Consider the following 55,894-nt stretch of genomic DNA (forward strand, 5'->3'; position numbering starts at 1 on the left):
GGCGAAGGACCTCGGCTTCGACCAGCGGCCCACCGTGCTCTACCTCAGGGCGCAGGAGCCGTCGATCGACGACGTGCGGGCGGTGCTGCCCCAGACCGTCCACCCGGAGCAGCCGTCGCAGGTGCGGGTCAGCCGCCCGTCCGACGCGCTCACGGCCAAGCGGCTCACCGAGAACACCTTCTCGGCGCTGATGCTGGGCCTCGCCGGGGTGGCGTTGCTGGTCGGCGGCATCGGGGTCGCGAACACGATGGTGATCTCCGTGCTGGAACGCAGGCGCGAGATCGGGCTGCGCCGGGCGTTGGGCGCGAACCGCGGTCAGATCAGGACGCAGTTCCTCACGGAGTCGGTCGTGCTGTGCCTGCTCGGCGGTGTGGCCGGCGTGTTGTTGGGGCTGACGGGGACGGCCGGCTACGCGTTCGCGCACAACTGGCCCGCGGTGATCCCGATCGAGATGGTCCTCGCCGGGCTCGGCGCGGCGGTCGCGACGGGCGTGGTCGCCGGGGTCTATCCGGCCGTGCGGGCGTCGCGCCTCACCCCGACGGAGGCGCTCGCCGCGCCGTGAGAAACACCTCGTGCTCGAATGTCGACTTCCAGGGATCTCGTTCGTCCTCGGAACGACGACTGGAGGGCACGCATGCACTACATGTTCCTCATCTACAACTGCGAGGACCGGCCGCACCCCGGTGACCCGAGGTTCGAGGAGATCCTCACGCGGGTCAACGCGTTCGCCGACGAGTGCCGGCGCCGGAACGCGTTCGTGTCCGGTGACCCGCTGAAACCCGTCGCCACCGCGACCACGGTGCGGGTGCGGGACGGCAAGGCGCTGCTCACCGACGGCCCGTTCGCGGAGACCCACGAACACCTCGGCGGGTACTACCTGCTCGACTGCCGCGACCTGGACGAGGCGCTCGAGCTGGCGGAGATGATCCCGCAGGCGCACTTCGGCGCGACGATCGAGGTGCGCCCCGTCGACCACATCCCCGGCCTCAACCACGGGGTGACATGAGCGACCTCGCGTCGGCCGCGGTCGAACGGGTGTACCGCGAGCACCGGAGCCGGATGCTGGCGGCGCTGGTGCGGGCGCTGGGCGACTTCGAACTGGCCGAGGACGCGCTGCAGGAGGCGTGCTCGCAGGCGTTGCGGAAATGGCCACGTTCACAAGTTCCGGACGATCCGTTCGCCTGGCTGCTCACCGTCGCCCGCAACCACGCCCTGGACCGGATCCGGCACGCCAAGATGGCCCGCGCCAGGCTGCCGTCCGTGCCCGAGCCGGTCGCGATGACCGAGAAGCAGCTCGTCGACCTCGGCGACGAACGCCTGAGTCTGATCTTCACCTGCTGCCATCCCGCTCTGGGGGAGGACGCGCGGTCAGCGCTCACACTCCAGGCGGTAGCGGGATTCACGGCGGCGCAGATCGCGCGGACGTTCCTCGTCGCCGAGCCCGCGCTGGCCCAGCGGCTGGTCAGGGCCAAGCGCAAGATCCGCGACGCCGGCATCACGTTCGAGGTGCCCGCCGACCACCTGCTGCCCGAACGGCTGCAGGGCGTGCTCGGGGTGCTCTACCTGATCTTCACGCGCGGCTACACGACCGCGGACGCCTCACTGCGGCTCGAAGCGTTGCGGCTCGGCAAACTCGTCGCGACGCTGATGCCCGACGAACCGGAGGCGCACGGCCTGGTGGCGTTGATGCTGCTGCACAACTCGCGCAGCGCGGCCCGGATCTCTTCCGACGGTGACCTCGTGCTGTTCGAGGACCAGGACCGTTCGCTCTGGAACGCCGAGGAGATCTCGGAGGGCATGGCGCTGCTCGACCGGGCGCTGCGGTTCGGCTCGCCAGGCCCGTACGTGCTGCACGCCGTGATCGCCGCCCTGCACGTGCAGGACCCGGTCGACTGGGCACGCGTGGCGGCCCTGTACACCGAACTCCTCGCGGTGGCACCGACTCCGGTGATCGAACTCAACCACGCGGTCGCCGTCGCAATGGTCGACGGCCCGGCCGCCGGTCTCTCGTTGATCGACGGGATCAGCGGCCTGGACTCCTACCACCTGCTGCACTCCGCCCGCGCCGACCTGCTGCGGCGCCTGGACCGGCGCTCCGAAGCCGTTGCCGCGTACCGGCTCGCCCACGACCTGGCGGTCACCCCGGCCGATCGCCGGTTCCTCGCCGCCCGCCTGCGTTCCCTGGAGGTCTCCTGATGCGGCTGCACGTGCTCGACCACGGCCACCGGCTGCCGGCCCGGATGTTCTTCGGTCTGACCGGGCTGGTGTCGCGTGTCCCGATGACCGACGTGCCGAAGACCCTGTTGTACCGCCCGGACTTCTTCGGCGCGGTGTTCCTCGACATGAGCGCCGAAGCGATGCGCGGGCCGTCGTTCTGGACGGCGGGCGAACGCGAGTACATGGCACAACGCACGGCCGAACGATTGCAGTGCCCGTACTGCGTCGTCACGCACACCGAACTGGTCAAGATCGCCGGTGATCCTTCGCCGTTGCGCCCGGAACTCGTTGCGGCGCTCGCGTTCCTGGAGGACCTGACGCTTTCGGCAGACGTACCTGCCGACGCGATGGTCGACGCGTTGAACGTCAGCCTGATCTGGCAGGTGGTGAACAGGCTCGCCAACGCGTTCGGGTTCGCGCTGCTGCCGGGCCAGCTGGAGTCGGGCACGCGGTCGCTGCACCGGTTCGGCTACCGGTTCCCGCGCTTCCTCACCGGCCCCGGTTCCGGCTCCCCCGCTGAACTCCGCCATGCCGTGCTGGAGGCTCCTGCCCGCACGACACCCGAGCTCAGGCAGGCGGCAGCGGCCGGTGACACCTGGGGTTCCTACGCGGCAACGGTTCGCACCGCCTCCTACCGCCTCACCGACGAGGACATCACCCGCCTCGGGCAGGACCACACCGAGGACGAGATCTTCGAGGTCACCGTCGCGGCTGCCGTCGGCGCCGCACTCGACCACTACGAAAGCGGTCTCGAAATTCTTCGCGGCTGATGTCGAGTTCGGCCCCGCTCGCTCGTCCTTCGCTCGTCAGTCCCGACAACCGAAGGAGCGATCGACATGTCCGGACAGGTCAACTGGTTCGAGCTGCCCGCCGAGGACACCACGCGGGCAAGGGCCTTCTACGCGGGCGTGTTCGGCTGGGAAACCAGCCAGATGGGCGAGGACTACCACTTCATCACGAACGGCGCGTCCGGCGCGATCGCGGTCAAAGACGCCCAGCTCACCCAGCCGCGGATCTACTTCCACACCAAGGACATCGACGAGTCCGTGCGCAGGGTCGCCGACCTCGGCGGCAAGAGCGACGACGTGCAGACCGTACCGGACGTCGGCCGCATCGCCCACTGCTCGGACGACCAGGGCACCCCGTTCAGCCTGTACGAGCCGCGGGCCTGACTCCTGCCCAGCGAGGCGTGCCGAGTTCGTCCGTCCTCTTCGGACTCGGCCGCCGCCGGGCCGGTCCTCGTGCCAGGCGCCGGCTTCCTGTCCGCGCACCTGCTCTCGGGCTTCCAGAAGGAACTCTTCGCCCGGCTGACCGAGGAGGGGCACGAGCACCTGCGCCCCGCCACGGCGCCGTAATGGCCTGCATCGCCGACACCGGCACGCGAGCGAGCTGTCCGAGCGTTCCGGCCAGCACAAGCAGGTCGTCGGCACATTCATCGACGAGCCGGAACACCTCGGCTACGTCACCCGCAGGATCATCGCCGAGATCGAGGCGCGGCTGGCCGAACTCGTGGGCGGCCAGCGTCACGGCACTCACCGCGAAGCCACGCCGGAGGCGTCGCGTACTGCTTTCATTTCGGAAGTCCTCTTCTGGCCGGGATTCCAGCTGTGCATCATCACCGGGATCGTTACAAACCTCACGACCGTCGCCCTTGCGGGGCAACCAGAATTCGGAGCATCCTCCACCCGACAAGCCATGTCCTAAGTGGATCATCTGGCCACCCTGCCGACCGGCGCCGCGACAAGATCGGCTGTGCGGCGGAACTAGCGCATGGTGCCGCGGAGGGCGTTGGTGGCTTTGGTCAGCGCGGCGCTCGCCGTCGCCCAGTCGGCGTCCTGGCGCCAAGAGCTCATCAGTGTCACGGCATAGGTGTCGCCGAACTTGACCAACCCCGTGCTGTTGAGCACACGGCGGCCGCCTGAGCTGCCCCAGCCCTGCTTGATCGCCCACGTTGCGCCCGGCAGGCCGCTGGGAATGCCGAAGTGCTGGTCGAATCCGTCTGCTGCGGCGCGCGGCGCCTCGGCCATCGCCGACGTCAGCAGTTCACGGTCCTCAGCCTCGAGGGCACCGGCGATGTGGCGGTAGACGGCCGAGATGTCCGAGGCCGACATCACCGTGCTCCCCCATTGCCCCGCGGCCGCCGGCGGCCGCGTGTTGCGCAGGTTGAGCGCCTTGACCTGGCGAGTGACGATCGCCGACCCTCCGCCCTCCTGCCACAACCGGCTCGCCACGCCGTCATCGCTACGAGTGAGCATCGCGATGACGTCGTTCTCCACAGCACCGGAGTTAGTGGAGGTTCTCTGCAACAAGTCCAGCACGATGAGCAGTTTCACCACCGAGGCAGTGGGTTGAGCAAGGTCGCCTTTCCAGGACACGGCCGTCGCACAGGTGTCCAGGTCGACGATCTCCATCGAAAGCACTGGCTCATGTCCGACGCTCAAAAGCGCCTGGCGCGCCTTCTCCAAGGCGGGCACCACATCCGCAACCGGCGTGAACTCGGTGCAGTCGGTGCGCCAGTCGTCCGAGCCGGCCTGAAACGCCACGACGAGGACCGCGACCAGCGCGGTCACCAGTCCCGCCGAAACGGCCCACCTGATCCGGCCACGCCGCTTCGGCAGCTGCTTCGGCAGCCGCTGCGTGACCAGATTCAGGGTTACTTCTCGGGAGAGCAGATTCGCATCATCCGAAATGACCATTGATCCTATCCAACCGAACAAGAAGGAACTCTTCGCAACGAGTTGCGCCATCTGTTGATCGAGGCAGCCGAGTGATTCCAGATGCCCACCGCACGAATGAGATCAACAGGTGTGCGCGTGGTGTCCGGAAATCAGTGGACGGGAGATGACGACGCCCTGCGCACGCCTCTGTGTCCGGTCGTGCGGGACCGCCTGGCAGAGCACGAGGTGACGTCCAGGACTACTCGGCCCGCAGGCCAAGCACTCCGGTCACCGTTACCGGGAAGCGGATTCGGACACGACGAAGCGCTGTGCCGCACCATCTCCGCGGCACCACTCGACCTTCGCGGACCATGGACTCGCGCCGGGGTGTGAGTCGAGCGGACGAGCTTTCCCTCCACAGCGGACTCGTCGACGGCATTGTCGACCAGGATGCGATGCCGCGCGAGGACTTCTCGATGTCGCCGTGAACCGGACTCGGCCGTCGTCGATCACGCGCATGGGGTCGTACACCTCGCACCGGTTCACGAGCCGGCGCATCGAGGTCGGTCACCAGCTCACCCAGGAGAAGCAGCCGGCCCGGCGGCGGCGCGATGGCCACCCGGACGCGGGCGCCCGCGGACACGGTGCTGATCTGCGCCTCGCAGTCCACAAAGGCCTGCCACCCGAACGCTTCCTCGACCCGATCGATGAACCAGCGGTCGTTCATGGCCGCGGCGAGGCGCACCAGTCCGCACACCGCGAGGCCGCGACAGAACGGCTGGTCCTGCTCCAGGGGCGACAACCCGGTTGTTCGGGATCCCCAGGAACGTCCGCCCCAGCGCCCAGCTCGTACGGTGGCTCCTGCCCACACCTTCGGCGAGGACCGGAAGCTCGGACTCAGGATGCCTTCGCGTGTGCACGGCCACCTCCTTTCGCTGCCACCACAGCAAGGTAGCAACTTTCACTAGCCCCATAGTGAATGTCGTGAGGTTCGCCTCGTGAAGGCAACCCACCGGCGGGATACGGCGTCTCAAGACGGTACGGCGGCGGCCGGGCCCAAGCTCGCGATGCCCTGACACAGAACGGGTAGCGCTCCTAACGATCGAAGCGGCCGCGAGCCTCCTCGATGTCCACCAGGTACCGCGTCGTCCAGGCGCACATCGCGTCCACCGTCGCCCGCAACGCCTGCCCCGGCTCCGTCAGCGTGTAGTCGACGCGCGGCGGCACGGTCGGATGCACGACGCGCGACACGAGGCCGTTGCGTTCCAGCAGCCGCAGGTTCTGGGTCAGCATCTTGTGGCTGATGCCGTCGACCTCGGTCTTGAGCTCGGTGAAGCGCTTCGTCGAGTCGCCGATGGTCTCGACGATCAGCAGCGCCCACTTGTTGGCGATGTCGGAGAAGATCTCGCGGGCCAATGAATCCGCGCGGGCCAGATCGCCGCTGAGCTGCTTGCTCACCTTGTGGTGCCTCACTCTCGAAAAAGTGCGTTCTTCCAGGTCAGTGTTCACTCTCCTACGGTTACCGAGTAACCACAAGAGAGCGAACAGGGAGAACCGCAATGGCCGTCACGCTCATCAACTCCGACGAGCTGCCGCAGCTGGACATCTACCACCACGTGGCCGTCGCGAGCGGCGCGAAGACGATCTACCTGGCCGGGCAGGTCGCCTGGGACACCGAGCCCGACCTCGCACTGCAGACCGAGCAGGCCTACGTGAACGTGCACACCGCGCTCAAGGCCGCGGGGGCGTCTTTCAAGGACCTGGTCAGGGTCCGGGTGTACGTCGTGGGGTGGACGCAGGACCTGATGCCGGAGCTCCTCAAGGGCATCGAGAACGCCAGGGCGAGGGTCGGCGAGACCGCGACGCCGCCCGCCACGTTGATCGGGGTGGCGTCACTGGACGTGCCGGAGCACCTCGTCGAGATCGAGGCCACCGCCGTGATCGACTGATTTACCGGCGGCTAACCGGAGAAGCGCAGGCTCCTGACCAAAACCAGGAGGAGTTACCCATGCGCAAGATTCTGGCTGTGGCGGCGATCGCGGCAGCGGCGGCCACCGTGCTGACCGGTACCGCTCAGGCCGAGACCAACCCCGCGTGCCCTGGCGCCGGCCAGATCGGGTCGACCGCCTACGTGAAGAACGGCAGCACGACGGTCGCCTCGGTCAAGCAGTACGCGGGCTGCGGCAAGAACTACTCCTACATCTACGTGTGGGACTCGTGGATTGCCAGTCATGGCCGGGATTTCACGCTCCGCACGTACGTCCAGACGCGGCCGAACAACTCGAACGGCTTCAGGACCGGTGCTCACGGGCAGCAGGAGTTGTGGTCGGGCGCGGCGGACACGCTGAACGTGTGCACACGCGCTCACGGTGAGGTCGACGGGAGCAGCTACTTCCTGTTCGCCAAGACCAGCGAGCGCTGCTAACCCGCCGAGCGGAACTCCACCAGTCCGTCCACCAACTCCACAACAGCGGTGGTGCGCCCGACCGGACTGTGCCGGTCGGGCCCGTGCTCCGGCAGCCGTGTCTTGTTCACGCGCAGACTCGTGTCGTAAGCCCGGACGTGGTGGGGGCATTCGCAGTTGCCCGCGAGCGGCGCCGGGCAGGTGAAGGCCGAGCGCAGCCGGTCGACGTCGGCAGCGGAGAGGATCGAGGACCAGACCATGACCTCGTCCTCCTCGCCGTACACCACGAAACCGTCGTAGCTGAACGACCGCAGTTCACCGACCGAGCACGCACAACAGAAAAGCACGCGCGTGTAGTCGTGCATCTGCTCGTAAGGCCCGCGTTCGCGGACGTTGACCACGAGTTCCTGCTGCCCCGAGCAGATCAGGCAGTGGTCCGACCACCTCATCGGCGCATGCTGATCAGCAACGCGAGCCCGGCCGACAACGCGATGAGAGCGCCGACAACCAGCTGGTTGAGCCAAACGGCCGCCGCACCACCGTCCGTTCGGAACAGTGCGACGACGATCAGCCCCACCGCCAGACCGATCGTGATCGGTTGCGCCAGCGGCACGTCCAGCGGTGCCATCGCCCGCACCATGCCGAGCAGCATCACCACGACGGCCAGGCCCATCGACCACCAGTAGGGCCGGAAAGCGTGCAGTGACGCGCCGAAGTGCAGGACCGGTGGTGCGGCGATGAGCCACACGCCCGCCAGGAACGCGGCGACACCGGCCCTGCTCTCGGCAGTTCGTCCGTGAAGATCCCCCACGCGAGTGATTCTCACCTCTCGACGGCTCCCTGGGAACACCCACTATTCGTTTCGGTACGCCTTCATGTTGCGGAGCAACAGGTAGGTGTCCTGCAGCTGCGCGGAGTCGTTGATGCTCCGATAGATGCCCCACTTCGGATGCGCCTGGTCACCGCCCAGCCACGTGTCGAAGCCGGACCGCGAGGCGTTGACGACGGTCGTGCCGCCGTCCTTCAGCGAGTAGCGCAGGCTGCCGGAGTCGGCGACCTTGATCTCGATCTCGACGTCGATCCACTTGTTGCGCAACGGCGCCAGCGGCGTGCTGCCGAGTTTCGCCTGGCCGGCGCCGAACAGTCGCATCTCGACGGTCTCGGTGGAACCGGAGCGGAACAGCGACATGGTGACCACGGGCGAGTCCACGCCGGTGTGCTTGACCTGGAATATGTGCGAGAAGCTGGTGGTGCCCTTCAGCGACGTCGGGATGTACATCTGGTAGTTGAAGCGCCAGGTCTCGCCCTTCTTCATGTCGTGACGGGTGCTGCCGGTCTGGATCGCGCGCACCTCGTTGCGCTGCCGGTCGGAACCGTCCCGATCGGACTTGTGCATCACGAACCGGTACTGGTCGCTCTCGGCGAAGATGTGCGTGGCCGAGGGATGCGAGTTCGAGCGGTCGTCCTCGATGCCGACGAACGCCTTCAGACCCACCGAGCCGGGGTTCGGGGCCCACTTCTGCACGAACGCCATCGCACCCACGTCAGCGGAGGCCACACCCGCGGCCAGTGGCGTGGCCGCGACGGCGAGAGCTCCTCGCAGCGCGGTGCGGCGGTTGAACAACTGCATGCGGTTCCTCCTCGAACCAGGGCGGCGGTCCGAGGCAGCGGTACCCACACGATCTGGGACAGACCTCCGACGTGTCAAGGGCTCACATTCGTGGAGAAGCGGTGCAGATCCGGTGAAGGTGTTGCCGGGAAACGGGAACCGGTCCGGTGATCGGACCTAGCGTCGGGACATGGACACCGTGGACGTGCTCGTCGTCGGCGCCGGGCTGGCCGGACTCAACACAGCGCGCCTGTTGGCAGAAGCAGGCCTCGACGTGGCCGTTTGTGAACGCAGGACAAACCTGGAGACCGGCATCCGCACGACCGGGATCTTCGTCCGGCGCACGCTCGACGACTACGACCTTCCCCACCTGGGGCCGGCGGTCCGGAGAGTGCTGCTCTACCCGCCGTCGCTGAAGGAACCGGTGGAGTTCGTGAGCGCCCGGGACGAGTTCCGCGTCGGCGACATGGAAGGCATCTACGCCGCGGCGGTCGAGGACGCCGAACGTGCGGGTGCGCACGTTCACCTGAACTCCAGTTACCCGGCGAAGTCCACGAAAGCCCGCTTCACGATCGGCGCGGACGGCGCCCGCTCCACGGTGGCGAAGAACCTCGGCCTCGACGTCAACCGGCAGCTCATCACCGGCATCGAGGAGGTCTACCCGGTCGCTTCCGGCTCGACGCCGACGTTCCACTGCGTGGTCGACCCGCGGATCGCACCCGGCTACATCGCCTGGGTCATCGACGACGGCGAGCACGCTCACATCGGACTGGCCGGCCGCGCCGACCGGTTCACCGCACCGCTCCCCCAGCTGCTGCAACGCTTCCGCGACAGCTTCCCGGTGCCGGAGCCCGCCGGGCCGGTGAAGCGCCGGGGCGGCCCGATTCCGGTCGGCGGGCTGCTCCGCCGGATCGCGTCGCCGCAGGGCCTGCTGGTCGGTGACGCCGCAGGCGCGGTCTCGCCGCTGACGGCCGGTGGGCTCGATCCGTGCATGCGGATGTCCGAGCTCGCGGCCTCGGTCACGTTCGACTACCTGCGCAGCGGCAACAGGTACGTGCTGGAGCACTACGACGGAGCGGCCATGCGGCGGCGCTACCGCACCAGGTCGCTGCTGCGGCGTGGCCTGTCGCTCGTCAGGAGCCCGAACCTCGCCGAGTTCGCGTTCACAACGCTGCGCACGCCGCCAGGAAAGGCCGTGGCCGAGCGGATCCTGTTCAACTAGGACGCCAGGAGTCCGCCGGCGACCAGAGCGACCAGCACGTCCGCGCGTTGTGCCGGATCGGGCAGGGACTCGACCGCCAGGGAGATCCCGTTCGCGAGTTGCAGGACGTCGTCCACGGTGACGCTCGGACCGACCGAACCCTCCGCGTGCGCGCGAGCCAGGAGCTGCTGTGCGGCTTCCCGGATCATGGTGTGGGGCGAGAACTCCGGATCGGACTCGTACCCCGTCAGCGCCGGCCCCAGCCCCCGCGCGGTGGCCGCGTGCGTCACCACAGCACGCAACCAGGTCACCAGCGCCGCCCCCGCGTCCGGCACCGTCAGCTGGTCCTCCGCTTGATCGCACAAGGCCTGCACGCGATCGCGGAGCACCGCTTCCAGCAGCTCCGCGCGACGCGGGAAGTGCCGATGCAGGGTGGCCGATCCGACTCCGGCGCGTCGGGCGATCTCCTCCAGGGACGCCCCTGCTCCGGACTCGGCGATCACCACACCCGCCGCGGCCACCACTCGGTCACGGTTGCGCCGCGCGTCGGCCCGCCGGCCTGACGAGCTGGGAGCTTCTCCCATGGACACCTGCTTGCTAAGTGGGGTGGGTCCCCCATATCGTACCGGACCACAAGTGGGGTGGTCCCTCCACTTGAGTTCCCGGACAGGTGGAGACGAAGAATGAAGATCGGATCAGCGGTCGGTGACGTGCGCGGTCCTGCGACGTTGGACGCGGTCGTCGGCCAGGTGCGGGTGGCGGCCGAGGCTGGATTCGCCACCGCATGGGCAAGTCAGGCACTGGGCTGGGACGCGTTGACCGCCATCGCGGTGGCCGGTGCCGCCGTCCCCGGCATCGCCGTGGGCACGGCCGTGGTTCCGGTTCCCCAGCGGCACCCGATGATGCTTGCGGGGCAGGCGCTGACGGCGCAGGCCGCCGTGAAGGGACGTCTGACGCTGGGCGTCGGCACAGGTGTCGCCGCGATGGTGTCGGGGATGTTCGGACTGCGCACCGATCGGCCCGTGCAACGCATGCGCGACTACCTGACGGTGCTCGGCCCGCTGCTGCGCGGGGAAAGTGTCGAGTACCGCGGCGAGACGCTCACCGCGGTAGGGGCGGTGACCGTCCCGGGCGACGTACCGGCGCCGTCTGTGATCGTCGCGGCGATGGGCCCGCGCATGGTGCGACTGGCCGGAGAACTCGCCGACGGGACCGTGACCTGGATGACGGGACCGAAAACACTGGGAGAGCACATCGTTCCCACCATCACCAAGGCGGCCGGAGGACGAGCACCACGAATCGTCGCCGGACTGCCCGTGTGCGTCACGAACACCCCCGACGACGTCCGCGCCCGGATCGCCGAGCAGTTCGCGCTCGCCGCGCAGGTGCCCGAGTACCGCGCGACGCTCGACCGGGAAGGAGCGGCCGGACCGCAGGACGTCGCGATCGTCGGCACGGAAACCCAAGTGACGCAGGCACTTGACCGGCTTCGCGACGCCGGCGTCACCGAGTTCATGGCCGCGCCCTACGGAACCGCCGACGAACAGAACCGCACCATCGACCTGCTCGCCGGACTCACCCGTTAAAGCGTGGTCAGAGTTCGGCCGCCCGCTTCAGGGCCGCGTTCTCGGCCTGCATGCCGTCCTTCATGGCCCTGCCGATGAACAGGTCCGCTCCCCCGGACAGCACGCCGTCGACCAGCAGTTCGTTGGTGACCAGCACGGTGCCGTCGGGCTGCGGTGTGAGCGTCCGACAACGCTGGCCGTAGACGAACCACGCGTTCCAGCCCGCGTCCTTCCAGCAGAAGCGCCGGCCCGGAACGCCGTTGAGCACGGTGTGCTTCGCGGCCATCTTCACCGTGCCGAGGAGCACGTCCACGCGAACCTCGTCGCCCGGCGCGGTGCCGCCTGCCGCCTTGACGACCCACGGGTTCCAGCGCGCGTAGCCCGGGAAGTCGGTGATGAGGCCGTAGATGCGTTCCTGCGGCGCGGAGATGACGGTCTCGGCGCGGTAGACCACCGAGTGCTCGCCAGGCTCCCTGGGATCGAGCGGAGAGCCGCTCGCCAGCATCGCGAACACCAGACCGGCTGCCAGCACGTGACCACCTCGACCAAGAGATCCACCGGGACGCAGACGTGAAGAAAATACGCGTTCGCGTCCCGGTGGACATCGGCCGATCAGGCGGTGAGGAGGGTCAACCCGTACGTGCGCAGGATCTCGTTGACGGGCTGGAACCAGGTGCGGCCGCCGCCGGAGCAGTTGCCGTAACCGCCGGACGTCACGCCCTGCGCCTGGTCACCGGTGATGAACGAGCCGCCGGAGTCGCCAGGCTCGGCGCACACGCTGGTGCCGACCATCTCGTAGACCGCGCCCTGCTGGTAGTTCACGGTCTCGTTGCGGCCCTGGACGACGCCGCAGTGCCAGTGCGTGGTCGAGCCCGAGCGGCACACCGAGGTGCCGGGCGGGGCCTCCCACGAACCGCGCACCAGCGCGTCGCTCACCTGACCCCAGCCGAGCACGACCGGCACGTTCCACCAGCCGCCGCCGGTGCGCACCCAGCCGTAGTCGTTGGTGGGGAAGGAAGAGCCGACGAACTCGCCCTGCCACGAACGGTCCCAGCCGTAGACGTTCCAGGCGCCGACGTTGCAGTGGCCGGCGGTGACGTAGCCGCCGTGCACCGAGAAGCCGATCGAGCAGCGGACGTTGCCCGTGTAGAACGGGTCGCCGCCCACGGTGCCGGCCGCGAACGTCTGCGGCCGTTGGACGCCCTCGGTGTTGACGACAACATCCTTGGGCAGGCCCGAAACGTCGGCTCCCGGCAGGGCGTCGACCACCACGGCGCCGCGCTGGACGTCGACCCGCCACCCGGCGACGTCCTTCGACACCGATCCGGCCTTCGACAGTCTGTCGATGCCCGTCTTCACCGCGTTCAGGGACGCGAGTGTCTTCGTGCGCAACACCGGTTGCGCACCCGCGGCCTTGACCGCCTCGACCCGAGCCGGGTCCGTCACGGCCACGTTCAGCTTGCCGTCGGCGTACCAGCTGCCGCCGAACGCGTCGGCGGCGGCCTGCTCGGCGGCCGGGGCGATCTTCAGCGCCACCTTCTCGGCGCGGATCCTCGTCAGAGCCTGTGCCTGGGTGATCCCGAGGTCACGGCTCATCGCGTCGACGACGTCCGCCGACGCCGTCACAGCGGGGATGGTGATCGTGCTCAGCACGATCGCGGACACGGAAACCATGCGTAGCAGCATTTTCTCTCCTACGGGGTCCAAGGTGAGCTCACGGCCCAGCTCACGTCCTGGTTGTACGAGGCAGGGTTGTCGTACACGTGCGCGCCGCCGTTCGAGGCGACCCAGACCTCCTCCGAGTAGTGCCGGATGTTGGTGCCGAGCTCGTTGACCGATTCGAGCCGGACGCCGCCCGTGCCCTGTTGCGCGCAGAACGTCGCGTCCCGGCGGAACAGGTCGGTGTTGTCGTTGGTGCCGAGACGGACGCGGAAGTCCGCGTGCCGCAGGAACTGGCCGGAGATGTTGCGGGACTCGAACGAGTAGCAGGTCGGGTCGGCGAGCCCGCGCCGGACGACGAACGTCGCGTCCGCCTTGGTCAGGCTGTCGCTCGCGCTGGTCACGACGTCGGTGCGCGCCAACGACTCCCGGTGCCGCAGGTAGCGGTCCGTGAAGCCGGGTGAGGTGACGCGGAACGAACGGGCCTGGTCCAGCGGCAGTTCCGCACCGCTGCGCCACAGCCCGGTCCCGACCGCCCACGTCGTGTCGGCGGCGAAGGAGTTCGCGGTGTCCCAGGGGTTCGGGCCACCGGAGCGCGCCAGGTAGACGCCCTCGTTGTAGTGCCGCACGAACGAACCGCGCACGTTGAACGATTCCAGCGCGGTGCCGCCCGAACCTTCACGAGCGCAGAACGTGGCATCGGCGGCGATCGTGCCGTTGTTCACGTCCGTGCGGATGCGTCCGTTGCTGTGCCTGAGGAACTGGCCGGGGAAGTTCCGCGACTCGAACGAGAGGCAGGCGGCGTCGGCGAGTCCGGGCCGCGGGTGGAACGTCGCGTCCAGCTTGCCCAGGTCCGTGCTGATCACGTCGGTGCGCGCCAGCGAGTCCTGATGGCGCAGGTAGCGGTTGGTGTATCCGGTGGTGGTGACGCGCAACGAGACCACGTCGTCCGGACTGACCGCCGTGCCGCGAGCCACTGCGAGAACGCCGAGGTTGACCGCCCGCACGCGCGACTCGGTCATCTTCAGCACGCGCCGGTCGTAGGTGTAGAAGCCGTTGACCTCGTTCTCCACGTCGTACGGCTCGGTGTAGACCATCGCGGACAGGCCGCGCGTGTGAACGAGCCGCTGCACCTGCTTGACGATCTCCTCGTACCGCTTGGTCAGCGACTGCTCGTCCGGATACAGGGCCCCGTAGGCGAATCCCGCACCCGGTTGGTACTCGTGACCCACGACCCGGCGGCCCAGGCCACCGAACTCGCCCAGCATCGCGACCCGGTTGGCGTCCGGCTGACGGGTGGTGGCCGAGATCTGGTAGGCGTGGTCGTCGATCACGTCACCGTTGCCGGGGTCGGGATCCGAGACGCAGCAGTTGGATCCCGAGTTGTGGTTGACCAGGCGGGTGTTGTCGATCGAGCGCACCAGGTTCACGATCCGGCCGGCGTCGTACTCGCCCCAGCCCTCGTTGAACGGCACCCACTGCACGATCGACGTGATGCCCTTGAGCTGGTCGAGGATCCGGCGCAGCTCGGACTCGTAGTTCGCGCGCGAGTTCGGCGCCTCGTCGATCGAGTCGACGGACGGCATGTCCTGCCAGACCATCAGGCCCAGCCGGTCCGCGTGGTAGAACCAGCGCGCCGGCTCGACCTTGATGTGCTTGCGGACCATGTTGAACCCCAGGGCTTTCTGGCGTTCGAGGTCGAAACGCAGCGCCTCGTCGGTCGGCGCGGTGTAGATGCCGTCCGGCCAGTAGCCCTGATCCAGCGTGCCGCTCTGGAAGACGAACTTCCCGTTCAGCAACGGCCGCATGACGCCGCCGACCATCGCCTTGCCGAGCGAGCGCATGCCGAAGTAGCCCGTCACGACGTCCCCGCCGGCCAGCGTCACGCGCAGGTCGTAGAGGAACGGGTCGTCCGGCGACCACAGCCTGGCGTTCGGCACCGGCACCCGCAGCGAACCACCGGTCGTGCCGGTCTGCCTGCCGACCACCTGCCCGCCGCTGAGTACCTCTGCCGTGACCGACTGGCCCGCGGTGCCCTGCACGACCAGGTCGAGCGCGCCTGCGCCGACGTTCGGGGTGGTGTCGAGACGCGTGATGTTCGCTGCCCGCACCGGTTCCAGCCACACCGTCTGCCAGATGCCGGACGCCGCGGTGTAGAAGATCCCGCTCGGATTCCTGCGTTGCTTGCCGATCGGATAGCGGCTGCCGTCGATCGTCGAGCTCACACCGACGATGATCTCGTTCGCACCGGTGGTGAGTGCCGAGGTGATGTCGAACGAGAACGCGTCGAAGCCGCCGGTGTGCGTGCCGACCTGCCTGCCGTTGACCCAGACCCGCGTCTCCCAGGTCACCGCGCCGAAGTTGAGCTTGACGTTGCGGCCGTTCCAAGTGGACGGAACGGTGAAGGTGCGGCGGTAGAACATGTTGTCCTCGTGCCGCTTGATGCCCGACAGAGCGGACTCGATCGGGTACGGCACGAGGACGCCTTCGGCCAGCGGGCGGCCGATGGGCGGGCTGTTCAGGTTCGGTGCTCCGGCGAACTCCCAGACACCGTTGAGGTTCTGCCACTCGGTGCGCATTAGCTGCGGTCGCGGGTACTCGGGCAGGGCGTTCGCCGGCGACACCTGGGCGGTCCAGGGTGTCGAGAGCGGAGGAACTTTCGGTATCCACTCCGCCGCGTGCGCGGTTGGTGTCAGGAAGGTTGCTGTGATCAGGATCGAGACCAATACGCCCAGGACGCGTCTGGTCATGGCTCTCCTATCTTCGCAATATTCGCTGCAGGACTACGACGATGAGCAAGAACACGCCGCTGACCACCGACTGGTAGTTGCTGTCGAGCGTGCCGATCTGGTTGATGACGTTCTGGATGACCTTGATCAGGCCGACGCCGATGACGGTGCCGAGGATCGTGCCCATGCCACCGGTCAGCAGGGTTCCGCCGATGACGACGACCGAGATGGCGTCCAGTTCGAGGCCGACGCCGATGACCGTGACGCCCGACTGCAGATAAGCGGCGGTCAGGGCGCCGGCGAGACCCGCCAGCGTGCCGCTCATCGTGTAGACGATGATCTTGGTCTTCGCGACGGGAACGCCCAGCAGGACCGCCGACTGCTCGGCGCCGCCGGTCGCGAACACGTTCTGGCCGAAGCTGGTGCGGTTCAGGATCATCCCGCCCAGGACGGCGAGCACGGCCGCGATGAAGATCGGATACCCGAAGCCGAGCACGGTGCCGCGACCCAGTTCGACGAACGCGCTGTCCGCCGGGATCTTGTAGGTGTTGGCGCCCTCGTCGGTGATCGCGAGCAGAAGGCCGCGGGCGAACAGCAGCGACGCCAGCGTGACGATGAACGGCGCCATGTTCGTGCGGGCTATGAGCAGTCCGTTGATCAGGCCGATCAACCCGCAGACGACCAGCGGCAGTGCGAGCGCCGCCAGGAACCCGTACTGCGAGCCCCAGGCAGCGAGCACGCCGCCGAGCGCGTAGAGCGAGCCGACGGACAGGTCGATGCCGCCCGTGATGATCACGAACGTCATGCCGATCGCGATCACCGCGAGGAACGAGCCCTGCAGGGCGAGGTCGCGCAGGTTGTCGAGGCTGCCGAAGCGGGGAAAGACCAGCCAGGACACCGCGACCATCAGCACGAGCGCGACGGCGGCGCCCTGGCGTTGCAGGACCTTGGCCCGCGCGGCCGCCTTCGGAACGGCGGGAGTGGTTGTGGTGATCATCGGCGCTCCCGTGCCACGTACACGGCGGCGATGATGATCGCGGCCTGGATCATCTGCGCGATCGAGTCCGGCAGGTTGTGCTTGATCAACGTTGCCCTGACGAGCTGCATCAGGATCACGCCGAACACCGTGCCGAGCACCCGTACCTTGCCTCCGGTCAACGGGGTCCCGCCGACGACCACGGCGGTGATCGCGGACAGTTCCATGAGCAGGCCCATGTCGGCCGGGTCGCTGGCGGCGAGCCGGGAGGTGGCCAGCACACCGGCGATCGCCGCGAGCACGCCGCAGATCGCGTAGACGCCGACCAGCACCCGGTTGACCGGGAGCCCCGCCAGCGTGGCCGCCTTGCGGTTGCCGCCGATCGCGACGAGCTGACGCCCGAACGTCGTGCGGTTGGTCAAGCCGGCGATGGTGAGCGCCAACAACCCCGCGATCAGCACGCTGATGGGGATTCCGAGCACGTCACCGGTGCCGAGCTCCAGGAACGCCGGGTCGTGCAACTGGACGAGCTGGCCCTCGGCGATGACCAGTGCCAGTCCGCGCCCACCGACCAGCAGCGCGAGGGTGGCGACGATCGGCTGGATGCCGACCTTGGCAACCAGGAAACCGTTGAACGCTCCCGCCAGCACGCCGACGACGAGCGCCATCACGATAGCGACGAGCGGGCCGGCGCCCAGGTAGAGCGGAATGATCGCGGCAGCGAGTGCCATGACCGCGCCGACGCTCAGGTCGACGCCTTCGGTGCCGATCACCAGCGCCATGCCGAGCGCGACGATCAGCACCGGTGCGGCCTGCACGAGCTGGGTGGTGAAGTTGCCCAGCGTCAGGAAGTTGCTCGTGAACAGGGCGTTGAACAGCAGCAGCACACCAACGGCGACGTAGACACCGTTGTCCTGCAACCAGCGCGTTCGCGCGGCCGCGGTGCTAGTTGCTGTTCTGGTGGCTGACCGCGTGGTCGTCTGAGCCATCCCTCACCTCCGCCGCGATGGCCTTGAGCACGTGCTCACTCGTGAGCTGGTCGCCTTCCAGCTCGCCGACGACTGACCCGTCGCGCAGCACGATCAGACGGTCCGCGCCGTCGAGCAGTTCGTCCAGCTCGGAACTGATCAGCAGCACAGCCAGGCCTTCCCGCGCGAGTTCGTCGATCAGCGCCTGCACTTCCGCCTTGGCGCCGACGTCGATGCCGCGCGTCGGTTCGTCGAGCAGCAGGATCCTGGGCTCGGTGCACAGCCACCTGGCCAGCAGGACCTTCTGCTGGTTGCCGCCGGACAGCTCCGCGACCTTCTGCTCGGGGCTGGACACCTTGATGCGCAGGCGTTTGACGAACGTGTCCACGATCCGGTCCTGGGTGGACCTGCTGACCACGCCGAACCGGCTGAGCCTCGGCAGCGCGGCCAGCACGATGTTCTCGCGCACGGACAGGTTCGGGATGATCCCCTCGGTCTTGCGGTCCTCGGCGAGCATGCTGATGCCCGCCCGCATCGCCGACTTCACGTTGTGCGACACCGGTTTTCCCGCGACGATCACCGTGCCGCCGTCGAGCGGAAGCGCGCCGATGATCGCCTTCGCGGTCTCGGTCCGGCCCGACCCGAGCAGGCCGGCGAGGCCGACGACCTCGCCGGGCCTGATCGACACGCTCACGCCGTTGATGCGCGGCTTGCTGGTCAGGTCCCGTGCTTCGAGCACCGGCTGGGTGTCGGCGTGGTGACCTTCGCCGAACGCCGTGGTGCCGTGCTTCTCGTTCTCCTTGACCGACCTGCCGAGCATCAGCGAGACCAGCTCGATGCGCGGAAGTTCCTTGAGAGGACCACTGTGAACGTTTCGCCCGTCTCTCAGGACCGTGACCGTGTCGCAGATCCGGTACAGCTCGTCCATGCGGTGACTGACGTAGATGATCGAGATGCCCGCCTCGTGAAGTTTTCGCACGACGCCGAGCAAGGTCTCGACCTCGCGTGGTTCCAGCGACGACGTGGGTTCGTCCATGATCACGACGTCCGCGTTCGCCTCGACCGCCCTGGCGAGCGCGACCATCTGCTGCTCGCCGACCGCGAGTGTCCCGAGTGGACTGCTCACGTCCGCCGTGATGCCGTAGCCCCGCAACAGCTTCGAGGCGTCCGCGTCGCGGCGGGCGCGGTCGATGAGGCCGAACCGGTTGCGCGGCTCGCGGCCCAGGAACAGGTTGGCGGCCACGCTCATCAGCGGAACGAGGTTCACCTCCTGGTAGATCGTGGAGATGTGCCCGCCCCGGGTGATCTGACCGGCGTCCGGGGTGTGGATGCCGGTCAGCACCTTGATCAGCGTGGACTTGCCGGCGCCGTTCTCCCCTACCAGCGCGTGGATCTCGCCGCGCTGGAGCGTGAAGTCGACGTCGCCGAGTGCCTGGACGCCGGCGAACGTCTTGGTGACGCCGGCGACCTCGATGACCGGATCAGTAGGCATTGCCGAGCTTCTGCGCCGCGTTCGTCGTGTCGTACTCGTCGTCGGAGATCACGATGTTCTGCGGGATCTCGTCGCCCTTGCCGAACTTCTCGAGCGTGTCGAACGCGAGCGGGCCGAAGCGCGGGTTGGACTCGACCACGGCGGTGTAGCTGCCGTCCGCGATCAGCTGCACGGCGTTGCGCGTGCCGTCGATGGACACGACCTTGACGTCCTTGCCCGGCACCTTGTTCGCGGCCTTGAGCGCGGTGACGGCGCCGACGCCCATCTCGTCGTTCTCGGCGTAGACGGCGGTGATGTCCGGGTTGCTCTGGATGAGCTGCTCCATCACGGCCTGGCCCTTGGACCTGTCGAACTCGCCGGTCTGCTCGGCGACGACGGTGAGGCCGGGAGTGCCGGCGATGCCGTCCTTGAAGCCCTTGGTGCGGTCGACCGTGACGTTGTTGCCCGAGGCGCCGAGCAGGATCGCGACCTTGCCGGTGCCGCCGGTCGCCTTGATCATCTGCTGGGCGGCGCGTTCGCCCTGCTTGACGAAGTCCGAACCGATGAAGGTCAGGTAGTCCGTGCACGGCTGCGCGGTGACCTTGCGGTCGATCGTCACGACCGGCACCTGCTTGGCCTTGGCCGCGTCGAACGCGGGCTGCAGGCCGTCGGAGTTGAGCGGTGCCACGATCAGCAGCTTCGCGCCGCGGTCGATCAACGACTTGATGTCGCTGATCTGCTTGTTCAGGTCGCTCTGCGCGTTCGTGTACAGCAGTTCCGCACCCCGCTTCGCAGCCTCGTCCTTGATCGACTGCGTCTCGGCGGTGCGGAACGGGTTCGCTTCCTTCTCCGACTGGGAGAAGCCGACCATCGCACCCTTGAGATCTACCTGCGGGTATCCGGTCTTGCTGCGCGCACAGCCGGGACCAGCGCTCTGGTTCTGCGCGGCGGACGCCGCAGGGCCTCCGCTCGTCGCGGTCGTCGGGGTTTCTCTGGCTGTGCACCCCGTCACGAGCAAGGCGGCGACGGCGATGAGCAACATGCGAGACATCGTTGGCTCCTACACGGCGGGCTATGCGTGGACGCGCTCTCAGGCGCTAGATTTGCATCGTTGTTCCAACGTTGTAAAGACTGAACACTTCCCGGTACTTTTCCCGGTACTTTTTCTGGAGGCTGTGTTGGCCACGCTTAAGGACGTCGCCCGCCTGGCGGGCGTCTCGGTCAAGACCGTGTCGAACGTGGTCAACGGCTACTCGTTCGTGAAGGCGGACAACCGCCGCCGCGTCGAGGAGGCGCTGGAGGCCACCGGCTACCGGCCCAACCTCGGCGCCCGCAACCTGCGCCGCGGCCGCACCGGCTTCATCGCCCTGGTCCTGCCCGAACTCTCGATCCCGTACTTCGCCGAGCTCGCGGGTCTCGTCATCGCCGCCGCCCAGGAACACGAGTGGAACGTGCTCATCGAGCAGACGTTCGGCACCCTGGCCGGCGAACGCTCCGCGCTGGCGTCGCTCGGCCCGCACCTGGTCGACGCCGCGATCCTGAGCCCGGAAGCGCTGCAGGTGGACGACTTCCAGCTGTCCGTCCCCGCCGTCCTGCTGGGCGAGCACGCCATCGACGTCCCGATCTCCCGCGTGGGCATCGACAACGTGGCCGCCGCGCAGGCCGCCGTCCGCCACCTGATCTCGCTGGGTCACCGACGAATCGCCGCGATCGGCGCCCACCCCCACCGCGGTACCGCGGCCCTGCGTCTGGAGGGCTACCGCGCGGCACTGGCCGAGGCCTCGCTGCCGTTCGTCGACGAGCTGGTCGTGCCGGCGCTGAACTACCACCGCGCGGACGGCGCCGCCGCGATGAAGACGCTGCTGGACCTGCGCAACCCGCCGGACGCCGTGTTCTGCTTCAACGATCTGCTGGCCATCGGCGCCATGCGAGCGGCCGCCGAACGCTTCGTGCGCGTGCCCCAGGACCTGGCGGTGGTGGGCTTCGACAACAACGAGGAGAGCGTCTACAGCTCCCCGTCACTGACCTCCGTCGCCCCCGACAAGGGCGCCATCGCCCGCGCCGCCGTCGACCTCCTGCACCGCCGTGCCGAATCCCGCGACGCGGCGCTGGAGGACGTCGAAACCCCGTTCTCGTTGCAAGTGAGGGAAAGTACCGTGGCCCGATGACGGTGACGTTCGGCCCGGACCACATCGTTTTCACGGGCTACGAGCCGTTCCTCGACACGTCGTTCAGCGCCGCGCAGATCGCGGCCATTCGTGCACGACTTACGCCTTTGATGCGTGCCTACAACTTCGACAGCATGTTGTGGGATTGGACCCATCTCGGGCTGTACGACCTGCTTCGGGCGTTGAACGGGACTTTGGTGCGTCCTTCGTCGCCCGCGACTTTGGGCGATCCGTTCGAGGTGTACCGGTGGGCGATGGAGATCGCGGACTACGGGCGGGCGAAGGCGTCGTAGGTCCGCTGGTCGAACAGGACGAACCTGATCACGGGGACCGGGGAGTCCTCGGTGGCGGCGTGGGCGATCCGCGCGGCGTCCTCGACCGGCCAGCGGTAGATGCCGGTGGAGATGGCCGGGAACGCGATCGTGTGCGCATCGAGTCCGGCTGCCACGCGGAGTGCGTTGCGGTGGCAGTCGGCGAGGAGTTCGGAACGGTCTTCGGTGGCCGACCAGACCGGGCCGACGGTGTGCACGACCCATTTGGCACGCAGGCGGCCCGCGGTGGTGGCGACGGCCTGGCCGGTTTTCAGGCCGCCGCCGTAGTGGCCGGCGCGCAGCTTGCGGCAGTCGGCGAGGATGTCCGGGCCGCCCTTGCGGTGGATCGCGCCGTCCACTCCTCCGCCGCCGAGGAGGGAGGAGTTGGCGGCGTTCACGATCACGTCGGCTTCCTGCTCGGTGATGTCGCCGAGGACGTACTCGATGGTGGCCACGTCCCCGATTGGATCACGACAACGGGCAGGTGGCCACGTCAGCCGGTCGCGGCAGGGTCGCCGACCGAGGCGGTTCCACCCCGTCCAGCCACCGCTCCAGCGCCACGAACGCCGCCCGATGGCAGGGCGCGAGGGGCCGCAACCGATCCGGATAGGCGTCCACCAGTCCGTCCACGTGCGTTCCCTGCTCCACCCGGTAGTACCGGTGCAACCGATCCGGTGTCATCCCCGCGTACACGTCCGAATCCTGGCTGATCGGCAGCAACACGTCGTAGGTCCCGTGCACCGTCAGCAAAGGCCGCTTCACCTTGCCGGTCAACGCGACCCGGGACACGGCGGGACCGGCGATGCGACGTCGGGAAACGTACGAGTAGTCAGCGTCGCAGGTAGCACTGCCAGGGGTGCAGAACGGCACGCCGGCCTCCAGTTCCCCGTCGAACCGCGGGTCGAACTCCTCGCGGTAGATGCGCTGGGTCAGATCCCAGTAGTAGCGGTAGTGGTAGTCCCACAGGAATTCCGTGCCGGCCGGAAAGCCCGCCGCGACCATCGCCTCGTGCGCGCCCGGTTCGCCTGCCAGGTAGGCCGGGTAGGCGCGGAGGACGGGCGGCAGGAACGTCAGCGGGTTCGGGCCCGCGACCGTCCACAGTGTCCCCTCCCAGTCGACGCCGCCGTCGTAGAGGTGCGGGCGGTTCTCCAGTTGCCAGCGGACGAGGTAGCCGCCGTTGGAGATGCCGGTGGCGATCGTCCGGCGCACGGGTCGGCCGTAGCGTTGAGACACAACGGACTTCGCGGCGACGGTGAGCTGGGTGAAGCGGTGGTTCCACTCCTCCATGGCGCGGCCGTCGCGGTAGAACTGGGCGCCGGTGTTGCCCTTGTCGGTGGCGGCGAAGGCGTAGCCGCGGGAGAGGACCCAGTCGGAGATGGCTCGGTCGTTAGCGTACTGCTCGCGCACGCCGGGGGCGCCGGTCACGACCAGGCCGCCGTTCCAGTGGTCGGGCATTCTGACCACGAACTGGGAGTCGTGCCAGCCGTGGTTGGTGTTGGTGCGGGAGGTGTCCGGGAAGTAGCCGTCGATCTGGATTCCCGGCACGGCGGCGGGAACGGGCAGGGCGGCGCTGGTGAGGCCCGCCCAGTCGGCCGGGTCGGTGTGGCCGGTGGTGACCAGGCCGGTCGTGGTGAGGTCGGCGAGGTGGGTCAGTTGCTGGTGTTCTGCGCCGGGGACCGTCATCGCGGACGTCGGCGGGGTGAGCGCGAGCACGAGTACCAGCGGGAGCAACATAGCTGGTCAAGCTAGTTGTGGCGGGTCCTCGGCGACATGGTTGCCTCCCACACAAGGCCTGCTTTGAAGGTGGTGAAGCCGAACAGGTCCAGCACTCGGCGGACTTGGGGCTGGGTGTGGCGCAGGTCGAACGACTTGCCGCTGTGGTGCGCGGCGCAGAGCAAGAGCAGGAGGGTGCGCAGGCCGCTCGCGGACAGGAACGTCACCTCCGCCAGGTCCACCGAGACGCGGTCGGTGGTGGTGTCGGAGATGCCGGGCAGCACGGCCGCGAAAAGCAGGTCGCACGTCGTTATGTCCATCTCGCCTCGGCAAGTGGCCGTGAAGCACGTACCGGAGCGTTGGGTCCGCACGGCGAACGGGCTGGTCTCACAGGCGGTCATCGGGCCTCACCTCGCAGACGGGTCACCACTTCACCGCACTGCGAGGCCCGAACGATAGCAGCGGAAACGAAGCCGTGGCCGGGAAAACGAACTCAGCGCGACCGCAAGGTCTGGGACGGCGAGATGTCGTAGGCGGCGCGGTAGTGCGCGGCGAAGACACTCGGACGGGCGTAACCCCATCGGGCCGCGATCTCGGTGACGGAACCGTTGCCCGCCCTCAGATCTTCATGAGCGCACGACAGACGCACGCCCCGGAGGTAGGCCATCGGCGTCGTGCCGAGGTAACGGCGGAAGGCGAGTTGCAACGCCCGGATGGATACGCGGGCCGCACGCGCTATGTCGGCCGCGGAGATGTCCGTCGCAGCATTGTCCTCGATGAACGCGACCGCACGGCGCATGCTTCTCGGGTGCGCATCACGCCGGTCGACAGAGGTCGGCGCGGCGTGCGTGGTGTTCGGGAACGCGGCGAGGGTGGTGGACACCAGCAGGCCGATCGCGTTCGCCGCGACCAGCGGGTTGTCCGCGAAGTGCGGGAGCACCACGTCACGCAGATGCACACAGGTGGACCACCACGCTGCCGCGACCTGGGGCGAGGCCGGCCGGAAACCGATGAACCGCGCGCCGTCGGCCACCTCGTCGATCACCGATTGGGGCAGCGTGACCGTCGACAACCTCGGGTCGGCGATCGCCCCGACGAAGGAACTTTCGGGTGGTGCGCTCAGGAACACCTCGCCAGGCAGCCAGAATCGGTCCTCGCCGCCCGAACCGTAGTAGACGACGCCGGCGCCGTTGTGCCCGAAGACGTAGTTCCGCATCGGGTCGACGCTGACCTCGAGTGAGATGTGACCGTGCAACTCGTCGAACCGGATGTCCCCGTGTATCCGCGACGACATCCGCATGTGAGGGTGCTCGATGCCGGCGTTGAGACGCATCTGGCCGTAAGCCGCATTCAACACCTCGTGCGCCGCGTCCAAGTCCGTCACCTCGACGACCTGTTCCACGTGCTGCACGATCCTCGTTCGTCCCGCCGGTGTCCATCGCCAAGAAGGTTGCTTCCGCTCACCCGATGAGCGGGCGGAAGCAACCGTCACCCGGCTAGGCCCGGACGAGCGAGGCCAGTGCGGTCTGTCCCTGCTGGTTCGGGTGGAACACGGCTTCCGGCCCCTCCTGGCCCGGCGCCAGCGCGTCGAACCCGCGCAGGAACGGCGTGCCCGACTCGCACAGCGCGTGGCCGTCGAACGTGCCGGGGCGGGAGAACGGGCTGGCGAACGTGGCCTTGACGCCCTGATAGGCCGCCTTGGTCACGGCAGAACGCAGGGTGGCGTCGATGCCGTCGGCGACCTGGTTGCCCTGAGCGCGTTCCTCGGTGGTGAGGATTCCCTCGCCGCAGATCGGGTCGAGTGTGACACCGTCCGGGTTGTCCGAAGTGGACACCTGACGACCGTAGCCCACGACGACGACCCGTGCGTGCGGGCTGCGCTTGCCGATCTCGGCGAGCAGAGCGGTGACGTTGAGCTCCATCTGCGGCAGCCTCGCCAGGATCGCCTCGGTCGGCGCACCCGTGCAGTCGGCCTGGATGCAGATGCCGCCGTACGTCGCGTAGTCGATGTCGTTGGTGCCGACGGTGAGCAGCACCAGGTTCGTGTCGCGCTTCAGGGCGTCCAACTGGGCCGGACGGTCCTTGAAGGGACGGGAGAAGTCCGCGGTGGCGGCACCACTGCAGCTCACGTTCGCGAACGAGCCGAGCCTGCCCGCCGCGCGCAGGCGAGCGGCCACCTGCTCACCGTAGGAGTTGTTGCTGCGCCAGCAGTTCCCTGCCGTTCCGTCCTGGTAGGAGCCTGCTCCCGTGCCCGACGCGTACGAGTCGCCGAGTACTACGAGCGAGGTGGAATAACTCGCGTTGGCCGTGGGAGCGATCGCCAGAGCAGCCAGAACCGCTGTCAGGACAACAATTGTTCTTTTCACAGGACCCCCGATATCGATGTCGTGCCGTCGCCATAGTGCCCGAGACACCACGTCGTGCGCCGCCAAACGAGATGCGGTGGCCCTCCCGCGTGCGCTGATCAGCGAGGACTTCTTTCCGAACTCCCATGACAAACGCCCAGGGCGGATGCCACCATCCGCCGGACTGTTCGTCTCTAGGGGGATCGTTGAGAACATCTGACAGACCCTGGCGTGGTGCCGGGGCACTCGTTGCCGCGCTCGTCGCGGGTCTCGTGGTGGCCGTGCCCGGCACCGCGCACGCCGCCCAGCAACCGAACTGGGCCATGTCCAACCCGGCCAAGTGGGTCACGACCGACTCCAGGCAGCCGCACCAGGAGATCACGACGGGCGACGCGAAGGTCGGCGCCTGGCGGGACGACAAGCACCACATCGGCAAGTCGTACTTCACGTTCGACATCACGCGGTTCAAGGGCGCGCAGCTGTTCACGGCGAACCTGCGCACGCCGGAGAAGGCCGCGAACGACTGCGCCAAGCCGCGTGCCACGCGGCTCTGGGTCGTGCAGCCACCGAAGAAGATCACCTGGGCGCACCAGCCCTGGGAGAGCTCGAAGATCGAGCCGAACCCGAACCAGGACTGCGTGTCGCCCGCGGTCACCTGGAACGTCGCCGAGCCCATCAGGAAGGCTCTGGAGAAGGGCAGGACGGAGATCACGTTCGTGCTCCGGATCGCCGAGCAGTTCCAGGGCAAGGTCGAGTACGGCCGCACCTACGACCCGGCCGCGGTGCTGAGCACGACGTTCAACACGCCGCCGGGGACACCGACCGACCTGAAGATCGACATCCACAACTGCGACGGCACCACGCGCTTCGTCCCCAGCCTCACGCCGCGCGTCAAGGCCACCCTGCACGACGCCGACCCCGGTAGCGGCCTCACCGGGCGCCTGGCGTTCTGGCCGGTGGACGCGCCAGAACAACGCGTTGAGGTCGAGGCTCCCTTCCCCGGCGCCGGCGTGGTGGACACCCTGTTCCCCGAGGGCATGGTCAAGGACGGCGGCACCTACGCCTTCGCCGTGCGTACCGAGGACGGGTTCGCGAACTCCGAGTGGTCCGCGCCGTGCCAGTTCACCGCCGATGTGACGGCTCCGAGTGCTCCGAAGATCTCCTCCGCGACCTACCAGGAGAACGGTGGGTCTCCCGGTGACGGCGGCCAGGGTCTGCCGGGCGAGTTCACCTTCGACGCCAACGGCGCGGCGGACGTCGTCGCGTTCACGTACGACGGCATCGGCATCCCCAGCGGTCGCGTGGAAGCCGACGCTCCCGGCGGCAAGGCGACGATCACGATCACGCCGAACACCGACGGCCCGCTGTACATCCAGGTCCAGAGCATCGACCACGCCGGACTCCGGTCGGCGAGCTCGAGTTACCGCTACTGGGTCCGCACCACCGCGCCCAGGGTGCAGAGGCCGTTGCTGGAGCTCGGCAAGCCCGGCGAGTTCGTGCTCAACGCCACCCAGGACGGCGCCACGCGGTTCGTCTACCAGATCGACGGCGGCTCGGAGCAGACCGTGCCGGTCGGCGAGGACCACAAGGGCCGCTTCACGCTCACCTACACCCAGCCCGGTGCCGAGCGGCACGACCTGAAGGTCTGGACGGTCACCGCTGCCGGTGCCCGGTCGGGCATCACGACCAGCTCGTTCACCGTCGACCAGGTGCGACCGGAGGTCGACACCACCCCGTGGTCCGGCGTCGTGGGCCAGAAGCGCACGATTACCGTGACGCCGGCCATGGACGGTGTTGTGTCCTATGTGTACAAGATCGGCGACGACCCGGAGCAGCAGCTGCCCGCGGCACCGGACGGGACGCTGACGTTCGAGTACACGCCGACGGTCAAGGGCAGCTTCGACGTGCTGGTGGCGAGCGTCAACGAGGCCGGAGTCCGCTCCGGGTGGGGTGAGAGCGCGATCGACGCCGAGACGCCGGCGCCGGTGGTGACGAGCAACGACTACAAGAACCAACCGGGCGGCGCTCCCGGCCAGGCCGGCACGTTCACGTTCTCGTCGCCATGGCTCCCGGTCGTGTCGTACAAGTACAGGTTCGACGACGAGCCGTGGCAGACCACCACGGGCACGCAGGTCCAATGGGCGCCCAAGAAGCCGGGTTACCACTACCTGTACGTGCGTGGCGTCATGGACACCGGTCTGGAGAGTGACGACCAGTCGTACATGTTCCAGGTGAAGCCGGCGCCTCCTGCCCTGGCGAGCCCGCAGTTCCCGGACGGTGGTCCGGTGACGGCACGGCCGAACGTGCCGATCGAGTTCGTCGTGACACCCGCGTTGCCCGGGTCGCACGAGGTCCTGTGGTACGTCGCCTTCAACACGCCGCAGGTCGTTCCAGTGGGTGCGGACGGCAAGGCGCGGTTCACCGTCACCATGCCGTCCAGCGGGACGTTCTACCTGACCGTGTCGAGCAGGACTCCTGACGGCGTCGTGTCCGGCAACCTCGAGCGGTCGTACCCCGTTCCACAGCAGTGAGTTCACGGTGGCCCGCGGGTTTCCCCCGCGGGCCACCGGTTTCTCAGACCGAGGCCAGCACGTCCGCGATCTCCTCCAGCAACGACGTCTTGCGGCCGCCGGGCAGGAACGAGGCCAGCACGGCGTTCTCCGCCAGCGTCGCGACCTGCGCGGGCGTGAGATCGAGCGCCGTGGCCACCGCCAGGTACTCCCCTTCCAGCGTGGCGCCGAAGAACGGCGGGTCGTCGGTGTTCAGCGTGACCACGACGCCGGCGTCGAGCATCTGCCGCACGGGATGCGCCTCGATCGACGCGACCTGTTGCGTGCGGACGTTGGACGTCGGGCACACCTCCAGCGGGATTCCCTTCAGCACCAGGTGGTCCACCAGTGCCGGGTCCTCGACGCAGCTCGTGCCGTGGCCGATCCGTTCGGCCCGCAGGTCCCGCACCGCGGACCAGATGGTCTCCGGGCCGGTGGTCTCCCCCGCGTGCGGCACGCTGTGCAGGCCCGCATCCCTTGCCGCGTCGAAGAAGGGCGCGAACTGGGCGCGGCCGACGCCCGCCTCTGGTCCTCCCAGGCCGAAGGAGACCAGGCCGTCCGGGCGTTCGGACAGCGCGAACGCCAGCGTCTCCCGCCCGGCCACCAGGCCCTTCTCGCCCGGGATGTCGAAGCACCAGGCCAGGTCGACGCCCAGCGCCGCTGCTTCCGCGCGACCGGACTCGAGGCCCGCGAGGAGTTCGTCGCCGGCCATGCCGTCCGTGATGTGGTTGTACGGCGTGACGGTGACCTCGGCGTACCGGACGTTCTGCCGGGCCAGTTCGCGCGCCAGGCCTACGACGAGGGTGTGGATGTCGGCGCGGCCCTTCAGCATCGACTGGACCGCCCAGTACACCTTCAGGAAGTGGTCGAAGTCCCGGAACGTGTAGAAGCGCTCCAGTTCGGCGCGCTCGGTGGGCACGCCTGCCTCGGGGTGGCGCCGGGCGAGTTCCAGGACGGTGTCGACGCCGGCCGATCCGACGAGGTGGACGTGCAACTCGACCTTGGGCAGCGCGTGGACGAACGAACGCATGGCAAGCTCCCTGTGCAAGACGAAGGTGAGAGTGGTGGCGGAGGAACGAGGCGACTCAGGGAGCGAGGTCGCCACGTTCGGTGTCAGCGCCGTAGAGCGGCAGCTTGAAGTCCGGCACGATCTTCAACGTAGCAGCGACAACGACACCCGCGCAGCGAAAATCGGGCGCGCAGCCGCTGACCTGATCACTACGCTGGCTACGTGACCGGCGAGGACGTGCTCGACATCCTGGCGGCGCTCGACGGCTTCGACGTCCGCGTGGGCGGCGGCTGGGGCGTCGACGCGCTGGTGGGCAGGCAGACTCGCCCGCACGGTGACCTCGACCTCATGCACCGCGAGGAGCAGGAGCCGCGGATCCTCGAAGCCCTGGCCGCGCGCGGGTTCGTGGAAACGCTGTCGTGGCGCCCGGTGCGGTTCGTGGTCACGGACCCCGGCGGCCGGGAGATCGACCTGCACCCGTTGCGCTACAACGAGGACGGCAGCGCCGAGCAGTCCTCGCTGACGCCCGGCGAGCCGTTCCGCTACCCGGCGAGGTGCTTCGTCACCGGCACGATCCTCGGCACGACGGTGCCGTGCCTGTCGGCCGAGCAGCAGTTGTTCTTCCACCAGGGCTACGAGCCGCGCGAGCGCGACCTGCATGATCTGTCGTTGCTGCGGGCGATGGACAAAACCGGTTGGCAGCCTGGCTAGCGTGGGACGGGTGAAGGGATTCAACCCGAGCTTCGGTCTCGAAACCGCCCAGAACTACGACAACTCACCGCGCGGCGACGAGGACGACACCGTGCGGTTCCTCGCCGCGTTCGGCAAATCCGCCCTGGAGTTCGCGGTCGGCACCGGCCGCGTCGCGCTGCCGCTGGCGCAGGCCGGTGTCGCGGTCGACGGCATCGAGCTGTCACCGCACATGGTCGCGCGTATGCGGGAGAAACCCGGCGGCGAGGACATCCCCGTGACCATGGGAGACATGTCCCAGGCCGGCACCGGCCGCACGTACGACCTGGTGTACCTCGTCTACAACACGATCACGAACCTGCTCACCCAGGACGACCAGGTCCGCTGCTTCGAGAACGCGGCACGCCACCTCACCCCGGACGGCGTGTTCGTGGTCGAGTGCGGCCTGCCGAGCTGGGTGGCGCGGCCGCGGCACCAGTTCATCGACGTGGAGGCCGTGGAGGTCGACCACGTCCGGCTCGACGTCAACCGCTTCGACCCTTCGACCCAGATCCTCGACGAGAACCACGTGCGCATCAGCGCGGACGGAATCCGGTTCGGCCCGATCAAGACCCGGCAGGCCTACCCGTCCGAGTTCGATCTCATGGCACGGATCGCCGGGCTGCGGCTGCGCGCGCGGCACAGCGGCTGGAACGGCGAGTCGTTCGTCGCGGACAGCACGCGGCACGTGAGCGTGTACGAACGGGCCGCGTAACGTTCTTGGACGGCGACCGAGTTCCTCTGTGTCCACTCAGGCGGCACAGAGGAGGCGACGATGATCGCAGTCGTTCCGGTGCGGTACACGGCCACGGACAGCGTCTGGTCGCGCAAGCAGTTCGAGAACTGGATGAGGCCGGGCATCGAGCACGGCCTCGGCGACTTCTGGTGGCGGTCCACCCGCGGGCTCTTCGACGTGAGCAGCCAGGTGTACGACCCCGTCGAGATCCCCAACCCGGTGCCGGTGTCCGACGACGAGAAGCGGGCCAGGCTGCACGAGGCGGTGGTGAAGGCCGCCACGCAGGTCGACTGGGCGCACACGGACGTTCTGCTGATCTGGCTCGCGAAGCCGACCGGCTGGTGGGGCGGCGGCGAGGTGGACGTGCCGGTTCCCGGTGGCACGAAACGGATCCGGGTGACCGTGGTCGACTCGATCACGCCGTTCGACGCGGCGTGCCAGGAACTCGGCCACGGCTACGGACTCCAGCACGAGTTCGACGCCGCGGGAAGGGAGTACGCCTCGCCGTACTCCGTGATGAGCGCCCGCGGCTACGGCCCGACGGCACCGGGTCCGCAGAGCTGGGTCCGGGACTCGACGCCGAAGCTGCCCGACGGTGGCCCGAACATGCAGTCGCCGTACGTGGGCGTGCCCGCCAACCGCATCGTCGGACCGCTGGTGCCGGGCGCGCACCTGTACCGGGACGCGCGGTTCCGCGACAGCTCGTCGGTGGTGCACGTCCGCGACCTGCCCGCGAAGGCGCGGCTGTACAAACCCGACTACCGGTCACCGGGCGCGGGCAAACCCGTGCTGATCGCGGTGCCGTCCCAGCGACGCGACGGGCGGACGTTCCTCGTGGAACTGCGCCGCGCGGCGCCCAAGGCCTACGACCAGGCGATCGGTGCTGAAGGCCTGGTCGTGCACTCGCTCAACCCCGACGGCCTGGTGCGGTACGACGGCGTGGCCGCCCTTCCGCTCACCGAATGGGCCTGCGCCGCGGGCAACTTCACGTTGCGGCTCACCGGGCTGGGCGAGGACTACGCGGATGTCGAGGTGCGCGCCGAGTCGGTGATCTCGTTCCCGATCCGGGGCGTGCTGCTGGCAGGCGGGTTCCGCACGCAGCACCAGCTCAACACGATGACGCGCGACCAGATGCGCAACACGTTGATCGTCGTCATGGCGTCGCTGAGCAAGCAGGACGACTACCAGCGCTACGACGACGACACCTTGGCCGGCATGGGTGCCGCGATGGTCTTCCTGCGCCGCAACGGACTGCGCGACGACGCGACGCTCAAGACGTTGACGGCGGACGACCAGCGCAACCTGATGATCATCGAGCTCGGTGCGCAAACCGGTGCGGGACAGGCATTGCAGGGGTTCACGAACCTGCAACTGGCCCAGATCGCGCTGGGCAGCGACCTCGCCACGCGCGGCAGACGGCCGGGCTCGACGCCGTTCTACGGCCGCGGGGTGCTGCTGGCAGGCAGGTTCCGCAGCCAGCAACAGCTCAACACCATGTCCCGCGACGACATGCGGAACACGTTGATCGTCGTGATGGCCTCGCTGAGCAACCAGAAGGACTACCAGGCCTACAGCGACCCGGAGCTGGCCGGCGTCGGCGCGGTCATGGTGTTCCTGCGGGAGACCGGGATCCGCGACGACGCGGCGCTCAGGAAGATGTCGGCCGACGACCAGCGCAACGTGGCGATCATCGAACTGGCAGCACAGACCGGGCGCAACCTCCAAGGGTTGAGCAACCTCGACCTGGCGCTGACCGCGTTAGGAGTTGAACGCTTCTAGTGCTTCGGCCTTGATCTGGTCGAACTGGGCGGCCATCGCCTCGGACAGGGCCTGGGCGCCGGACAGCGGGCGCACCATGACGGTGAACTCGTCGATCAGGCCGTCCTCGTCGAGGTGCAGGAAGTCGCAGCCCTGGATCTCCTTGCCGCCCACCTCGGTCCGGAACACCAGCGCGTGGTTCCGGCCGTCGATGATCTCGCGCTCGTAGCGGAAGTTCTCGAACACCCGCATCACGCCGCGCAGGATCGCGGCGGTGAGCGGCTTGCCTGGGTACGGCGCGAACGCGACGGGGCTGGTGAACACGACGTTGTCGGCCAGGCACGCCGCCATCGCCTCGGTGTCGCGTGCCTCGACCGCCTTGCGGAATGCGTTCACGTGGACCCTCGCATACTCAACTTGTTGACTAGGTCGGAGCACCGTAACCTGCTGCTATGTCGCTGCGCAACGCCGTGATGGCCGCCCTGCTGGACGGGGAGTCGTCCGGCTACGACCTGGCCAAGGCGTTCGACGCGTCCGTGGCGAACTTCTGGATCTGCACACCGCAGCAGCTCTACCGGGAGCTGGACCGGATGGAGACCGACGGGCTGATCACGGCCAGGACGGTCGAACAGGAACGCCGGCCGAACAAGCGCCTCTTCTCGCTGACGCCGGCGGGGCGGGAGGAGCTGACGAGGTTCACGGCCGCGCCGCACAAGCCCACCGCGATCCGGGACGAGCTGCTGGTCGCGGTGCTGGCTGCGGACTCCGGTGACGTCGAGGCGGTGAAGTCCTCGATCCGCGAACGCAAGCAGTGGGCAGAGGCGAAGATCCAGCGCTACGAACGACTGCGCGCCAAGTTGCTCGGCGGGGTGGACGAGGACGAGTTCCTCGCCACGGCCGAACGGGTCGGGCCGTACCTGACCTTGTTGCGCGGCTTGTCCTTCGAGCGGGACAACGTGCGGTGGTGTGCCAGGAGCCTCACCGTGCTGGAGCGGCGTGGTGCACGGCTCGACGCGTCCCGGTGAGGTTGAATCGGGTTCATGAACGGCATTTCGGTCTTGCAGGAGGCACTCAGCGCGCCCGCGGCAGAGGCGCGCCACCGGTTCGCGGGGCGGCTCAACGGCTACCTCGACGGATCCGACGTCGTGCACGCCGTGCGGCTGCAGGGCTGGCTCGGCCTGGAGGTGCCCGGCCCCGGCTGCCACGTCGGCACGGGCAGCTGGGACTTCACCCGGTTCAAGGCGACGACGTCACCGGTGACGTGCGGGCGGTGCCGAAGTGCGGGCCTGCTCACCAGCTCGTTCACCGGCGGCCCTCACCAGCAGACCCTGGACCTCGAAGGCATCTAGATCGCGGCGCGGTTGCGGAAGCCCATCCCCGTCAGCGTGATCATGCCAAGCCGCTCGTAGTACGGACGCAACTCGTCGTCGCACACGAGGTCCACCGAGTACATGTGCGCGGCCTCGGCCGCGATCCGCCGCATCAGCTCCGTGCCGATGCCCTGACCCTGGAACTCCGGCCGCACCTCCAGCCACGGGATGAACGCCGTCAGCACGCCGTCGCTGATCATGTTCACGAAACCGACGACGTCGTCCTGCGAGCGGGCGATCACCACGCGATAGCTCCCGTGCAGCACGGCGAGGTGCTGGGCGGGTGACGGCGGCGTGGGCCAGCCCACGAAGAACCCGGCGAGATCGGCCTCGGTCAGTCCGTTGAGATCAGTGCGATAAGTGATCACCGCCGCATTGAACCGCACCCCTGGGAAATCCGTAGGGTGGTTTCTCCCAATCCGACCACTAAGCTGCTGGTCGTGACCCTGCCGACTGCTCCGCTGCGCCGTGCGCGCTGTGCTGCCGTCGGCATCGTCAACGGCACGCTCGCGGTTCTCGCACACTCCAGTGCGGACGGTCAGTTACCCGACGCGGGACTGCTCTTCTCGCTGGTCGCGCTGCTGACGTGGGCGACGACCGGATTCGCCCGGCACGAGCTGACGTGGCAACGCCTGCTCCTGCTGATCGGCGGCGGACAGCTCGCGATGCACGTCCTGGTGTCGCTCGCCGCGTTCCGGCACGCGCACGAGGCCGAACCGTCGCGCATGATCGCCTCGCACGTCGTGGCCACGGCACTGACGGTCGTCGTGCTGGCCGTGGCCGAACGCTCGATTCTCACGCTGGCCCGCGCGGTCAAGGCGACTCTCCCCCGCAGGCTCGCCGTCCTGCCCGCCACCGCTCCCCTGGTCGTCGCCACGCCCTCCCTCGCGCCGACCGCGATCGTCCTCCTGGACGTGCTGTCGTGGCGCGGTCCTCCGGCTGAACAGGTCTGAATCCCCTTCACAGGTCCGCTCATCGAGCGGTCCTGCCCCTGTTCACGCCCATCCAGGAGCGTCATGACCACCACAGCCGCTCCGTCACGCACATCTTTCGCGTGGCGGGGACTCTTCCTGCGCCTGCACTTCTACGCCGGCGTGCTCGTCGCCCCGTTCATCCTCATCGCCTCGCTGACCGGCGTGCTCTACGCCCTGACGCCGCAACTGGAGTCCTGGGTCTACTCCGATCAGCTCCGCGTTCCCGCTTCCACGCAACAACTTCCGCTGTCCAAGCAGGTCGACGCCGCGCTCGCGACCTCGCCCCAGGGCTCGCTCGTCGCGGTCCGGCCCGCTCCGGAACCCGGTGCCACGACGAGGGTTCTGTTCTCCGAGAAGGGTCTGGGCGAGTCCGAACGCCGGGCGGTCTTCGTCGATCCCGGCACCGGACGCGTCACCGGCGATCTCGTCGTCTACGGGTCGAGCGGCGTGCTACCTCTGCGCACAACGCTGGATCAGTTGCACCGCAACCTGATGCTCGGCGAACCCGGCCGCCTCTACAGCGAACTCGCCGCCTCCTGGTTGTGGGTCGTCGCACTGGGCGGGCTGGTCCTGTGGATCTCCCGGGCACGCAACAGCAAACGCATCAAGACGCACGGACTGATCGGCGTCTGGGTGCTGGCCGGCGCGTTGTTCCTGTCCGCCACGGGCCTCACGTGGTCGGCCTACGCCGGTGAGAACGTCGCCATGCTGCGCACGGCCATCGGCTGGTCCACGCCGACGTTGAAGATGCCCGGCGCCGGCGAAAGCCACGGTGACCACGGTTCGAGCAGCTCGTCCGCGGACGGTCACAGCGAGATCGACACCGTGTTCGGCGTCGCGAAGCTGTCGGACATCGACGCGAAGGCGGTCGAGGTGAGCCTGCCCGCGGAGTCCGGCGGCGCGTGGAAGGTGGCGGAGATCGAGAAGGGCCTGCCCAGCCAGGGTGACGCCGTCGCGGTCCACGGCGGCGAGGTGGTCAGCACGCTCAAGTTCGCCGACTTCCCGCTGGGCGCGAAGCTCACGAGGTGGGGCATCGACGCGCACATGGGCGTGCTCTTCGGGTGGCCCAACCAGCTCCTGCTGCTGCTCGTCGGCGGCGGACTGGTCGCGTTGGTCGTACTCGGCTACCGCATGTGGTGGAAGCGCAGGCCCACCAGCGGGTTCGGCCGTCCGACGCCGCGCGGTCAGTGGCGCAAGGCACCGCCCGGCGCACTGATCGGGCTCGGCCTCGCGACGCTGCTCGTCGGCTGGTTCGTGCCGTTGCTCGGGGTCACCCTGGTGGCCTTCCTGGCGGTCGACCTCCTGCTCGGAAGGAGGACGAAGACCGCGGCCTCCTGATCGTCCACTGTGGACAGGGCTTGCCCGACCTGGACATTTACGGCATATTAATACCCAGGTGCGCCGGGAAGCCTGGTCGGCCCGCACGTCACAGACGGTGGCGGCGGAGAGCTGACGAGGGGTGCCCAGGATGACACTCATCCCCCACGCCATTCCCCTGATCAACGATCCTCAGGTCGTGCATGCGCTGGCCGCGCGATGGCGCCGCACGAGGACGTTGCTCCTGCTCTCCGCCGGCGTCCTGCCGGTCGCCATCGGCATCGTCTGCATCGTGCTCGCCGGGATGACCTCGGCCGGGCAGCGGATCATGCCGTGGTGGTCGGCGATTCCGGCCGTCGCCGCGGCGGCGTGCGCGTGGGCGTTGCTGACCTGGTTGCGGCGCAACGGGTTGAGCGACCCGCACTCGTGGCTGCCCGCCACCACCCTGATGACCTCGGCGCAGCTCGTGCTCGGCGTGTTGCCGGGCTCGGGCATCGCGTTGCGGCTCAGTCCCGGCGCGGCGATCGCGGTGAAAGCGTTGTGCGCGGCCGGAGTGCTCGGCGCGGGGTCCGCGAGCGCGCTCGCCCGGCTGGCCCATCGCTCACTGCTCTCGGCTCCGGTCCTCGAACTCGGCTCGACGGCGTTCCCGCTCGTGCTGGTCGGCGACGGGACGCGGGTGATGATCGGCACCGACCGCGTCGACTGGACCACCCGCCACGGTTCCCGGGTCGACGCGGGGGTCTCGTTCGCCCGCGTCCTCCGCGTGACAGCGCAGGCGAACGCCGTCGTGCTGCACACCGCGTCCGGCTCGTGGACGATTCCCGTGTCCGACCCGGCGACCGCGCAGGCGTTGCTGCGCCGCCGGATCACGTGGTGGGAGGAGCGCCGCGACGCCACCGCCGAACGCGAGCAGCGCCGCTACCTCGACCTGGTCGGGTTGCTCGCGGCGGTCAGCGGCGAAGCCACCCGCGGCGGCATCAGCGTCACCGTCGACTCGAACGGCCTCACGACGGGCATCATGCTGAGCCCTGAGGTCCGCGGCCTCGAACCGGAAGTGCTCGCGGCACAGCTGATGGCGTGCGTTCAGAAGGCGCGGGCGGACGCGCGCACACAGGTGCAGGACCTGGTCATCGAGCACTCCGACGACCACTTGGTGAAAGCCAGCCACTAGTCGCTTGTCGCGCCCCCGTCGCCCTGCCTACGTTCGGCCTGGGAACTTCGGAGATGGGGGACGACTTGCGCAGACGTGACTTCTTCGCGGCGGCGGCCGGGGTCGCCGCCGTCGTGGCCAATCCCGCGGGCGCGCTCGCGGCCACCGGGCAGCGGCCGGGCGCTTCGCACGCACCGGACCTCAACCTCGGCGATTTCCCCGTCGTGGCAAGGGTTCGGGCACGCCACGCGCTCGAACACCTCAAGGTCCTGAGTGACAGGATCGGGCCGCGCATCGGCGGCACCGCGTCCGAGCACCGGGCGCGCGACTACCTCGTCCGCGAGCTCAAGGCGTTGCGCTACCAGGTGACGACGCAGCCGTTCACCGTGCCGGACAAGTACCTCGCCGACGTCAACGGCCAGTGGCAGGCCGGCGCCTCCAGGTTCGGCAGCCTCGGCGTCACCGTCAAAGCCCCGTTCGTCGAGGTCGTCGACGGCCAGTTGCCGGATCTGACCGGCAAGATCGCGTTCTACGTCAACGCTCCCGCCGGATCCGCGCCCACGCACGCGGCGATCGAACGCGGCGCGGTGGCGGTGGTCCTCGGCCGCGTCTCCGCCACGGCCAGCAGGTCCAGCGCCTTCTCCCCCACCCTCGACCGCGACGTCGCCGTGCCGGTGATCGGCCTCGCCCAGGTGCACACGGAGAAGCTGCGCGCCCAGGGTTCCGGTGAGCTGACGATCAGCACCGTCCACCACCCGAACCTCACGTCGTACAACGTGATCGCGGACCGGCCGTCGACGTTCCCGTGGCGTGACAACGGGGTCGTGATGGTCACCGCGCACTACGACACCGTGCCGGGCTCGCCGGGTGCCAACGACGACGGCAGCGGCACGGTCCTGTGCCTGGAGCTGGCCCGCGTTCTGCGTTACCTGCCAACGAACAAGGCGCTGCGGTTCGCGTTGTGGGGCTCAGAGGAACAGGGACTGCTCGGGTCACGGCACTACGTCTCACAGCTGCCGCCCGAGGAGCTCGCCCGGATCAAGGGCGTGTTCCAGAACGACATGGTCGCCACCAGCCACGACCCGGCGACGGCCTACTGGCTGCTGTCCGTGGACGGCGCCGACAACGCGACGACGGCCAACGTTCGCGCTGCGGCCGGGCGGCTCGGCTACGACCCGCGGGTGCACGGACCGGTGGCGCGCGGGTCGAGCGACCACGTGCCGTTCCACGAGAAGGGCCTGGCGTCGGCGAACTTCAGCTGGCGCGGCGAGGGCGGGCCTGCGCAGCTGGAGCCGATCTACCACACGCCGGAGGACACGATCCGCGACAACATCAGCCTGGAACGGCTGCAGGTGTCGCTGGAGCTGATCGGGGCGGCGGCCTACAGGCTCGCTAGTCAGCGGTGACGACCAGCTCGGCGAGCGTCCGTTCGCGCAGCCACGTGACGAACTCGTCCGCGGGCAACGGTTTGCTCAGGCAGTAGCCCTGCACGATGTCGCAGCCCAGGGCGGCGAGGACGGCCCACGTCTCCTCGTCCTCGACGCCCTCGGCCACGACCTCCAGCTCCAGGTTGTGCGCGAGACCGAGCAACGAGCGGGTGATCGCGCCGCTGGACGCGTCCGTGCGCATGTTCGTGGTGAACGAGCGGTCGATCTTCATCTCGTGCACCGGCATCGTGCGCAGGTAGGCGATGGACGAGTAGCCCGTGCCGAAGTCGTCGATGGACAGCCGCACGCCCAGTTCCCGCAGGCGCGTCAGCACATCGGTCGCGCGGTGCGGGTCGGCGATGATCGCACTTTCGGTGATCTCCAGCGTGAGCACCGCGGCGTCGAGGCCGTGGTGTTTCAACGCGGCGGCGACCTGCTCGGGGAAGGTCATGTCGTGCAGGCACTGCGCGCCGACGTTGACCGAGATCGGGACGTCCCAGCCGGCGAGGTGCCAGGCCTGGCACTGGGCCAGCGCGTGGTCGAGGACGTACTGCGTGAGCGGTTCGATCAGGCCGGTCTCCTCGGCGGCCGGGATGAACCTGTCCGGGCCCAGCAGGCCGTGGACCGGGTGCTGCCAGCGGCACAGGACCTCGGCGCCGCAGACCTCGCCGCTGCGCAGGTCGGCTTTCGGCTGGTAGTGCAGGACGAGTTCGCACTGGTCGAGGGCGCGGCGCAGGTCGCTGATCACGGTGAGCTGGGCGGCGTGGTGCTCGTCGAGGCCCGGCTCGTAGACGGACGTGCCGAGGCGGCCGCGTTTGGCCGCGTACATCGCGATGTCGGCGTGCTTGAGCAGTTCGTGCGCGTCGGCGGAGTCGGTCGGGTACAGCGCGACGCCGATGCTGCAGCCGACGTCGACCGACAGTCCGTCCAGGTCGACGGCTTCGTCCAGCGCGCGGTGCACGCGTTCGGCGACGATCAGCGCGTTCTCGGACGTGCTCACCGACGGCAGCAGGACCGCGAACTCGTCGCCGCCGAGCCTGGCCACGGTGTCGACGTCGCGGACGGCGCCGGTCAGCCGGTTGGCGACCAGTTGCAGCAGCTTGTCGCCGAAGGCGTGGCCGAGGGTGTCGTTGATCGGCTTGAAGCGGTTGAGGTCGATCAGGAACAGGCCGAGCGGGTCGCCCGTCTGGTTGCTGCGGCGGATCGCCTGCGCGGTGCGCTGGGTCAGCAGCGTGCGGTTGGCCAGGCCGGTCAACGCGTCGTGCATCGCCTCGTGCTCGCTCCTGGCGGCCTGGCGGAGGATCTTGCGGCGGTGGCCGAGCAGCACGACGCCGCACAGCCCCACCAGTCCCAGGTCGATGACGAACGCGATGAGCGCGGCGATGCGCAGGTTGCCGTTCCGCATCTCAGCGGCACGCAGGTATTCGGTCGTCTCCAGCCGTTTGAGCTGTACGACCGTGGAGAGCTGTTTGCGCAACGACGCCAGCGTCAGCTCGGCCTGGTCGGCCTTCTGCGACGCGGCCGTGGCGTCACCGCGATCGCCCGCCGCGACCGTCTCGCGCAGCAGACCGCTGTAGTCGCCGTAGAGATCGCCGACGATCCTGGCGGCACGGACGTCGGCCGGCGCACCGTGGTCGCGCAGCCAGCTCAGGCTCTCGTCGGCGGCGCCGGCGGCGGTCGCCACAGGCTGGCTCATCACCGGTGTGCCGGACCTGACGTAGTCGGTGAGCGCGTGGTCGGCGACATCGACGTTCTGCACGACCAGACCCCAGTGGTCGCTCGTCTCGTTCAGTTCGTGCAGGTGCGTGGCGGCACGCTGCATGCTGAGGTTCGTCCACAGCGCGAGGCCCGCCAACGCGGCGAGGCCGATCGTCAGGCTGACGACGGTCGTCTGCACGGTCGTGCGAGTCTCGACCCAGTTGGACAGCATCTACAAAGCCTCACGTCGCGTCCTTGCGAAGGTGCTATTGGTACGCAGCCAAAGGATCGCACGCAAGCCGACACCTCGTGCCACCGTGCACTAGCCTTCTCGCCTTCTACCGGCCAACGGACAGGACACCCCCGTGGTTCGCTTCACCCGCCTTGCTCTACCTGCTGTTTTGCTGCTGATGGCAGGGGTGGGCGGATGCGGTGGCGAGCAGACGTCCGATGACCCGCCCACCATCGGATTCGTGTCCCAGAACACCAGCCGCGACTTCTCCAGGGAGATGAGCGAGGGTTTCCGGGCGGGCGCGACCATCGCCGGCGGGGTCAGAACCGAGACGACCGGGCCGGACACGCACGACGGTCTCAAGCAGGCCGAACTGCTGCGCGACCTCTCGACGCGGGCCAAGGGCGGCATCGGGGTGTCCGCGGTGGCGCCCGAACTGGTGGCCGAGCCGATGGCGCAGGTGATCGGCGAGGGAATCCCCCTGATCGCGGTCGCGGGAGGCCAGGTCGCCCCCGGCAGCGGGGCGAAGCTGATGATCGAGAACGACAACTACGAGCTCGGCAGGGTGCTCGCCGACGCGACGGCGGAGCGGTTGCCGCCGGACAGCGCGGGCAAGATCGTCATCGGCAGCAACTCCCCCGCGATGCCCGCACTGGACCTGCGGACGATGGGCCTGCGCGAACGGCTCGCGGAACGGTTGCCGAAGATGCAGGTCATCGGCCCGCTCGACACCGGGCGCGACCAGCCCGCGAACCTCGCGACGTGGCAACGGCTCGCCGACGCGAACTCCGACGCCGTCGCGTTGCTGGGCGCGGGTGACGTGGACGCGATCAACCTCGCCGCCGTGCATGCCGAGAAGAAGGCGAAGTGGCTGGCCGCGGCGTTCAGCCTGGACCCGAAGGCGTTGCAGGGCGTCAAGGACGGGCACCTGTTCGCATCGGTGTCGGCCGAGCACTTCCTCAAGGGCGCGGTGGGCGGATGGCTGCTCGCGAAGCAGGCCACCGAGGGCCGGGCGCTCCCGGAGGGCTGGCTCGTCGCACCCGGACTGCTCGTGCAGGCAGCCAACGTGGACGAGATCATCCGCCGCCAGTCGAACGAGAGGAACCGCCTGGACGCCGCGAGGCCGCAGATCGACGCCCTCACCACCGCGCCGGACAAGCACCTGCGTCCACTCGACCAGACGCGCTGAGCCGGGCGGCGCAACTCCCGTGACAGGCCTCTGACGGTCGGCGAGCATCGGCTCTCCCTGCCTTGGAGGCCGCATGATCAACCGAAGGACACTCACCAAATCCCTGGGCGCGGCACTGGCCGTGTCGGCCGCCGGTGGCGTGGCGAGCGCGGACACGTCCGACGCGCGGCGCGGGCGGTACCTGATCCGCGGCGGCGCCGTCGTCACCGTCGACAGGGCACTCGGGGTGCTGCCCCGCGCGGACGTGCTGATCGACGACGGCCGGATCGTCGGCGTCGGGCCGGACCTGGACGCTCGGGGCGCGAAGATCGTCGACGCGACCGACATGATCGTCCTGCCCGGCTTCGTCAACACCCACCACCACATGTGGAGCGCGCTGGGACGCAACTTCGTGGCCGACGGCTTCCCGTACTTCGCCGCGAAACGGGCGACTTCCACGCTGTACGAGGCGAAGGACGTCCACCGCAGCGTCCTGCTCGGCCTCGCGGAACTGGCGAACGCGGGCGTGACCACCGTGCACAACTGGTCCAACAACACCCGTTCCCCCGCGCACGCCGACGCCGAGTTGCGCGCTCACCGCGACGGCCTGCTGCGCGCCAGGTTCTCCTATGGCCACGTCGACCAGATGCCGCGTGACGTGCCGATGGACCTGACGGACGTGGATCGTGTGCGGCAGCAGTACTTCGCGGGTGGCACGGCGTTCGACGGACTGGTGCACCTGGGCGTCTGCGTGCGCGGGTTGTCGCAGAGCACCGAACCGGCGTTCTTCGCGGACATGGACGCCGTGCTGGCACGCGGTCTGCCGGTCGCGATCCACGCCGGTCAGGCGCCGCCACGGACCGTGGACGCGGCGGACTACGAACGGCGAGGCTGGCTCGGCCCCAAGACGTTGCTGTGCCACTACGTCACGGCCCTGGACAGCGACATGGAGATCATGGCGCGGACCGGCACGCCGCTGTCGTGGGCGCCGCACTCGGAGTTCCGGCTGGGCACCGCGGGCGATCCACGGGACGCGCTGTTGCGGTTCCGCAGGGCCGGGGTACCGGTGTCGCTGTCGTCGGACGCCACGTCGATCGCGCCGTCGGACATGTTCGAGGCGATGAGGCTCGTCTGGAACACCGGAATCCCCTGGTCCGGCACACCTTCCGCCGGTCTGCCCGAGGTCGGGTTCTCCGACGTGCTGGAGATGGCGACGCTGAACGGCGCCCGCGCGCTGGGACTCGGTGACGTCACCGGGTCGATCACCGTCGGCAAGCGCGCGGACGTGATCCTGGTGCGTGCCAACGACATCAACCTCGCGCCGGGCGGGTTGTTCGAGACGACGCTCGTGCAGGCGGCGACCGCTGCCAACGTGGACACGGTGTTCTCGGACGGCCGGATCATCAAGCGCGGCGGCAGGTTGGTGGCCTACGACGTCGGCCGGATCGTGCGGGACGCGCGAACGTCCTCGTTGCGCATCCGCACGACCGCCGGTGGGATCCTCACGCCGCCGAGCTGATGTCGAGCACGGCCTTGGCGAACGCCTCGGGGGCCTCCTGCGGCACGTTGTGCCCGATACCGTCGAGGATCCGGTGCTCGTAGCGGCCGCTGAACTGCTTGCGGTACGCCATGCCGTCCTTGTTGGGGCCGTCGAAGTCGCTGGCGATGGTGATCGTCGGCACGCTGATCACCGGCCTGGCCTGCAGCTTGCGTTCGAGCCCGTCGTAGCGGTGCTCACCCTGCGCGAGCTGCAGCCGCCAGCGGTAGTTGTGGATGACGATCGCGACGTGGTCGGGGTTCTTCCACGCCGTGGCGCTCTGGGCGTAGGTGGCCTCGTCGAAGTTCCACTGCGGTGAGGCGATCTTCCAGATGAGCTTGTTGAACTCGTAGGAGTTCTGCTCGTAACCCTTCACACCGCGGTCGGTCGCGAAGTAGTACTGGTACCACCAGCCCAGTTCGGCCTGCGGGGACAGCGGTTCCTGGTTCTGCTGGAGGTTGACGACCAGATAGCCGCTGACCGACACGAGCGCCTTGACGCGGTCCGGCCACAGGGCCGCGACGATGCACGCCGTCCGCGCGCCCCAGTCGAACCCGGCCACCGTCGCCTTGCGGATCTTCAGGGCGTCCATGAACGCGATGACGTCCGCGCCCAGCGCCGACTGCTCGCCGTTGCGGGTCGTGTGCGCGTGCAGGAACCGGGTGGGGCCGTAGCCGCGCAGATACGGGATGAGGACGCGGTGTCCCCGCGCGGCCAGGGCCGGTGCCACGTCGACGTAGCTGTGGATGTCGTACGGCCAGCCGTGCAGCAGGATCGTGACCGGGCCGTCCGCCGGGCCCATCTCCGCGTAGCCGATGTCGAGCAGGCCTGCCCTGACCTGCCTGATCGGGCCCCAGGACGGCTGCGAGGCGTGCGCGGTCGCGGTGACCAGGGGTACCGCGAGGCCGGCCACGGCCAGAGCCTGGGAGAACTGTCGCCTGCTGATCATGACGTTGACGGTAGGGGCGTCGGGCGGAGGCTCGCGAGCGTCACGTGACGGTGTCGGAGTACGTCATCAGCGCTTCCTTCAGTTCGGCGCGGGCCGTGACCCCGAGTTTTGGGAAGATCCGGTGCAGATGCGTGCTGACCGTGCGGTGCGACAGGCGCAGCCGCTCGCCGATCTCCTTGTTCGTCAGCCCGTCCGCCGCCAGCCGCGCGATGGTCAGCTCGTGCTCGGTCAGCTCACCGTTGCCGCCCCGGGACTCGCCGGACGCCCGCAGTTCCTCGCGGGCCCGTTCCGCCCAGTCCCTGGTGCCGAACGCCTCGAACGCCTCCGCGGCCGCCTTGAGGTGCGGCCGGGCCTGGGCCGCGCGGCGCTGCCTGCGCAGCCACGCGCCGAACGCCAGCTGCACGCGCGCCCGGTCCCACCGCGAACTGCCGGTGTCGAGCGCCGCCCCGAACAACGCCTCGGCCTCGTCGTCCGCGGCCAGAAGTGCCCGCGCGTACCTCAGCCCGGCCGCCAGCGCGGGCGAACTGGTGGCGGTGTCGAGCTCCTCCACGATCTTGGCGGCCTCGTCGGCGTTGCCGCTGCGGGTCGCGGCCTCGGCCAGTTCGGGCAGCACGTACCGGCGCAACGCGAGCTGGTAGGCGGGATCGGACGGGTCGTGGACGCGGCGGACGGCGGCGAACGCGTCGGCGTAACGGCCCTCCCCGAGCGCGGCCAGGCTCCTGGCCAGCTGGACGGTGGCGAGGACGGGTCGCGCGCCCGCCGCGAGGCCGATCCGTTCGGCGACGGCCGCCAGCTCGGCCGACCGCTCGTACTCGCCGCGCAGGGCGGCGATCTCGGCTTGGACGGCGGCGGCCAGTCCGCGCATGTACGGCTGGCCGGTCTCCTCGGCGAGGAGCGCGGCCTCCTCGGCGGCGGGTTCGGCGGCGGCGATGTCGCCCAGGCGCGTCCGGCTCCAGGCCTCGACGGCGAGGGCTCTGGCGAGGAGTCCGAACTGGCCCTGTGCACGGAAATCCCGTTGGGCGGCAAGGGAGAACCGGACGGAATCGGCGAAGGCACCGACCTGGAGGGCGGCGCTGCCGAGCAACCGGAGGGTGGCGGCGTCGTCGCACTCGCCGCGGACCGCACGCAGCCCGGCCACCACCGCATCCCCTTGCTGCACCGGGCACACGTAAGCCGTCATCGCGAGCATGCGCGGGTCGCACGGGTCGATCGGCAGCCTGCGCGCCACGGCCGCGATCCGCTCCCGCACAGCCGAACCCGGCTCCACCCAGAAGCACCGCATCGCGACGCTCCAGAAGATCCGCATGCCCAGTTCGACGTCGCCGCCGGCCACCACGGACTCGGCCAGCCCGACCAGTTCACCGGGGCCCGCCACACCTTCGCTCACGCCGTCGTCGAACGCCGTGGGCAGCCACGTCACGAGCGCGCGCTCCCGTGCCGTGAGATCCAGACCGCGCACGTCCAGCAGGATTCGCTCGACGTCGTCGCGCCGTCCCGCCTCCGCCGCCAGCTCGGCCGCCCGCAACAACCGCCGGGCGCGGTCACCACCGTCACCCAGAGCGGCAGCGCGTTCCAGAGCATGAACGGCCGCCGCCGCGCCGCCACGCCGGAGCGCCCGGTCGGCGGTCTTCTCCAGCAGGCAGGCCACGTTCTCGTCGGCACCGGTCGCGGCACCGGCCAGGTGCCACGCCCTCCGGTCCGGCTCGTCGGTCGCCCAGGCGAGCCGGCGATGAGCCTCCTGGCGTTCGGGAAGGCTTGCGGCACCGACGATCGCAGACCTGATCAACGGATGCCGGAACGCGCCGTCCCGGTCGACCAGCCTGGCTTCGACGGCCGGAGCGAGATCCGCGGAGGGCACACCGCCGAGCGCCAAGGCGAGCAACGACGCCCGCACGTCGGCAGGCAATGTCGAGGCGCGGGCGGCGAAGGACTCCTCCAGGGAGTTGCCGCCCAGCGGGAGTTCGGTGAGCGCCAACGGGTTCCCGGCCGCCTGGGCGAGCACCCACGAGCGGCGTTCGGGATCCAGGCCGGGGGCGACCGCGTCGAGCACCGCGACGGACTCCGGGGAATCCAGCGGTGCCAGGGAGAGCGTGGGCACGCCCTCGAATACCGGCATGCGGGCCGCGAGAACCAGAACGGCACCGGTGAGGCGGCGCGCCACGAACCCGAGAACGTCCTGGCTCGCCTGGTCCAGCCAGTGCGCGTCGTCGACCAGCACGACGGGCCGTGCCGCGCTCAGCACCTCCAGCACGGCGAGCCCGACGAGGTGCACGGGTGGCACGGGACCGTCGGCGAGTCCCAGAACGACTTCCAGCGCGCCGCGCCGTGCACCGGGCAAAGTGGACAGATCGAGGAACGGGTGCAGGACCTGGTGCAGTCCGGCGTAGGGCAGGTCCTGCTCGGCCTCGACGCCCGCGACCAGGTGACCGTCGAGGCAGGACAGCAGCGCCGACTTGCCCACGCCGGGCTCACCGACGATCAGCAGCGACCCGCCGGCCTCCGCCAGCGCTACCAGCCGTTCCCGTTCCCGATCCCGCCCGATCAGCGACACCCGTCCGACACCCCGTTCGTTGGTCCGTCCGGACCAGGGTGTCAGAAAGTCCAGACCGCGCGCTTGCCCGGACCCACGACCAGCGTGGACGTGCCCAGCTTCTCGACGTGCCGCGCGACCGGGCGGTTCAGGTCGAACTCGACGCGCTGGAGCCCGGTCTGTCCCATCGGCACCTCGTCGAAGCGCATCGTGGTGCCGCCGCGCGAGGCCACGACGGAGTCCGGTCCGGTCCGCAGCGTGAACCCGCCGGCCCGCAGCAGCGGCATGGTGGCGGCCAGGTCCGAGGCGGTGACGGCGACGCGGATGAGCGCGATGTCGCGCATCACCTTGTCCTTGTAGGCGTCCGGCAGGTACCGCTCACGCGTGACGTCGCCGGGGAACTTCGCGGGCCCCACGTTGCTGCGCGGGTCGGTCAGGTACTCGTCGCGATACTCCATGGCCCAGGCGCCGAACCTGTCGTACTTCTCGATCAGGAACACCGAGTCGAACCACGGCACGGGCTTGCCGTCGCCGAAGTCGCGGGTCTGCAGGAAGTCGATCGGCTTCTCGCCCGCGGCGCGCAGCCTGGTCTTGAGCTTCTCGACGTCACCGTCGTGCTCGGTCGAGAGCCCGAGGCCGGCGGAGCCCAGTTCACCGTCCTGGCCCGGCACGTCACCGGTGCCGAAGATCTCCAGGTAGGTCTCGCGGCCGCGCAGGTAGCGGCCTGTCCAGACCCTGCCGTCCGCGCCGGTCGTGGTCCGGACCTCGACGCTCGCGAAGTCCTTGAGGTAACGCGAGTGCTCGACGGCGTCCGCGGTGACGCGATCAAGCGTTCCCCATGCGTGGTTGTAGTACAACAACTGCCGCTCCCCCGCTCGTGCCGCTCCAGCACCGGACACAACCAGACACACGGCCAAGATCATGCTCAACACCCGTCGGATCCCCATGCATTCGATCCTAAAACGGACATGCTCAAGCCGGACTCGAGCCAGACGAAGGGACCTCAGTGTTCGACACCTCACGGTGGACGGTTCTCGCCCCGCTGCTGCAGGCCGCCACCGCCGGCCGCGACCTGCTGGACGACACGATCCGCAGGCTGACCCCCGAGGCCGTCGCCGGGGAGGTCCTGCGGGAGATCGGTGAGCACGACGTCCGGCTCGACCTCGGCTTCGACGGCCGCACCACCAGCCACCTGTGCGCGGACGCGGAGGTCGTGATCACGCTCGACCTCGCCGACGCCGTGCGTGGCCTCTACGGCACCGACGAACGCCCGTGGTCGAGCCTCGCCGTCACGACCCCGGACCCCGATCTCGACGAGCGCGGGATCGGCGGGTGGTTCCAGGACCGCAAGGGCCTCGCGGAGTCCGTTCAGGAGCTGCTGTCCGCGCTCAGGCCCGCCCACCGGGACCTGGGCGAGCTGGCCGTGGAGCACGGCTCGGACAAGTGGGGCGACCTGCACTGGTACACGCAGCACTACGACCGCCACTTCGCCCGCCTGCGCACCGAACCCGTGCGGGTGCTGGAGATCGGCATCGGCGGCTACGACGACCCCGACCGCGGCGGCGGCTCGTTGCGGATGTGGCAGCGGTACTTCCGGCGCGGCCTCGTGCACGGCCTGGACATCGCGCGCAAGAACGTCAGCGGCCCGCGGATCATGACCGTGCTGGGCGACCAGTCCGACGCGGAGTTCCTGGACCGGCTGGGCCGCGAGCTCGGCCCGTTCGACGTGGTCATCGACGACGGCAGCCACCTCAACGAGCACGTGCGGACCTCGTTCCACGCGCTGTTCCCGCACGTCCGCGCGGGCGGGCTCTACGTCGTGGAGGACCTGCAGACCGCGTACTGGCCGACCTGGGGCGGCCATCCCGAGGCGACCGCGAGCACGTCGATGGGAATGCTCAAGTCCTTTGTGGACGGGCTGAACCAGGCCGAGGTGCGCGACCCGCGCGGCGAGGGTTCCTACCTGGAGCGCAACATCAGCGGGATCTCGTTCCACCACAACATCGCGTTCGTCGAGAAGGGGCTGAACGCCGAGGAGGGCGGGCCCGCCTTCCTGCGCACGTTGTTCTAGGCGGCCGAGCCCCCGAGCGCAGGGCCCCCGGTGCCGTCCTTGCCCAGCAGGCGTTCCCGGTCCAGCAGACCTGCTCGGAACGCCTGCACCACCTGGAGGACCCGGGAGGGGACGCCTGCGCGCACCAGTTCCTCAACGGACACCTGAACGGCGTGCAGCCACACCGCCTGCTGGGCGACCCGGCCGTTCCAGATGGTCCAGGGGCAGCTCGTCGTACCCGAGCTGCCCCTGGTGTGCCCGCCTCGCGATGCGACGCGCTTTCGCGATCCCCATCGCGCCGTTGAAACCCCGAAGATCTACGGGATCCAGTGGTTTCCGGACACCGTGATCATCACCTGCAGCTGGATGCTCGCGCCGAAGTACGTGTCCGTGGCGATCGGCGTGTTCACCATCTTGGTCCACAACGCGTCCAGCCACGCCTGGCTGCCCGGATCCGTCGTCGCCGCGACCGCGAACGGCGCCACGAACGCCGCGTCACTGCCGCTGTCGATCTGCGTGCCGTTGAGCTGGTAGCCGATCGCGATCCTGCTCGGGTCACCGCCGGTCTTGCTCTTGATCCACGAGTTCATCTTGCGGGCGGCGGCGAGTGACTTGCTGTCGCCGGTCACCGCCGCGTCCGCGCCGATGCGCCACGGGTCGCGGCACGCGTTGTACCAGTACTTGCCGTCGGTCGCGGCCTCCTCGAGGAGCTCGCCGACCGCGGGCTTGGCGGTGGAGTTGGTGTCCTGCACGAAGTCCGGCAGCAGGCCGGTGCTCGCCGCGTACTTGGACTGCAGGGTGGCGATGAGGTCCTGGTGCTTGGCGCGGATCGTGTCCCAGGCCGAGTCGCCGGTCGCGGTGCGGAACGCCCTGAAGTGGTCGGCCATCCAGTCCGACGACCGGGAGCCGTAGTACTTCCTGCTGTCGTCCGGGCCGGACCAGTCGCCCATCAGGAGCAGGTTCGTGGTGGGGTTGACCAGGCTCTTCTTGATCGCGTTGACGTTCTTCACGGCGATCTGCTTGTAGTTGTAGGTGCCGCTGCTGCCCCACTGCCTGTCGGCGAGCAGCAGGCCGTAGGCGGTGTCCATGTCGCCGTCGGTGGCGCTGTCGCTGCCGTTGACGCTCTTGCAGGCGGTGTCCTGTTCGGCGGCCAGCAGGTCGGGGTTGTTGACCGACGGGTGGGCGAGCTTGTACTTCAGCAGGCCGTCGAAGATCTTCTTCGCGTCCGGGTCGGCGCCCGCCATCTGCGCGGTGATCACCATGCCGTAGCCCTGCGCCTCGGCTACGTACGGGAACTTCGCGTCCGGCGAGATGATCTGGTACCAGCCGTTGCCGCAGTTCTGCTTGACGAACGCGGACTTCCAGCGCTGGTAGTAGTCCACGATCTTGGCGTCCAGAGTGGACGTGCTGCCCGACGGCCGCAGGACGCCCGCCGCGTACGGGGTCTGCCTGCTGCCGAACGGATAGCCGAGGCCGCTCGGCGGCGGAGACGTCGTGGTGGTCGGCGGAGTGGTCGTCGTCGGCGGGGTGCCGCCGCCCACGCCGTACACCTCGAGCTCCCACAACGAGTAGCCGTAGGCGGTGCCGCGCGCGGTGCCGTAGACACGGACATATCGCCCGGAACCGGACAGCGTCAAGTCGTCGGTGCCGCCGTCACCGGCGCTGGTCGAGTACACGTCGGTCCACGCCGAGCCGTCCGGCGAGGTCTGCACGCGGTACGACTTGGCGTACGCGGCCTCCCAGCTCAGCTTCACCCGGCTGATCGTGTGCGCCGAGCCGAGGTCGACCCGCAGCCATTCCGGGTCGTGCCCCTCCACCGAGGCCCAGCGGGTCGACGTGCTGCCGTCGACCGCCTTCGCGGCCTCGAATCCCGACCCCTCAACAGAAGAGGCCGTCACCGCCTTGCCGCGGGAGACCAGGGGGTCCGCCGCCGATGCGATGGTCGTTCCCGCGACGAGGAGGCCGAGCACGAGCCCGGCCGCCCCGAACGCCATTGTTCTGCCGCCCACGACCGCCTCCAGCAATTAGTTAACAAAGCTGTCAATGCGAGTGGTTGGCGACGCTATGCAGGTCAGACCCCTTGGACAAGAGGTGCAGACCGTTGTTGCGCGATCGGACAGTGCTGGTCAGGGCACCCAGTGGTTGCCGGTCACCGTGATCATCACCTGGAGCTGGATGCTCGCCGAGAAGTAGCTGCTGCCGTCGATCGGCGTCTGCAGCATCTTGGTCCACAACGCGTCCAGCCACGCCTGACTGCCCGGATCGGTCGCGGCCACCACGGCGAACGGCGCGAAGAACGCGGCGGCACTGCCACCGGAGATCTGCGTGCCGTTGAGCTGATAGCCCATGCCGATGTTGTTCGGGTTGTTGCCCGCCTTGGACTTCACCCACGTGTTGAGCTTGCGGGCCGCCGCCAGGGATGCCGAGTCGCCACTGGTCACCGCGTCCGCGCCGATCCGCCACGGCACGCGGCAGGCGTTCCACCAGTACTTGCCGTCGTTGACGTCCTCCAGCACCTGCCCCGCGGGCGGGCGAGGGAGTGAGTTCGTGTTCTCCACGAAGTCCGGCAGCAGGCCGGTGTTCGGCGCGAAGTTCTGCTGCAACGTCGAGATCAGGTTCTGGTGGGCGGACCGGATCGTGTCCCACGCCGCGTCACCCGTCGCCTTCCGGAACGCCCGGAAGTGGTCGGCCATCCAGTCGGACGACCTCGACAGGTAGTAGTACTGGTCGCCCGAACTGGTCCAGTCGCCGAGCTTGAGCAGGTTCGTCGACGGGTTGACCTCGCTGGCCTTGATCGCGTTGACGTGCCGGATCGCCAGCTGCTTGTAGTCGTAGGTGCCCGCGCTGCCCCACTGCCGGTCGGCGAGCAGCAGCCCGTAGGCCACGTCCATGTCGCCGTCCGTGGCACCGTCGCCGCCGTTGACGCTGCGGCAGTTCACGTCCTGTTCGGCCGCGAGCAGATCGCGGTTGATCGAGGACGGGTGGTCGATCTTCCACTTCACCAGGCCGTCGAAGATCTTCTTCGCGTCCGGGTCGGCGCCGGCCATCGTGGCGACGACGACCATGCCGTACCCCTGCGCCTCGGCGACGTACGGGTGGTCGGCGTCGGGCGAGATCACCTGATACCAGCCGTTGCCGCAGTTCTGCCGGACGAAGGCGGACTTCCAGCGCTGGTAGTAGTCCACCACGGCAGCATCCAAAGTGGACGTCGAGCCCGAGGGGCGCAACATGCCCGCCGCGTACGGGGTCTGCCGGCTGCCGAACGCGTAACCGAGACCGTTCGAGGGCGGAGTGGTCGTGGTCGTCGTCGGCGGGGTACCGCCCGCCACGCCGTAGACCTCGACCTCCCAGAGCGAGTAACCCCACGCCGTACCACGCGCCGTACCGAGAACCCGCACGTACCGACCGGCACCGGACACGGTCAGGTCGTCGACACCACCGTCACCGGCACTGGTCGAGAACACGTCCGTCCACGCCGAACCCTCCGAGGAGGTCTGCACGCGGTAACCCCTGGCGTACGCGGCCTCCCAGTTCAGCCGCACCCGGCTGACCGCGTGCGACGCACCGAGGTCGACCCGCAGCCACTCGGAGTCGCTGCCCTCCGCCGACGCCCACCTGGTCGTCGTGCTGCCGTCCACGGCCTTCGCCGCCTCCAGCCCGGCGCCCTCGACGGAGGACGCCGTGACCGTCTTGCCCTGCGAGACCAGTGGATCCGCCGCCGTCGCACTGGTCGTCCCCGCCACCAGGAGACCGATCACGAGCCCGGCCGCACTGACCGCAGCTAACGCCGCTCGTCTGTCCACAACCACCTCAGTCAATTGGTTAACAAACCTGTCTAAAGGGGCAATTGCGGCGACCTTAGGCGGGCGGTCAACTTTGGACAAGAGGTGTGGACCGGTCATCGGGACCGAAACCGGTTGCGGAACTACTGCCAGACCTTCCGGACGGCCGCAGCGATCGAGACGGCCTGCGCGTACCCCGCCTCAGCAGCGGGTTTGCGCTTGGCCGGATCCAACAGGTTCGTGCCGATGGCGGCCAGGGCCGCGCTGTCGGGACTCACCACGATCGACGGCACCCCGAGCTTCGCGGCCTGCGCGCCGGGCGCCGCGGCCGGACTGGCCGAGCGCGTCAGCGGCGCGATGACCACGACCCGTTCGTAGCCCGCCGCGAGGTCGACGTTCGCCACGGACCGCATGCCGCCGTCCATGTACCGGCTGCCGTTGATGCTGACCGGAGGCCACACCAGCGGCACCGCGCAGCTCGACGCCACCGCCTTCACCAGCGGGACCCCGCTGTCCCGGTCGAACGCCACGAACTTCCCGTTCGCCACGTCCACGGCGGTGACCTTGAGCGCACGCTCCGGCCAGTCCTTAGTGGACAGTCGAGAGTCGAACACCGCGAGCCGCGACTCCTCGGACGGGGTGCGGGCCTTCACCGCGGCACGCCCCAACCGAGCTCGTTTCTTCGCCGGAGTTCCCGGCATCACGTAGGAAAGCGCGTACCTGACGACCATCCACGACGTGAGACGGGCGGGAATCTCCCCGTCCGGCGGCAACAGCTGACCCGCGTACAGGTCGGCGAGCACACCACCGCCTGCCAGTTCGGCGGCCACCACCGATCCGGCGGACGTCCCCACGAAGAGGTCGGCGTCCGTCAGGTCGACGCCCTGCTCGGCGAGGCCGTGCACAATCCCGGTCTCCCAGGCGATTCCGGTGACACCACCGCCACCCAGCACCAACGCGCGTTCTCCGGTCACAGCGGCCATCCTATGGAGTGAGACGAGTTCCTGGTGAATGAGCTAGATTGGTAGCCTTTAAAGTGAAACCGAGAAGCGCTGCAACGGGCCGGACGCCTGCCACGCTCGGCTTCGTTCTACCACGGACAAGGGCGCTTCCGGACCTTTCGGGAGCGCGCGTGAGTGGACTCAAATCCCTGCTGGACCAGCGAATCGCAGTGCTGGACGGCGCATGGGGCACGATGTTCCAGCAGGCCAGGCTCTCGCCGCAGGACTACTACGGTGACGAGTACGAGGGCCACGTGCCCGACGTCGCCGGCGACCCGGACCTGCTCAACCTCACCCGCCCGGACCTGGTGCTCGACGTGCACCGGCAGTACCTCGCGGCGGGCGCGGACATCACGACCACCAACACGTTCACCGCCACCTCGATCGGCCAGGCCGACTACGGGCTGGAGAGCCGCGTCCGCGAGATGAACATCGCCGGCGCCCGGCTCGCCCGTCAGGCCGCGAACGAGTTCGGCGGCCGGTTCGTCGCCGGCTCGGTCGGCCCGCTCAACGTCACGCTCTCCCTGTCGCCCAAGGTCGAGGACCCGGCGTTCCGCGCCGTCACGTTCGAGCAGGTCAAGGCCTCCTACGCGGAGCAGATCGCGGCGCTGCACGAGGGCGGCGTCGACCTGCTGCTGATCGAGACGATCTTCGACACGCTGAACTGCAAGGCCGCCATCGCCGCGGCCCGCGAGGTCGCGCCCGACCTGCCGCTGTGGATCTCGGTGACGATCGTCGACCTGTCCGGCCGCACGCTGTCGGGCCAGACCGTCGAGGCGTTCTGGGACTCGATCGCGCACGCCGAACCGCTGATCGTCGGCGTCAACTGCTCGCTGGGCGCCGAGGAGATGCGCCCGCACGTCGCCGACCTGGCGCGGCTCGCGAACACCTACGTGGCCTGCCACCCGAACGCCGGCCTGCCCAACGCGTTCGGCGGCTACGACGAGACCCCGGACGAGACCGCCGCCCTGCTGAAGGACTTCGCGGGCAAGGGCATCGTCAACGTCGTCGGCGGCTGCTGCGGCACCACTCCCGAGCACATCAAGGCCATCGCCGACGCCGTGCGCGGTACCGACGCGCGCGAGGTGGTCAAGCCACGCCACACCACCCGCTACAGCGGCCTGGAGACGTTCGAGATCGGCCCCGACACCGGGTTCGTGATGATCGGTGAGCGCACCAACGTCACCGGCTCGGCGAAGTTCCGCAGGCTGATCGAGTCCGACGACCACAACGCCGCGCTCACCGTGGCGCTGGACCAGGTGCGCGGCGGCGCGAACCTGCTGGACGTCAACATGGACGCCGACCTGCTCGACGGCGAGCAGGCGATGACGACGTTCCTGAACCTGATCGCGACCGAGCCGGAGATCGCCCGCATCCCGGTGATGATCGACAGCTCCCGGTGGACCGTCCTCGAAGCGGGCCTGCGGTGCGTGCAGGGCAAGGGCGTGGTCAACTCGATCAGCCTCAAGGAGGGCGAGGAGCCCTTCCTGCGGCAGGCCCGCACGATCCGCGACTACGGCGCCGGTGTCGTCGTGATGGCGTTCGACGAGCAGGGCCAGGCCGACACGGCCGACCGCAAGGTCGAGATCTGCGGCCGCGCCTACGACCTGCTCACGCAGAAGGTCGGCTTCCCGGCCGAGGACATCATCTTCGACCCGAACGTGCTCGCCGTCGCGACCGGCATCGAGGAGCACAACGGCTACGCCAGGGCGTTCATCGACGCGCTGCCGCGGATCAAGGAGCGATGTCCGGGAGTCCGCATCAGCGGCGGCATCTCGAACCTGTCGTTCTCCTTCCGCGGCAACGACGTCGTCCGCGAGGCCATGCACTCGGCGTTCCTGTTCCACGCCGTCCAGGCGGGCCTGGACATGGGCATCGTCAACGCCGGTCAGCTCGTCGTCTACCAGGACATCAAGGCCGACCTGCTGGAACTGG

Annotated in this window: 55 protein-coding genes (2 of these 55 cut by a window edge); 25 read left to right on the forward strand and 30 right to left on the reverse strand. The window is 68.9% G+C overall.

From position 1 onward, the window contains the following. The 5 genes from ACIRG5_RS04455 to ACIRG5_RS04475 form a co-directional block, all read left to right on the forward strand. Positions 1-562 carry the 3' portion of an ABC transporter permease gene (locus ACIRG5_RS04455; RefSeq protein ID WP_402899997.1) on the forward strand. It extends 665 nt beyond the left edge of the window, so 562 of the gene's 1,227 nt are visible here — the last part of the coding sequence; its start codon lies off the left edge, out of view; it ends in the stop codon at positions 560-562. A gap of 72 nt (positions 563-634) precedes the next feature. Continuing rightward, on the forward strand, positions 635-1,006 hold the full coding sequence (locus ACIRG5_RS04460) for a YciI family protein (RefSeq protein ID WP_402900000.1): 372 nt from the start codon (positions 635-637) through the stop codon (positions 1,004-1,006). Beyond that, positions 1,003-2,196 carry an RNA polymerase sigma factor gene (locus tag ACIRG5_RS04465; protein ID WP_402900003.1) on the forward strand — a complete coding sequence of 398 codons (1,194 nt, stop codon included), beginning with the start codon at positions 1,003-1,005 and terminating at the stop codon, positions 2,194-2,196. Before ACIRG5_RS04460 ends, ACIRG5_RS04465 begins: the two co-directional genes overlap by 4 nt. Next, positions 2,196-2,987: a hypothetical protein gene (locus tag ACIRG5_RS04470; protein WP_402900006.1), complete on the forward strand. Its 792-nt coding sequence runs from the start codon at positions 2,196-2,198 to the stop codon at positions 2,985-2,987. Before ACIRG5_RS04465 ends, ACIRG5_RS04470 begins: the two co-directional genes overlap by 1 nt. 66 nt (positions 2,988-3,053) lie before the next feature. Continuing rightward, on the forward strand, positions 3,054-3,389 hold the full coding sequence (locus tag ACIRG5_RS04475; RefSeq protein WP_402900009.1) for a VOC family protein: 336 nt from the start codon (positions 3,054-3,056) through the stop codon (positions 3,387-3,389). A 591-nt stretch (positions 3,390-3,980) separates the two neighbouring features. On the opposite strand, the gene ACIRG5_RS04480 is transcribed toward ACIRG5_RS04475, so the two are convergent. The 3 genes from ACIRG5_RS04480 to ACIRG5_RS04490 form a co-directional block, all read right to left on the reverse strand. Further along, positions 3,981-4,913, reverse strand: a complete 933-nt coding sequence (locus ACIRG5_RS04480) for a hypothetical protein (protein ID WP_402900012.1) — start codon at positions 4,911-4,913, stop codon at positions 3,981-3,983. 220 nt (positions 4,914-5,133) lie between these two features. Beyond that, positions 5,134-5,676, reverse strand: coding sequence for a hypothetical protein (locus ACIRG5_RS04485; RefSeq protein ID WP_402900015.1), 543 nt, complete (start codon positions 5,674-5,676; stop codon positions 5,134-5,136). A 293-nt stretch (positions 5,677-5,969) separates the two neighbouring features. Continuing rightward, the gene (locus ACIRG5_RS04490; RefSeq protein ID WP_402900017.1) at positions 5,970-6,347 is read right to left on the reverse strand and encodes a winged helix-turn-helix transcriptional regulator; all 378 of its coding nucleotides are present in this window, start codon (positions 6,345-6,347) and stop codon (positions 5,970-5,972) included. Positions 6,348-6,433: 86 nt separating this feature from the next. Here ACIRG5_RS04490 and ACIRG5_RS04495 point away from each other — a divergent pair, with 86 nt between their 5' ends. Both ACIRG5_RS04495 and ACIRG5_RS04500 read left to right on the forward strand, forming a co-directional pair. After that, positions 6,434-6,823 (forward strand): RidA family protein, encoded by a 390-nt coding sequence (locus tag ACIRG5_RS04495; protein WP_402900019.1) that lies wholly within the window; start codon positions 6,434-6,436, stop codon positions 6,821-6,823. Positions 6,824-6,882: 59 nt separating this feature from the next. Continuing rightward, complete coding sequence (locus tag ACIRG5_RS04500; protein WP_402900021.1) at positions 6,883-7,299, forward strand: hypothetical protein; 417 nt, start codon at positions 6,883-6,885, stop codon at positions 7,297-7,299. Here ACIRG5_RS04500 and ACIRG5_RS04505 read toward each other — a convergent pair. Genes ACIRG5_RS04505 through ACIRG5_RS04515 form a run of 3 tightly spaced genes read right to left on the reverse strand, consistent with a single transcriptional unit; the run spans position 7,296 to position 8,908 of the window. Continuing rightward, positions 7,296-7,727 carry a hypothetical protein gene (locus tag ACIRG5_RS04505; RefSeq protein ID WP_402900023.1) on the reverse strand — a complete coding sequence of 144 codons (432 nt, stop codon included), beginning with the start codon at positions 7,725-7,727 and terminating at the stop codon, positions 7,296-7,298. The two genes, ACIRG5_RS04500 and ACIRG5_RS04505, sit on opposite strands and share 4 nt — an antisense overlap. Then, positions 7,724-8,089 (reverse strand): hypothetical protein, encoded by a 366-nt coding sequence (locus ACIRG5_RS04510; RefSeq protein WP_402900025.1) that lies wholly within the window; start codon positions 8,087-8,089, stop codon positions 7,724-7,726. Before ACIRG5_RS04510 ends, ACIRG5_RS04505 begins: the two co-directional genes overlap by 4 nt. A 42-nt stretch (positions 8,090-8,131) precedes the next feature. Further along, on the reverse strand, positions 8,132-8,908 hold the full coding sequence (locus tag ACIRG5_RS04515) for a Tat pathway signal sequence domain protein (RefSeq protein ID WP_402900027.1): 777 nt from the start codon (positions 8,906-8,908) through the stop codon (positions 8,132-8,134). A gap of 169 nt (positions 8,909-9,077) precedes the next feature. Here ACIRG5_RS04515 and ACIRG5_RS04520 point away from each other — a divergent pair, with 169 nt between their 5' ends. Beyond that, positions 9,078-10,109, forward strand: coding sequence for an FAD-dependent oxidoreductase (locus ACIRG5_RS04520; RefSeq protein ID WP_402900029.1), 1,032 nt, complete (start codon positions 9,078-9,080; stop codon positions 10,107-10,109). On the opposite strand, the gene ACIRG5_RS04525 is transcribed toward ACIRG5_RS04520, so the two are convergent. Beyond that, on the reverse strand, positions 10,106-10,672 hold the full coding sequence (locus tag ACIRG5_RS04525) for a TetR/AcrR family transcriptional regulator (RefSeq protein WP_402900031.1): 567 nt from the start codon (positions 10,670-10,672) through the stop codon (positions 10,106-10,108). The genes ACIRG5_RS04520 and ACIRG5_RS04525 overlap by 4 nt on opposite strands. 99 nt (positions 10,673-10,771) lie before the next feature. Between ACIRG5_RS04525 and ACIRG5_RS04530 the strand changes: the two genes are divergently transcribed. Continuing rightward, a complete protein-coding gene (locus tag ACIRG5_RS04530; protein ID WP_402900033.1) occupies positions 10,772-11,674 on the forward strand; it encodes a TIGR03564 family F420-dependent LLM class oxidoreductase in 903 nt (300 codons plus the stop codon). A gap of 7 nt (positions 11,675-11,681) precedes the next feature. Here the strand turns inward: ACIRG5_RS04530 and ACIRG5_RS04535 are convergent, their stop codons facing one another. From ACIRG5_RS04535 to ACIRG5_RS04565, 7 genes are all read right to left on the reverse strand, one after another. Continuing rightward, a complete protein-coding gene (locus tag ACIRG5_RS04535) occupies positions 11,682-12,185 on the reverse strand; it encodes an SRPBCC domain-containing protein (RefSeq protein WP_402900035.1) in 504 nt (167 codons plus the stop codon). Positions 12,186-12,265: 80 nt separating this feature from the next. Then, a complete protein-coding gene (locus ACIRG5_RS04540; RefSeq protein WP_402900037.1) occupies positions 12,266-13,339 on the reverse strand; it encodes a S1 family peptidase in 1,074 nt (357 codons plus the stop codon). An 8-nt stretch (positions 13,340-13,347) separates the two neighbouring features. Next, the gene (locus ACIRG5_RS04545; RefSeq protein ID WP_402900039.1) at positions 13,348-16,062 is read right to left on the reverse strand and encodes an AbfB domain-containing protein; all 2,715 of its coding nucleotides are present in this window, start codon (positions 16,060-16,062) and stop codon (positions 13,348-13,350) included. A 7-nt stretch (positions 16,063-16,069) separates the two neighbouring features. Then, the gene (locus ACIRG5_RS04550) at positions 16,070-17,038 is read right to left on the reverse strand and encodes an ABC transporter permease (RefSeq protein WP_402900041.1); all 969 of its coding nucleotides are present in this window, start codon (positions 17,036-17,038) and stop codon (positions 16,070-16,072) included. After that, entirely contained in the window at positions 17,035-18,006 is a 972-nt protein-coding gene (locus tag ACIRG5_RS04555; protein ID WP_402900043.1) for an ABC transporter permease, read from the reverse strand. Before ACIRG5_RS04555 ends, ACIRG5_RS04550 begins: the two co-directional genes overlap by 4 nt. After that, positions 17,963-19,477, reverse strand: coding sequence for a sugar ABC transporter ATP-binding protein (locus ACIRG5_RS04560; protein ID WP_402900045.1), 1,515 nt, complete (start codon positions 19,475-19,477; stop codon positions 17,963-17,965). The genes ACIRG5_RS04555 and ACIRG5_RS04560 overlap by 44 nt, the downstream gene beginning before the upstream one ends. Next, a complete protein-coding gene (locus ACIRG5_RS04565) occupies positions 19,467-20,507 on the reverse strand; it encodes an ABC transporter substrate-binding protein (RefSeq protein ID WP_402900047.1) in 1,041 nt (346 codons plus the stop codon). The genes ACIRG5_RS04560 and ACIRG5_RS04565 overlap by 11 nt, the downstream gene beginning before the upstream one ends. 124 nt (positions 20,508-20,631) lie before the next feature. On the opposite strand from ACIRG5_RS04565, the gene ACIRG5_RS04570 reads away from it, so the two are divergent. Both ACIRG5_RS04570 and ACIRG5_RS04575 read left to right on the forward strand, forming a co-directional pair. Next, complete coding sequence (locus ACIRG5_RS04570) at positions 20,632-21,624, forward strand: LacI family DNA-binding transcriptional regulator (RefSeq protein ID WP_402900049.1); 993 nt, start codon at positions 20,632-20,634, stop codon at positions 21,622-21,624. Beyond that, entirely contained in the window at positions 21,621-21,917 is a 297-nt protein-coding gene (locus ACIRG5_RS04575) for a hypothetical protein (RefSeq protein WP_402900051.1), read from the forward strand. The genes ACIRG5_RS04570 and ACIRG5_RS04575 overlap by 4 nt, the downstream gene beginning before the upstream one ends. On the opposite strand, the gene ACIRG5_RS04580 is transcribed toward ACIRG5_RS04575, so the two are convergent. From ACIRG5_RS04580 to ACIRG5_RS04600, 5 genes are all read right to left on the reverse strand, one after another. Next, positions 21,893-22,390, reverse strand: coding sequence for an O-acetyl-ADP-ribose deacetylase (locus tag ACIRG5_RS04580; protein WP_402900053.1), 498 nt, complete (start codon positions 22,388-22,390; stop codon positions 21,893-21,895). The two genes, ACIRG5_RS04575 and ACIRG5_RS04580, sit on opposite strands and share 25 nt — an antisense overlap. A 13-nt stretch (positions 22,391-22,403) precedes the next feature. Next, positions 22,404-23,669 (reverse strand): tannase/feruloyl esterase family alpha/beta hydrolase, encoded by a 1,266-nt coding sequence (locus ACIRG5_RS04585; protein ID WP_402900056.1) that lies wholly within the window; start codon positions 23,667-23,669, stop codon positions 22,404-22,406. 11 nt (positions 23,670-23,680) lie between these two features. Next, a complete protein-coding gene (locus ACIRG5_RS04590) occupies positions 23,681-24,049 on the reverse strand; it encodes an STAS domain-containing protein (RefSeq protein ID WP_402900059.1) in 369 nt (122 codons plus the stop codon). Positions 24,050-24,141: 92 nt separating this feature from the next. After that, positions 24,142-25,059 carry a helix-turn-helix transcriptional regulator gene (locus tag ACIRG5_RS04595; RefSeq protein WP_402900062.1) on the reverse strand — a complete coding sequence of 306 codons (918 nt, stop codon included), beginning with the start codon at positions 25,057-25,059 and terminating at the stop codon, positions 24,142-24,144. A gap of 85 nt (positions 25,060-25,144) precedes the next feature. Next, a complete protein-coding gene (locus ACIRG5_RS04600) occupies positions 25,145-26,014 on the reverse strand; it encodes an SGNH/GDSL hydrolase family protein (protein WP_402900064.1) in 870 nt (289 codons plus the stop codon). Positions 26,015-26,199: 185 nt separating this feature from the next. Here ACIRG5_RS04600 and ACIRG5_RS04605 point away from each other — a divergent pair, with 185 nt between their 5' ends. After that, on the forward strand, positions 26,200-28,524 hold the full coding sequence (locus tag ACIRG5_RS04605; protein ID WP_402900067.1) for a hypothetical protein: 2,325 nt from the start codon (positions 26,200-26,202) through the stop codon (positions 28,522-28,524). Positions 28,525-28,567: 43 nt separating this feature from the next. Here ACIRG5_RS04605 and add read toward each other — a convergent pair whose 3' ends face one another. Beyond that, a complete protein-coding gene (add, locus tag ACIRG5_RS04610) occupies positions 28,568-29,572 on the reverse strand; it encodes an adenosine deaminase (protein ID WP_402900070.1) in 1,005 nt (334 codons plus the stop codon). A gap of 201 nt (positions 29,573-29,773) precedes the next feature. On the opposite strand from add, the gene ACIRG5_RS04615 reads away from it, so the two are divergent. From ACIRG5_RS04615 to ACIRG5_RS04625, 3 genes are read left to right on the forward strand one after another with little or no spacing between them, the layout of a single operon-like run. Next, positions 29,774-30,262 (forward strand): nucleotidyltransferase domain-containing protein, encoded by a 489-nt coding sequence (locus ACIRG5_RS04615; RefSeq protein ID WP_402900073.1) that lies wholly within the window; start codon positions 29,774-29,776, stop codon positions 30,260-30,262. 10 nt (positions 30,263-30,272) lie between these two features. Continuing rightward, positions 30,273-30,995, forward strand: coding sequence for a class I SAM-dependent DNA methyltransferase (locus ACIRG5_RS04620; RefSeq protein ID WP_402900075.1), 723 nt, complete (start codon positions 30,273-30,275; stop codon positions 30,993-30,995). A gap of 60 nt (positions 30,996-31,055) precedes the next feature. Then, positions 31,056-32,795, forward strand: coding sequence for a hypothetical protein (locus ACIRG5_RS04625; RefSeq protein WP_402900078.1), 1,740 nt, complete (start codon positions 31,056-31,058; stop codon positions 32,793-32,795). Here ACIRG5_RS04625 and ACIRG5_RS04630 read toward each other — a convergent pair. Next, complete coding sequence (locus ACIRG5_RS04630; RefSeq protein WP_402900080.1) at positions 32,775-33,170, reverse strand: nuclear transport factor 2 family protein; 396 nt, start codon at positions 33,168-33,170, stop codon at positions 32,775-32,777. The genes ACIRG5_RS04625 and ACIRG5_RS04630 overlap by 21 nt on opposite strands. Positions 33,171-33,226: 56 nt before the next feature. Between ACIRG5_RS04630 and ACIRG5_RS04635 the strand changes: the two genes are divergently transcribed. After that, positions 33,227-33,799: a PadR family transcriptional regulator gene (locus ACIRG5_RS04635; protein WP_402900083.1), complete on the forward strand. Its 573-nt coding sequence runs from the start codon at positions 33,227-33,229 to the stop codon at positions 33,797-33,799. A gap of 15 nt (positions 33,800-33,814) precedes the next feature. After that, complete coding sequence (locus ACIRG5_RS04640) at positions 33,815-34,123, forward strand: hypothetical protein (protein WP_319981020.1); 309 nt, start codon at positions 33,815-33,817, stop codon at positions 34,121-34,123. Here ACIRG5_RS04640 and ACIRG5_RS04645 read toward each other — a convergent pair. Next, positions 34,120-34,512 carry a GNAT family N-acetyltransferase gene (locus ACIRG5_RS04645; protein ID WP_402900086.1) on the reverse strand — a complete coding sequence of 131 codons (393 nt, stop codon included), beginning with the start codon at positions 34,510-34,512 and terminating at the stop codon, positions 34,120-34,122. The genes ACIRG5_RS04640 and ACIRG5_RS04645 overlap by 4 nt on opposite strands. Positions 34,513-34,584: 72 nt before the next feature. Here ACIRG5_RS04645 and ACIRG5_RS04650 point away from each other — a divergent pair, with 72 nt between their 5' ends. The 4 genes from ACIRG5_RS04650 to ACIRG5_RS04665 all read left to right on the forward strand — a co-directional run bounded on the left by ACIRG5_RS04650 (position 34,585) and on the right by ACIRG5_RS04665 (position 38,991). Beyond that, entirely contained in the window at positions 34,585-35,097 is a 513-nt protein-coding gene (locus tag ACIRG5_RS04650; RefSeq protein WP_402900089.1) for a hypothetical protein, read from the forward strand. 63 nt (positions 35,098-35,160) lie between these two features. Further along, positions 35,161-36,456 carry a PepSY-associated TM helix domain-containing protein gene (locus tag ACIRG5_RS04655; protein ID WP_402900091.1) on the forward strand — a complete coding sequence of 432 codons (1,296 nt, stop codon included), beginning with the start codon at positions 35,161-35,163 and terminating at the stop codon, positions 36,454-36,456. A 130-nt stretch (positions 36,457-36,586) separates the two neighbouring features. Beyond that, positions 36,587-37,606: a YbaB/EbfC family nucleoid-associated protein gene (locus ACIRG5_RS04660; RefSeq protein WP_402900094.1), complete on the forward strand. Its 1,020-nt coding sequence runs from the start codon at positions 36,587-36,589 to the stop codon at positions 37,604-37,606. Between the two features lie 53 nt (positions 37,607-37,659). After that, positions 37,660-38,991: a M28 family peptidase gene (locus tag ACIRG5_RS04665; RefSeq protein WP_402900097.1), complete on the forward strand. Its 1,332-nt coding sequence runs from the start codon at positions 37,660-37,662 to the stop codon at positions 38,989-38,991. On the opposite strand, the gene ACIRG5_RS04670 is transcribed toward ACIRG5_RS04665, so the two are convergent. After that, positions 38,978-40,942 (reverse strand): putative bifunctional diguanylate cyclase/phosphodiesterase, encoded by a 1,965-nt coding sequence (locus ACIRG5_RS04670; RefSeq protein WP_402900100.1) that lies wholly within the window; start codon positions 40,940-40,942, stop codon positions 38,978-38,980. The two genes, ACIRG5_RS04665 and ACIRG5_RS04670, sit on opposite strands and share 14 nt — an antisense overlap. A gap of 241 nt (positions 40,943-41,183) precedes the next feature. Here ACIRG5_RS04670 and ACIRG5_RS04675 point away from each other — a divergent pair, with 241 nt between their 5' ends. Further along, positions 41,184-42,131 carry a substrate-binding domain-containing protein gene (locus ACIRG5_RS04675; RefSeq protein ID WP_402900102.1) on the forward strand — a complete coding sequence of 316 codons (948 nt, stop codon included), beginning with the start codon at positions 41,184-41,186 and terminating at the stop codon, positions 42,129-42,131. Between the two features lie 73 nt (positions 42,132-42,204). Next, on the forward strand, positions 42,205-43,629 hold the full coding sequence (locus ACIRG5_RS04680) for an amidohydrolase family protein (protein ID WP_402900105.1): 1,425 nt from the start codon (positions 42,205-42,207) through the stop codon (positions 43,627-43,629). Here the strand turns inward: ACIRG5_RS04680 and ACIRG5_RS04685 are convergent. From ACIRG5_RS04685 to ACIRG5_RS04695, 3 genes are read right to left on the reverse strand one after another with little or no spacing between them, the layout of a single operon-like run. Then, positions 43,613-44,596: an alpha/beta fold hydrolase gene (locus ACIRG5_RS04685; RefSeq protein ID WP_402900108.1), complete on the reverse strand. Its 984-nt coding sequence runs from the start codon at positions 44,594-44,596 to the stop codon at positions 43,613-43,615. The genes ACIRG5_RS04680 and ACIRG5_RS04685 overlap by 17 nt on opposite strands. A gap of 40 nt (positions 44,597-44,636) precedes the next feature. After that, the gene (locus ACIRG5_RS04690) at positions 44,637-47,147 is read right to left on the reverse strand and encodes a LuxR C-terminal-related transcriptional regulator (RefSeq protein ID WP_402900110.1); all 2,511 of its coding nucleotides are present in this window, start codon (positions 47,145-47,147) and stop codon (positions 44,637-44,639) included. A gap of 41 nt (positions 47,148-47,188) precedes the next feature. After that, the gene (locus ACIRG5_RS04695; protein WP_402900112.1) at positions 47,189-48,073 is read right to left on the reverse strand and encodes a DUF5829 family protein; all 885 of its coding nucleotides are present in this window, start codon (positions 48,071-48,073) and stop codon (positions 47,189-47,191) included. A gap of 59 nt (positions 48,074-48,132) precedes the next feature. Here ACIRG5_RS04695 and ACIRG5_RS04700 point away from each other — a divergent pair, with 59 nt between their 5' ends. Continuing rightward, positions 48,133-49,197, forward strand: a complete 1,065-nt coding sequence (locus tag ACIRG5_RS04700; RefSeq protein ID WP_402900113.1) for a class I SAM-dependent methyltransferase — start codon at positions 48,133-48,135, stop codon at positions 49,195-49,197. Here ACIRG5_RS04700 and ACIRG5_RS04705 read toward each other — a convergent pair. The 4 genes from ACIRG5_RS04705 to ACIRG5_RS04720 form a co-directional block, all read right to left on the reverse strand. Next, positions 49,194-49,340, reverse strand: a complete 147-nt coding sequence (locus tag ACIRG5_RS04705) for a hypothetical protein (protein WP_402900116.1) — start codon at positions 49,338-49,340, stop codon at positions 49,194-49,196. The genes ACIRG5_RS04700 and ACIRG5_RS04705 overlap by 4 nt on opposite strands. A gap of 153 nt (positions 49,341-49,493) precedes the next feature. Continuing rightward, positions 49,494-51,185 (reverse strand): glycosyl hydrolase family 8, encoded by a 1,692-nt coding sequence (locus ACIRG5_RS04710; RefSeq protein WP_402900119.1) that lies wholly within the window; start codon positions 51,183-51,185, stop codon positions 49,494-49,496. A 117-nt stretch (positions 51,186-51,302) separates the two neighbouring features. Beyond that, positions 51,303-52,979, reverse strand: coding sequence for a glycosyl hydrolase family 8 (locus tag ACIRG5_RS04715; RefSeq protein ID WP_402900121.1), 1,677 nt, complete (start codon positions 52,977-52,979; stop codon positions 51,303-51,305). 122 nt (positions 52,980-53,101) lie between these two features. Continuing rightward, a complete protein-coding gene (locus ACIRG5_RS04720) occupies positions 53,102-53,932 on the reverse strand; it encodes a patatin-like phospholipase family protein (protein ID WP_402900124.1) in 831 nt (276 codons plus the stop codon). Positions 53,933-54,090: 158 nt separating this feature from the next. Here ACIRG5_RS04720 and metH point away from each other — a divergent pair, with 158 nt between their 5' ends. Continuing rightward, a protein-coding gene (gene metH, locus ACIRG5_RS04725; protein ID WP_402900127.1) for a methionine synthase crosses the window boundary here: on the forward strand, positions 54,091-55,894 show its 5' portion. Its footprint extends 1,769 nt past the window's final position; only the first 1,804 of its 3,573 coding nucleotides appear in the window; the start codon lies at positions 54,091-54,093; its stop codon lies beyond the right edge, outside the window.

The sequence above is a fragment of the Lentzea sp. NPDC102401 genome (assembly GCF_044765805.1).
GTDB lineage: Bacteria > Actinomycetota > Actinomycetes > Mycobacteriales > Pseudonocardiaceae > Lentzea > Lentzea sokolovensis.

What these genes read in the sequence shown, in the direction of transcription:
- ACIRG5_RS04460 (WP_402900000.1), top strand. Translation starts at nt 635, where the DNA reads ATGCACTACATGTTCCTCATCTACAACTGCGAGGACCGGCCGCACCCC.
- ACIRG5_RS04465 (WP_402900003.1), top strand. Translation starts at nt 1,003, where the DNA reads ATGAGCGACCTCGCGTCGGCCGCGGTCGAACGGGTGTACCGCGAGCAC.
- ACIRG5_RS04470 (WP_402900006.1), top strand. Translation starts at nt 2,196, where the DNA reads ATGCGGCTGCACGTGCTCGACCACGGCCACCGGCTGCCGGCCCGGATG.
- ACIRG5_RS04475 (WP_402900009.1), top strand. Translation starts at nt 3,054, where the DNA reads ATGTCCGGACAGGTCAACTGGTTCGAGCTGCCCGCCGAGGACACCACG.
- ACIRG5_RS04480 (WP_402900012.1), bottom strand. Translation starts at nt 4,913, where the DNA reads ATGGTCATTTCGGATGATGCGAATCTGCTCTCCCGAGAAGTAACCCTG.
- ACIRG5_RS04495 (WP_402900019.1), top strand. Translation starts at nt 6,434, where the DNA reads ATGGCCGTCACGCTCATCAACTCCGACGAGCTGCCGCAGCTGGACATC.
- ACIRG5_RS04500 (WP_402900021.1), top strand. Translation starts at nt 6,883, where the DNA reads ATGCGCAAGATTCTGGCTGTGGCGGCGATCGCGGCAGCGGCGGCCACC.
- ACIRG5_RS04505 (WP_402900023.1), bottom strand. Translation starts at nt 7,727, where the DNA reads ATGAGGTGGTCGGACCACTGCCTGATCTGCTCGGGGCAGCAGGAACTC.
- ACIRG5_RS04515 (WP_402900027.1), bottom strand. Translation starts at nt 8,908, where the DNA reads ATGCAGTTGTTCAACCGCCGCACCGCGCTGCGAGGAGCTCTCGCCGTC.
- ACIRG5_RS04520 (WP_402900029.1), top strand. Translation starts at nt 9,078, where the DNA reads ATGGACACCGTGGACGTGCTCGTCGTCGGCGCCGGGCTGGCCGGACTC.
- ACIRG5_RS04525 (WP_402900031.1), bottom strand. Translation starts at nt 10,672, where the DNA reads ATGGGAGAAGCTCCCAGCTCGTCAGGCCGGCGGGCCGACGCGCGGCGC.
- ACIRG5_RS04530 (WP_402900033.1), top strand. Translation starts at nt 10,772, where the DNA reads ATGAAGATCGGATCAGCGGTCGGTGACGTGCGCGGTCCTGCGACGTTG.
- ACIRG5_RS04540 (WP_402900037.1), bottom strand. Translation starts at nt 13,339, where the DNA reads ATGCTGCTACGCATGGTTTCCGTGTCCGCGATCGTGCTGAGCACGATC.
- ACIRG5_RS04545 (WP_402900039.1), bottom strand. Translation starts at nt 16,062, where the DNA reads ATGACCAGACGCGTCCTGGGCGTATTGGTCTCGATCCTGATCACAGCA.
- ACIRG5_RS04550 (WP_402900041.1), bottom strand. Translation starts at nt 17,038, where the DNA reads ATGATCACCACAACCACTCCCGCCGTTCCGAAGGCGGCCGCGCGGGCC.
- ACIRG5_RS04555 (WP_402900043.1), bottom strand. Translation starts at nt 18,006, where the DNA reads ATGGCTCAGACGACCACGCGGTCAGCCACCAGAACAGCAACTAGCACC.
- ACIRG5_RS04560 (WP_402900045.1), bottom strand. Translation starts at nt 19,477, where the DNA reads ATGCCTACTGATCCGGTCATCGAGGTCGCCGGCGTCACCAAGACGTTC.
- ACIRG5_RS04565 (WP_402900047.1), bottom strand. Translation starts at nt 20,507, where the DNA reads ATGTCTCGCATGTTGCTCATCGCCGTCGCCGCCTTGCTCGTGACGGGG.
- ACIRG5_RS04575 (WP_402900051.1), top strand. Translation starts at nt 21,621, where the DNA reads ATGACGGTGACGTTCGGCCCGGACCACATCGTTTTCACGGGCTACGAG.
- ACIRG5_RS04585 (WP_402900056.1), bottom strand. Translation starts at nt 23,669, where the DNA reads ATGTTGCTCCCGCTGGTACTCGTGCTCGCGCTCACCCCGCCGACGTCC.
- ACIRG5_RS04590 (WP_402900059.1), bottom strand. Translation starts at nt 24,049, where the DNA reads ATGACCGCCTGTGAGACCAGCCCGTTCGCCGTGCGGACCCAACGCTCC.
- add (WP_402900070.1), bottom strand. Translation starts at nt 29,572, where the DNA reads ATGCGTTCGTTCGTCCACGCGCTGCCCAAGGTCGAGTTGCACGTCCAC.
- ACIRG5_RS04625 (WP_402900078.1), top strand. Translation starts at nt 31,056, where the DNA reads ATGATCGCAGTCGTTCCGGTGCGGTACACGGCCACGGACAGCGTCTGG.
- ACIRG5_RS04635 (WP_402900083.1), top strand. Translation starts at nt 33,227, where the DNA reads ATGTCGCTGCGCAACGCCGTGATGGCCGCCCTGCTGGACGGGGAGTCG.
- ACIRG5_RS04640 (WP_319981020.1), top strand. Translation starts at nt 33,815, where the DNA reads ATGAACGGCATTTCGGTCTTGCAGGAGGCACTCAGCGCGCCCGCGGCA.
- ACIRG5_RS04655 (WP_402900091.1), top strand. Translation starts at nt 35,161, where the DNA reads ATGACCACCACAGCCGCTCCGTCACGCACATCTTTCGCGTGGCGGGGA.
- ACIRG5_RS04660 (WP_402900094.1), top strand. Translation starts at nt 36,587, where the DNA reads ATGACACTCATCCCCCACGCCATTCCCCTGATCAACGATCCTCAGGTC.
- ACIRG5_RS04665 (WP_402900097.1), top strand. Translation starts at nt 37,660, where the DNA reads ATGGGGGACGACTTGCGCAGACGTGACTTCTTCGCGGCGGCGGCCGGG.
- ACIRG5_RS04670 (WP_402900100.1), bottom strand. Translation starts at nt 40,942, where the DNA reads ATGCTGTCCAACTGGGTCGAGACTCGCACGACCGTGCAGACGACCGTC.
- ACIRG5_RS04680 (WP_402900105.1), top strand. Translation starts at nt 42,205, where the DNA reads ATGATCAACCGAAGGACACTCACCAAATCCCTGGGCGCGGCACTGGCC.
- ACIRG5_RS04685 (WP_402900108.1), bottom strand. Translation starts at nt 44,596, where the DNA reads ATGATCAGCAGGCGACAGTTCTCCCAGGCTCTGGCCGTGGCCGGCCTC.
- ACIRG5_RS04695 (WP_402900112.1), bottom strand. Translation starts at nt 48,073, where the DNA reads ATGGGGATCCGACGGGTGTTGAGCATGATCTTGGCCGTGTGTCTGGTT.